This is a genomic window from Pseudomonas sp. NBRC 111127 (assembly GCF_001320345.1).
Lineage (GTDB): Bacteria > Pseudomonadota > Gammaproteobacteria > Pseudomonadales > Pseudomonadaceae > Aquipseudomonas > Aquipseudomonas juntendi.
Genome location: NZ_BCBD01000013.1, coordinates 1 through 53,405 on the forward strand (window position 1 = coordinate 1; position 53,405 = coordinate 53,405).

At 61.1% G+C, this 53,405-nt stretch carries 46 protein-coding genes and 4 pseudogenes; 41 read left to right on the plus strand and 9 right to left on the minus strand.

The genetic code is table 11. The annotated features are described in order from the left end of the window. The first annotated feature begins 305 nt into the window (after nt 1-305). The 3 genes from APH30_RS04310 to APH30_RS04320 all read left to right on the plus strand — a co-directional run bounded on the left by APH30_RS04310 (nt 306) and on the right by APH30_RS04320 (nt 3,764). Complete coding sequence (locus tag APH30_RS04310; RefSeq protein WP_016488025.1) at nt 306-1,088, plus strand: creatininase; 783 nt, start codon at nt 306-308, stop codon at nt 1,086-1,088. 73 nt (nt 1,089-1,161) lie between these two features. Beyond that, nucleotides 1,162-2,547, plus strand: coding sequence for a GABA permease (gabP, locus tag APH30_RS04315; RefSeq protein WP_054911779.1), 1,386 nt, complete (start codon nt 1,162-1,164; stop codon nt 2,545-2,547). Nucleotides 2,548-2,744: 197 nt separating this feature from the next. Next, entirely contained in the window at nt 2,745-3,764 is a 1,020-nt protein-coding gene (locus APH30_RS04320) for a GlxA family transcriptional regulator (RefSeq protein ID WP_016488027.1), read from the plus strand. A 248-nt stretch (nt 3,765-4,012) separates the two neighbouring features. Here APH30_RS04320 and APH30_RS04325 read toward each other — a convergent pair. After that, nucleotides 4,013-5,230, minus strand: a pseudogene (locus APH30_RS04325) (PucR family transcriptional regulator). A 589-nt stretch (nt 5,231-5,819) separates the two neighbouring features. On the opposite strand from APH30_RS04325, the gene APH30_RS28600 reads away from it, so the two are divergent. The 3 genes from APH30_RS28600 to APH30_RS29820 are packed head-to-tail and all read left to right on the plus strand — an operon-like array spanning nt 5,820 to nt 6,485. Continuing rightward, nucleotides 5,820-5,984, plus strand: coding sequence for a hypothetical protein (locus APH30_RS28600; protein WP_155500257.1), 165 nt, complete (start codon nt 5,820-5,822; stop codon nt 5,982-5,984). Nucleotides 5,985-6,024: 40 nt separating this feature from the next. Beyond that, nucleotides 6,025-6,225: a hypothetical protein gene (locus APH30_RS29815; RefSeq protein ID WP_024717428.1), complete on the plus strand. Its 201-nt coding sequence runs from the start codon at nt 6,025-6,027 to the stop codon at nt 6,223-6,225. Between the two features lie 35 nt (nt 6,226-6,260). Further along, nucleotides 6,261-6,485 (plus strand): hypothetical protein, encoded by a 225-nt coding sequence (locus APH30_RS29820; protein WP_370688739.1) that lies wholly within the window; start codon nt 6,261-6,263, stop codon nt 6,483-6,485. Between the two features lie 13 nt (nt 6,486-6,498). Here the strand turns inward: APH30_RS29820 and APH30_RS04340 are convergent, their stop codons facing one another. Next, nucleotides 6,499-8,178 carry an arylsulfatase gene (locus APH30_RS04340; protein WP_016488032.1) on the minus strand — a complete coding sequence of 560 codons (1,680 nt, stop codon included), beginning with the start codon at nt 8,176-8,178 and terminating at the stop codon, nt 6,499-6,501. 200 nt (nt 8,179-8,378) lie between these two features. Here APH30_RS04340 and APH30_RS04345 point away from each other — a divergent pair, with 200 nt between their 5' ends. Beyond that, nucleotides 8,379-10,715, plus strand: a complete 2,337-nt coding sequence (locus APH30_RS04345; protein ID WP_024717426.1) for a tetratricopeptide repeat protein — start codon at nt 8,379-8,381, stop codon at nt 10,713-10,715. 71 nt (nt 10,716-10,786) lie between these two features. Further along, the gene (locus APH30_RS04350; RefSeq protein WP_016488034.1) at nt 10,787-11,788 is read left to right on the plus strand and encodes an AraC family transcriptional regulator; all 1,002 of its coding nucleotides are present in this window, start codon (nt 10,787-10,789) and stop codon (nt 11,786-11,788) included. A gap of 42 nt (nt 11,789-11,830) precedes the next feature. Here the strand turns inward: APH30_RS04350 and APH30_RS04355 are convergent, their stop codons facing one another. Next, nucleotides 11,831-13,036, minus strand: a complete 1,206-nt coding sequence (locus APH30_RS04355) for an OprD family porin (RefSeq protein WP_256221957.1) — start codon at nt 13,034-13,036, stop codon at nt 11,831-11,833. Nucleotides 13,037-13,237: 201 nt separating this feature from the next. Then, nucleotides 13,238-15,067 (minus strand): sigma-54-dependent Fis family transcriptional regulator, encoded by a 1,830-nt coding sequence (locus APH30_RS04360; RefSeq protein ID WP_054888283.1) that lies wholly within the window; start codon nt 15,065-15,067, stop codon nt 13,238-13,240. A gap of 330 nt (nt 15,068-15,397) precedes the next feature. On the opposite strand from APH30_RS04360, the gene pchA reads away from it, so the two are divergent. From pchA to APH30_RS04385, 5 genes are read left to right on the plus strand one after another with little or no spacing between them, the layout of a single operon-like run. Further along, nucleotides 15,398-16,876 (plus strand): 4-hydroxybenzaldehyde dehydrogenase, encoded by a 1,479-nt coding sequence (gene pchA / locus APH30_RS04365; protein WP_016488037.1) that lies wholly within the window; start codon nt 15,398-15,400, stop codon nt 16,874-16,876. Nucleotides 16,877-16,921: 45 nt separating this feature from the next. After that, a complete protein-coding gene (locus tag APH30_RS04370; RefSeq protein ID WP_016488038.1) occupies nt 16,922-17,272 on the plus strand; it encodes a cytochrome c in 351 nt (116 codons plus the stop codon). Then, entirely contained in the window at nt 17,269-17,961 is a 693-nt protein-coding gene (locus tag APH30_RS04375) for a hypothetical protein (RefSeq protein ID WP_016488039.1), read from the plus strand. The genes APH30_RS04370 and APH30_RS04375 overlap by 4 nt, the downstream gene beginning before the upstream one ends. A gap of 14 nt (nt 17,962-17,975) precedes the next feature. Then, nucleotides 17,976-19,544: an FAD-binding oxidoreductase gene (locus APH30_RS04380; RefSeq protein WP_054888282.1), complete on the plus strand. Its 1,569-nt coding sequence runs from the start codon at nt 17,976-17,978 to the stop codon at nt 19,542-19,544. A gap of 55 nt (nt 19,545-19,599) precedes the next feature. Then, a complete protein-coding gene (locus APH30_RS04385) occupies nt 19,600-19,971 on the plus strand; it encodes a cytochrome c family protein (RefSeq protein WP_016488041.1) in 372 nt (123 codons plus the stop codon). Between the two features lie 52 nt (nt 19,972-20,023). Here APH30_RS04385 and betT read toward each other — a convergent pair whose 3' ends face one another. The 3 genes from betT to APH30_RS27500 all read right to left on the minus strand — a co-directional run bounded on the left by betT (nt 20,024) and on the right by APH30_RS27500 (nt 24,016). Then, a complete protein-coding gene (betT, locus tag APH30_RS04390; RefSeq protein WP_016488042.1) occupies nt 20,024-22,279 on the minus strand; it encodes a choline BCCT transporter BetT in 2,256 nt (751 codons plus the stop codon). Between the two features lie 263 nt (nt 22,280-22,542). After that, entirely contained in the window at nt 22,543-23,700 is a 1,158-nt protein-coding gene (locus APH30_RS04395; RefSeq protein WP_016488043.1) for a beta-propeller fold lactonase family protein, read from the minus strand. Nucleotides 23,701-23,806: 106 nt separating this feature from the next. Beyond that, nucleotides 23,807-24,016, minus strand: a complete 210-nt coding sequence (locus APH30_RS27500; protein ID WP_080641070.1) for an OprD family outer membrane porin — start codon at nt 24,014-24,016, stop codon at nt 23,807-23,809. A gap of 8 nt (nt 24,017-24,024) precedes the next feature. Here APH30_RS27500 and APH30_RS04400 point away from each other — a divergent pair. The 27 genes and pseudogenes from APH30_RS04400 to APH30_RS04535 all read left to right on the plus strand — a co-directional run. Further along, a pseudogene (locus tag APH30_RS04400) lies at nt 24,025-24,633 on the plus strand (MFS transporter); the annotation flags it as partial. Continuing rightward, nucleotides 24,630-25,757, plus strand: a complete 1,128-nt coding sequence (locus tag APH30_RS04405; RefSeq protein ID WP_016488046.1) for an HlyD family secretion protein — start codon at nt 24,630-24,632, stop codon at nt 25,755-25,757. The pseudogene APH30_RS04400 and the gene APH30_RS04405, both read left to right, overlap by 4 nt. Nucleotides 25,758-25,969: 212 nt before the next feature. Continuing rightward, nucleotides 25,970-26,707 carry a hypothetical protein gene (locus APH30_RS04410; RefSeq protein ID WP_016488047.1) on the plus strand — a complete coding sequence of 246 codons (738 nt, stop codon included), beginning with the start codon at nt 25,970-25,972 and terminating at the stop codon, nt 26,705-26,707. A 113-nt stretch (nt 26,708-26,820) separates the two neighbouring features. Beyond that, nucleotides 26,821-27,036 (plus strand): AlpA family transcriptional regulator, encoded by a 216-nt coding sequence (locus APH30_RS04415; RefSeq protein WP_016488048.1) that lies wholly within the window; start codon nt 26,821-26,823, stop codon nt 27,034-27,036. Between the two features lie 4 nt (nt 27,037-27,040). Beyond that, a complete protein-coding gene (locus tag APH30_RS04420; protein WP_016488049.1) occupies nt 27,041-27,919 on the plus strand; it encodes a ParA family protein in 879 nt (292 codons plus the stop codon). Between the two features lie 14 nt (nt 27,920-27,933). After that, nucleotides 27,934-29,472: a ParB family protein gene (locus APH30_RS04425; RefSeq protein ID WP_016488050.1), complete on the plus strand. Its 1,539-nt coding sequence runs from the start codon at nt 27,934-27,936 to the stop codon at nt 29,470-29,472. Between the two features lie 15 nt (nt 29,473-29,487). Next, nucleotides 29,488-30,039 (plus strand): DUF2857 domain-containing protein, encoded by a 552-nt coding sequence (locus APH30_RS04430; RefSeq protein WP_016488051.1) that lies wholly within the window; start codon nt 29,488-29,490, stop codon nt 30,037-30,039. Continuing rightward, nucleotides 30,033-31,247, plus strand: coding sequence for an STY4528 family pathogenicity island replication protein (locus APH30_RS04435; protein ID WP_016488052.1), 1,215 nt, complete (start codon nt 30,033-30,035; stop codon nt 31,245-31,247). The genes APH30_RS04430 and APH30_RS04435 overlap by 7 nt, the downstream gene beginning before the upstream one ends. A 150-nt stretch (nt 31,248-31,397) precedes the next feature. After that, nucleotides 31,398-32,162 carry a PFL_4669 family integrating conjugative element protein gene (locus APH30_RS04440; protein WP_016488053.1) on the plus strand — a complete coding sequence of 255 codons (765 nt, stop codon included), beginning with the start codon at nt 31,398-31,400 and terminating at the stop codon, nt 32,160-32,162. Then, nucleotides 32,159-32,653 (plus strand): DUF3158 family protein, encoded by a 495-nt coding sequence (locus tag APH30_RS04445; RefSeq protein ID WP_016488054.1) that lies wholly within the window; start codon nt 32,159-32,161, stop codon nt 32,651-32,653. The genes APH30_RS04440 and APH30_RS04445 overlap by 4 nt, the downstream gene beginning before the upstream one ends. A gap of 5 nt (nt 32,654-32,658) precedes the next feature. Continuing rightward, nucleotides 32,659-33,087 carry a single-stranded DNA-binding protein gene (locus APH30_RS04450; protein WP_016488055.1) on the plus strand — a complete coding sequence of 143 codons (429 nt, stop codon included), beginning with the start codon at nt 32,659-32,661 and terminating at the stop codon, nt 33,085-33,087. 459 nt (nt 33,088-33,546) lie between these two features. Beyond that, nucleotides 33,547-33,891 carry a helix-turn-helix domain-containing protein gene (locus APH30_RS04460; protein ID WP_024717424.1) on the plus strand — a complete coding sequence of 115 codons (345 nt, stop codon included), beginning with the start codon at nt 33,547-33,549 and terminating at the stop codon, nt 33,889-33,891. Nucleotides 33,892-34,001: 110 nt separating this feature from the next. Beyond that, a complete protein-coding gene (locus APH30_RS04465) occupies nt 34,002-35,969 on the plus strand; it encodes a DNA topoisomerase III (RefSeq protein ID WP_016488058.1) in 1,968 nt (655 codons plus the stop codon). Nucleotides 35,970-36,713: 744 nt separating this feature from the next. Continuing rightward, a complete protein-coding gene (locus APH30_RS04470) occupies nt 36,714-37,253 on the plus strand; it encodes an STY4534 family ICE replication protein (RefSeq protein ID WP_016488059.1) in 540 nt (179 codons plus the stop codon). Between the two features lie 67 nt (nt 37,254-37,320). After that, nucleotides 37,321-37,578, plus strand: coding sequence for a hypothetical protein (locus tag APH30_RS04475; protein ID WP_016488060.1), 258 nt, complete (start codon nt 37,321-37,323; stop codon nt 37,576-37,578). Between the two features lie 62 nt (nt 37,579-37,640). Further along, a pseudogene (locus APH30_RS04480) lies at nt 37,641-38,134 on the plus strand (JAB domain-containing protein). A gap of 60 nt (nt 38,135-38,194) precedes the next feature. After that, on the plus strand, nt 38,195-38,911 hold the full coding sequence (locus tag APH30_RS04485; protein WP_016488061.1) for a hypothetical protein: 717 nt from the start codon (nt 38,195-38,197) through the stop codon (nt 38,909-38,911). A gap of 259 nt (nt 38,912-39,170) precedes the next feature. Next, a complete protein-coding gene (locus APH30_RS04490) occupies nt 39,171-39,560 on the plus strand; it encodes a PilL N-terminal domain-containing protein (RefSeq protein ID WP_102082271.1) in 390 nt (129 codons plus the stop codon). Then, nucleotides 39,557-40,225 carry a hypothetical protein gene (locus APH30_RS04495; RefSeq protein ID WP_016488063.1) on the plus strand — a complete coding sequence of 223 codons (669 nt, stop codon included), beginning with the start codon at nt 39,557-39,559 and terminating at the stop codon, nt 40,223-40,225. Before APH30_RS04490 ends, APH30_RS04495 begins: the two co-directional genes overlap by 4 nt. Nucleotides 40,226-40,235: 10 nt before the next feature. Further along, nucleotides 40,236-40,952 (plus strand): TIGR03759 family integrating conjugative element protein, encoded by a 717-nt coding sequence (locus APH30_RS04500; protein ID WP_016488064.1) that lies wholly within the window; start codon nt 40,236-40,238, stop codon nt 40,950-40,952. Next, nucleotides 40,934-41,488: a lytic transglycosylase gene (locus tag APH30_RS04505; RefSeq protein ID WP_016488065.1), complete on the plus strand. Its 555-nt coding sequence runs from the start codon at nt 40,934-40,936 to the stop codon at nt 41,486-41,488. Before APH30_RS04500 ends, APH30_RS04505 begins: the two co-directional genes overlap by 19 nt. Continuing rightward, nucleotides 41,485-41,946 (plus strand): integrating conjugative element protein, encoded by a 462-nt coding sequence (locus tag APH30_RS04510; RefSeq protein ID WP_230849746.1) that lies wholly within the window; start codon nt 41,485-41,487, stop codon nt 41,944-41,946. Before APH30_RS04505 ends, APH30_RS04510 begins: the two co-directional genes overlap by 4 nt. 9 nt (nt 41,947-41,955) lie before the next feature. Next, entirely contained in the window at nt 41,956-44,082 is a 2,127-nt protein-coding gene (gene traD / locus APH30_RS04515) for a type IV conjugative transfer system coupling protein TraD (RefSeq protein WP_016488067.1), read from the plus strand. A gap of 35 nt (nt 44,083-44,117) precedes the next feature. Further along, nucleotides 44,118-44,846 carry a TIGR03747 family integrating conjugative element membrane protein gene (locus APH30_RS04520; RefSeq protein ID WP_024717422.1) on the plus strand — a complete coding sequence of 243 codons (729 nt, stop codon included), beginning with the start codon at nt 44,118-44,120 and terminating at the stop codon, nt 44,844-44,846. A 751-nt stretch (nt 44,847-45,597) separates the two neighbouring features. Continuing rightward, a complete protein-coding gene (locus tag APH30_RS04525; RefSeq protein WP_016488069.1) occupies nt 45,598-46,101 on the plus strand; it encodes a sigma-70 family RNA polymerase sigma factor in 504 nt (167 codons plus the stop codon). A 13-nt stretch (nt 46,102-46,114) separates the two neighbouring features. Next, entirely contained in the window at nt 46,115-47,083 is a 969-nt protein-coding gene (locus tag APH30_RS04530; RefSeq protein ID WP_016488070.1) for a FecR domain-containing protein, read from the plus strand. A gap of 84 nt (nt 47,084-47,167) precedes the next feature. After that, nucleotides 47,168-49,621, plus strand: a complete 2,454-nt coding sequence (locus APH30_RS04535; RefSeq protein WP_016488071.1) for a TonB-dependent siderophore receptor — start codon at nt 47,168-47,170, stop codon at nt 49,619-49,621. 247 nt (nt 49,622-49,868) lie between these two features. Here APH30_RS04535 and APH30_RS04540 read toward each other — a convergent pair. Both APH30_RS04540 and APH30_RS04545 read right to left on the minus strand, forming a co-directional pair. Continuing rightward, nucleotides 49,869-51,149, minus strand: a pseudogene (locus tag APH30_RS04540) (DUF2254 domain-containing protein). A gap of 73 nt (nt 51,150-51,222) precedes the next feature. Further along, the gene (locus tag APH30_RS04545) at nt 51,223-52,335 is read right to left on the minus strand and encodes a mechanosensitive ion channel family protein (protein WP_016488074.1); all 1,113 of its coding nucleotides are present in this window, start codon (nt 52,333-52,335) and stop codon (nt 51,223-51,225) included. 231 nt (nt 52,336-52,566) lie between these two features. On the opposite strand from APH30_RS04545, the gene APH30_RS04550 reads away from it, so the two are divergent. After that, nucleotides 52,567-53,405, plus strand: an 839-nt coding sequence (locus APH30_RS04550; protein ID WP_177333707.1) for a TrkH family potassium uptake protein, incomplete at its 3' end; no start/stop codon positions are given.

The window sequence follows — 53,405 nt, forward strand, 5'->3', positions numbered from 1 at the left end:
CGGTAATCAAAAGTGCCTTGGCCCAGCCGCGCTTTCGCCCCGCTTCCCCAAGGTTTTCACCGCCTGTGTGATTACCGATTGCAGCAGATTGCCATCAGGGCAAGTTGTGTTTTTCCGACCTGTAATTTGTCAAATTCGCCCCCTGCCCCACCCGACCCACCTGGATCGCAGGTCCGTCAGCATTTGTCAAATTCAGGTCGGGAACTGACAAGTGAATGTCGTTGTGATCTGATCAAATCGTTGCATGTACTGGCTCGCTGCAAACGGACTACTTCAACGAATACAAGAATAAAGAGAGATAACCGATGAACGAAAGCGTAGTGGTTGGCGAACTCACCTGGCCTGAGTACGCACAGAAGGTAGCTTCCGGCAGCACGATTTTCTTGCCGGTGGGCGCCTTGGAGCAGCACGGTCATCACATGTGCATGGAGGTGGATGTGCTATTGCCTACCGCCCTGTGCAAGGCAGTAGCGCGAGAAGTCGACGGCTTGGTGTTACCCGCCTTGGCCTATGGCTACAAGTCACAGCAGAAGTCGGGAGGTGGCAACCACTTTCCCGGCACCACCAGCCTGGATGGCGCAACACTGACCCATACCATCCAGGACATCATCCGCGAACTCGCCCGGCATGGGGCGCGCAAGCTGGTCTTGATGAATGGCCATTATGAAAACTCGATGTTCATCGTCGAAGGCATCGACCTGGCGCTGCGCGAACTGCGTTATGGCGGTATCACCGATTTCAAGGTGGTCGTTCTGTCCTACTGGGATTTCGTCAACGCGCCGGCGGTCATCGAAGAGCTCTACCCCGAAGGTTTCCTCGGCTGGGACATCGAACACGGTGGCGTTTTCGAAACGTCACTGATGCTGGCCCTGCACCCTGAAAAGGTCGACCTGAGCCGCGCCGTCGACCACCCTCCGGCAAAATTCCCACCTTACGATGTCTTCCCCATCATCCCTGAACGCACCCCCGCCTGCGGAACGCTTTCCTCGCCTAAGGGCGCCAACCGAGAAAAAGGCGAGTTGATTCTGCGAGTTTGCGTAGAGGGCATTAGCAGCGCTGTGCGGGAGGCCTTCGACCTGCAGAAATAACACCGATCTCCAGCCCAGAGCAGCACCGCCGTTCGCAGTTCACCCTCCTTCAAGAATAAAAAGGGTAATTAGCATGTCCAGCAACTCAACTCTGGCCCCCGGCCTCAAGCAGCGCCACGTCACCATGTTGTCAATCGCCGGCGCTATTGGCGCCGGCCTCTTCATCGGCTCGGGGCATGCCATTGCTGCAGCCGGTCCTGCGGCAATTCTCGCGTACATCATGTCTGGCACACTGGTCGTTCTGGTCATGCGCATGCTCGGAGAAATGGCGGTGGCCTCGCCAGATACCGGGTCATTCTCCACCTACGCCGAGCGCGCAATGGGACGTACAGCAGGCTTTACCATTGGCTGGCTGTACTGGTGGTTCTGGGTGCTGGTCATTCCAATCGAAGCCATTGCAGCAGCGGCCATTCTGCATGCCTGGTTCCCTGCGATAGAAACCTGGGAATTCGCACTGGTGGTTACCGGTTTGCTGACCGTAACTAACCTGTTCAGTGTGGCGCGCTACGGTGAATTCGAGTTTTGGTTTGCGATGCTCAAGGTTATCGCGGTGCTAGGGTTCATTGCTCTGGGTGCATTGGCACTGACAGGCGCGCTGCCCGATATTTCAGTTAGCGGCGTGGTCAACCTGAGTCATGAGTTTGGTGGTTTCATGCCCAACGGCATGACCGCTGTCATCGGTGCCATGCTCACCACCGTGTTCAGTTTCATGGGTACTGAAATTGTCACCATTGCCGCCGCCGAGTCGAAAAACCCCTCCAAGCAAATCACCCGTGCCACCAATTCCGTGGTGTGGCGAATGGGGATCTTCTACATCGTCTCGGTGTTCCTGATCATCTCCATCGTGCCCTGGAACGACCCCATGCTAGTACAGGTCGGCTCCTATCAACGGGCCCTTGAGCTGATGAACATCCCGCACGCCAAGATGATCGTCGATATCGTCGTGCTGATTGCCGTTGCCAGTTGCCTCAATTCGGCCATCTACACCGCATCGCGCATGGTCTATTCGCTGAGCAAGCGCGGCGACGGTCCTCGCGTTCTGCAGCGCACCTCAGCGACGGGCGTGCCAGTGATTGCAGTGCTAGCCAGCACCGCAGTGGGCTTCTTGACCACAGCACTCAATTACTTCGCTCCCGACGAGGTGTTTTCCTTCCTGCTGGCAAGTTCGGGGGCGGTAGCGCTTCTAGTCTATCTGGCAATCGCTGTTTCGCAATTGGTTCTGCGTAATCGGATGGATAGCCAAGGTACTGCGCTGGACTTCAAGATGTGGCTGTTCCCCTGGCTCAGCTACCTGGTCATCTTCTCCATCATCAGTATCTTGACGATGATGCTGGTGATGCCAGGGCATCGCATGGAAGTGGTGGCAACTGGTGCGCTGGCGCTGGCCATCGTCTGCGTGAGCGCCATTTTCTCGTCTAAAAAGAGCACTTCGGCCACCGTGGCGAGCAAGCCTGCCTGACCAGGCCGAGTCGTTACCCACCCTGTGAAGGTGTTGCTTTCGCAGGGTTTTTGCTTTTCACCGGGGCGCCTCCCAATGCTTAGGCACTGCGTGTACTATCACTCTGACAAATGCATCAACCTAAACACAATGAATTGCCGATTTACGGCAACCAGACGCAGAGCACGTCATTTTTTTGCATTCAAGGAGTCGTATTGATGGGTACGTTAAAATCCTCGCCGTTGGCACCGGCATACCCTGTCAATGATGCCCCGCCGCTGAAAGTCGTCGGTTTCCTGATCATTCCCAATTTCACCACCATTGGCTTCGCCTCGGCGGTGGAAACCTTGCGCATGGCCAACCTGGCAGCACGCAAAACCATGTTCCAGACCCTGATCATTGCAGCCGACATGGAGCCAGTGAGTGCCAGTAACGGCATGCGCATCCTGCCCGATTTCAGTATCAAGGATGCCCCAAAGCTGGACATGCTGTTCGTGGTGGGGCCAAACCCGATAGTCTCCGACCACAATACCCGCCCCATCCTCAACTGGCTTCGCAAGTTGGCACATGACCAGGTGCCATTGGGCGGTATTTGCACAGGCAGCCATTTGCTAGCACGCGCCAATCTGCTCACTGGTTATCGGTGTACCATCCACTGGGAAGATATCGAGGCGCTAAAAGAGCGATTTCCCGGCATTATCATTTCCAACCAACTGTTTGAGCTTGACCGTGACCGTTTCACGAGCTCCGGCGGCGTGGCGTCCATGGACATGATCCTACAACTGATTGCCCGAGAACCTGGCGGGCGGGACATTGCCAGTCATGCGGCTGAACTGCTGTTATGTGATCGAGTACGTGGATCGCAAGAGCGCCAGCGCGTGCCTTTGCGGCAAAAGCTCGGCACCTCTCAGCCCAAACTCAGTCAGATTGTTACAATCATGGAAGCCAACCTTGAAGACCCGATGACCTTGGAAGAGCTTGCAGAACTGAATGAGATCTCGGTTCGGCAAATGGAGCGTTTGTTCCACAAGCATCTTCAAAACACACCGAGTCAGTATTACTTGGAACTACGCCTGACACGGGCTAGGCAACTATTGCTACACAGTGAATCCCAAGTGCGTGATATCGCCCTCGCCTGTGGTTTCATTTCGCCAGCACACTTCTCAAAGTGCTACAGTCGTTTCTTTGGTGTCTCACCAATCGGCGAGCGGAAAAAGGTAGTCTCTTCACTTCACTGAACAACCCTGTCGTTAGTTTTCGTGGCGCGGTCCAGGATTTCCTCGCCATGCTCCCCTCAGCTGGCCCGCAATGTGAGGGCATCCAAGTGAATGTGCGCTCCACGAGGGCGCCACCACAATTCTGCAGGGGAATCTCGGTCATTCCGCACAGTTTTGGACCATCACTTGGATCTGGCTAGATGTCATGCCATTCAGGACGAAGCGGACTACGCTTGCTACGCAGGCGCGCATTGATGATGTTCATGTCATTATTCCTTACCTCGGGCGATAGACATGTGCCATACCATAATAGCGATCGAAGCATTCATACGAAAAAGTGGATCGTCCAAGGATTTTCCACTCAGTTGTTCGATGCGCTGGATACGTTGATTGATGGTGTTACGGTGAAGTCCCAGGCGCTGGGCAGCCTTGAGCCCGTTGCCATTTTCCTTGAGCAAAGCGTCGAGGGTATGCACGAGTACTTTAGGGTGTTTACGGCCGGGCACGAACAACGGGCCGAGTGTCTTTTCGACGAAGTCGTCGATGAGCGTGCGGTCGACTACCCCCTGCAGCAAACCCAACACGCCCAACTCGTTGAAATCGCAGTATCCGCTCTCCGGGCGCAGTTTCTGCGCCACATTCAGCGCCTGGCGCGCTTCGTTGAGCAGTCGGCGGTAATGACCACAATCTTCAGCAACGCTCGACAGGCCCATGTACATATCCAACTCCCCTGCCACTCCGATCAGTTGCCGACGCAACGTGGTCAAGGCTGCCGGCAGGTCATCGGCATCCGCCAGCAGTAGCACGAAGAGGTCGCCCGGCATCTCTACCATCACCGTTCCCGGGCGGCTGCGACCCCAGGCTTCAAGTTGGTCTTCCATGGACTGGCGAGTGGCTTGCCACAGCTGCTCGCCTTGGGCCAAGCCTTGGCGCTCAAACAGCGTCTCGATACCTGACAAGCGCAGCACGACCAGTCGCCGTGGAATATCAAGCATCAGTTGCAGATGCGCAGCCCGCTATCGGGCAATGGCCAGACTCGGGTAATCTCAGGTCAGCAACTGGCCGAGAATGTGGTTACGTGAGCGCCGCACTTGAGTCATATGCATCAGGGCCGTATCGATCAGGTGGGTCACAAACACCAACTTCAGCGGAGAGGGCTGCTCGATCAGCGACAATCCCAACTGTTCAGCACGAGCGATCACTGCAGACGGGATGCACTGGGGAAACGGGCCTCCAGTAAGAACCACCATCCCGGCAATACCCAACACAGCACCAGTCTCGACCAAAGTGAGTAACTTGCGTTCGTCACATAGGTAATTGATTTCCGAAATAAATACTAGTTCGCCGCCCATTTTACACGCGGTGATACCCTCATTTCCCGCCACGTAGGACCAGCATACTCGCCGTTGCAAGTAAAGCTCGCCTGCGCGGACCCTCATGTCTTCCAAGCCGGGCAGGTTCAGGACCTCACTCAGAGTCAAGCTCATGGCTCGACACCCGCCAGGCTCTGCATCTGACGCCCTCTAACTGGCTCGCACATGAGAATGTCGGGCTGTACCATGGCGTCACTGCTCGCCGAAGATATCAACTTTAGAAATTGAAGGAACATGCCAGTACTGCTCCTACGCCATGACCGAAAAGCGCATGCGGTTAAGTCTCAGCAAGCTCATCGACGACCATGCCGGGGACTTGTAATAGAGATGCTACCTGAAATCGTTCATGATCACTCCCTCGAACGGCGAGATGACTGCGATCAACAGCCCCAAGTATCGAGATGCCCTCCCGTACATTCCATCTACTCTCACGACTTTGGAGATAATCCCATCAAGCTTCATGCACTCGACGACCACGCGGACGTATGACCAAATTTCCGGTGGAGTGATGCTCACCCCCTATCCAAACGTTGCAGCTTAGTGCTCGCTTTCTCTACAATCTTTTAGCAACATTTACGTGACCAACCGAGCGGCCTCGCCCTGCTGGTGCTCAACACTGCCCGGTATCAAACGGCATCACTGACCGTGCCCGTCGCCGCACGCCGCTACACCTTGCAAGCGACCAACGCTGACCGACAAAACGGTGACGTTCAATGGCAGACTCCTCAAGCTCGGCACCAACGATGAAATGCCGACAATGGACTTTGTGCCGACCAAAACCGGCAAACTGGCCATTGAGCCGGCAAACGATAATTTCCTGAGCCTGCCATCTGCTGGAAATGAGACCTGCAATGGGCCTGCCCCGTGACAACGGACGCATTAGCATGTATTCGAGCATTGAATAGTTGGTGATTAGCAGTTCGGGGCAGCGCACCTGCATTTCTTCCCGCGTCTACGGAGCCGACGAGGACTTTCGTGAACAGCGCGAATGTGAGCGCCCGCTGAACGTCTATGGCTATTCGAAGTTCCTGTTCGATGCAACAGGTGCGCCGGCAGTTCTGTTGGCAGTAGCCGCGCCCAACCATTCAATGATGTGGCCCTGGCTGTGATCAATCGGTTGCGCGGGCAGCAAGGCCAACCCTCGTTGTCACTTGATATGGCCTTGCTGGAAGGCATTCTGGAGTACAGCGAATTTCCTGAACATTTGCGTGGCAAGTACCAGTGTTACACCTGCGCCGACCTGGAGCGCTTGCGCGCTGCCGGTTACACGGCACCTACAATGGTAGTCGAGCAAGGCGTGGCCCGCTACTGCGACTGGTTGCAAGGTCTTCAAAGACCGCCGCCTGCTCCAGTCAAGCAGGCAGCGTGATCGTGCTCAACGGCTACTTGAAACAGTATTCGTAGAGGCAAGTCTGGAACCCGTACTTGAGGTCGAACTTGCCATCGAGCACGTTGTTTTCCTTCGCGTACTGGTCCCACGCCACGAGCATTTCCTTCAGCTTGCCCGGCTCGGCCTGGGCCAGGTCGCGGCTTTCGGTCGGGTCGCTCTTGAGGTCGTACAGCTGCCACTGGGCGGTGCCGTAAGGTGGATTGACCAAGGTGATTTTCCAATGGCCCTTGCGCAGCGCCTTGCGGCCGAACAGTTCCCAGCCGATCTGACGCTGGGCCATGGCCCGACCTTCAAGCAATGGGCGCATGCTCTTGCCGCTGATGGCTTGCACCGGGCGACCTTGGAATGTCTTGCCCAGCGCCGGCACCCCCGCCAGGTCCAGCAAGGTTGGCATCAGGTCCATCACATGGACCATGTCGTTGTTGAGCGTGCCTTGCAGGTGGGCCTTCTTCAGCATTTTCGCGCTGATGATGGCTGGCGCGCGAATGCCGCCCTCGTTGGTGAACCCCTTGAACAGCGGATACGGCGTGGAGCTGACCTGGGCCCATTGTGCGCCATAGTCGGCATACGAGCCTTTGTGCCCGATGTTTTTCAGGCTGTTGTCGAAGTCCTTGGCCAGCCACTCCTTGTTGCCAGGCAGGTCGATCGGGCTATTGCCATCGGCACCGTTGTCAGAGATGAACACGATGAAGGTGTTGTCCAGCTTGCCGTTTTTCTCCAGGTACGTGAGCAGTCGGCCAATGTGGTAGTCCATGTTGGACACCATCGCCGCATAGATCTCCATGTTGCGCGCCTCACGCTGGCGCTGTTCATCGCTCAACTGGCCCCAGCTCGGCAGGCCCTTGGCCATGGGTGTGTTGGGCGTTGTGTTGGCCGCGACAATACCCAGCTGCTTCTGGCGCTCCAGGCGGGCCTGGCGGATCGAGTCGTAGCCGGCGTCATAACGGTGCTTGTACTTGTCCAGCCAAGCGTCTGGCGCATGCAGCGGCCAATGTGGCGCGGTGTAGGACAGTACGGCCATGAACGGCTTGTTGCTAGCTTTGTCGGCTTCGATGTAGTCGATTAGCCGATCGGTGTAGAACTCGCTGGAATAGAAGCCCTTGGGCACTTCCACCTGCTTGCCGTCTTCGCGGTAGATCGCCTTGGGGTCTTGGGCAATGATGGCGTGCTGGTCGTCGAAGTGGCTGGCACCGCCTTGCACCAGAATGAACGAGCGGTCGAAGCCGCGCGCCTTGGGGCTGGTCTCTTCGGTGCGACCCAGGTGCCATTTGCCGGTGGTGTAGGTGTTGTAACCTGCATCCTGAAGCACCTGGCCTACCGTAACCATGCGCTCGTTCAAATACCCTTCGTAGCCAGGCTGGCCTTTCTGGAACGGTTGCAGCAGCTCGCCCATGTTGCCCAGGCCCGCCACATGGCTGTCGGCGCCAGAGAACATCATTGCGCGGGTCGGCGAGCACGTGGGCGCCGTGTGGAAGTTGCTCAGGCGCACACCATCGCGCGCAAGTGAGTCAATGTTCGGGGTGCTGATTTCGCCACCAAAACTGCCCAGGTCGCTGTAGCCCAGGTCATCGGCGACGATGATCAGAAAGTTCGGGCGTTCATCTGCGGCCATGGCCGTGTGGCTGCATATGGCAACCATCAGAGCAAGCAGGCGTGTCTTAAACGAGCTCATGAAGCGTGTCCTCGGTTGTTATTATTGGTGTGCTTGCAAGTATGCGGATGGCCCGCCGCTCGCCGATAACGCTTCAGCGCAAGCGCTTATGCATCCGCGTGATTATTTGCCCCGAGGGCTAGGGCAGTGCCCGCTCGACGTTCATCATCCCCTTTATTTTCCGGGGGCGCGCACCCACTGGCAGGCAAGAGGTGGGGCACATGAAGCAAGCTCGTTGGCACGCAGCGAATGTCACCCGGGGGATGGCCCTGCTATGGCTGTGCGCATGGGCCGGCGGGCTGCTTGCCGCCCCGTCTCAACCGCCACAGCGCAAGCTGGACGACGGCTACGTCGACCCAGGCCAATGCCAGGCCTGCCATGCTTCACAGGCGCAACAGTGGTCCCAGTCACATCACAGCTGGTCGATGCGCAAGCCGACCGCGGACAATGTGCGGGGCGACTTCGCCGATCAGGCCTTTACGGACGCCGCCGGCGTAGAGGTGAGTTTCAGCACGCGCAATGGCACGTTTTACGTCAATGCCGAAAACGAACAGGGCCGACGCCAGGACTTCGCCGTGGCCTACACCTTCGGCGTTTATCCCCTGCAGCAATACCTGATCGAACGCCCTGGTGGTCGCTTGCAATCGTTGACCGTTGCCTGGGACAACCGCGCCAAGGCCGACGGTGGGCAGCGCTGGTTTTCGCTCTACCCCGGCCAGCGCTTCACCCCGGACGACGCCCTGCACTGGACCGGCCGCTCGCAGAATTGGAACGGCATGTGTGCCCAGTGCCACTCGGGCAACCTGAAAAAAGGCTACGACGCCAGCCAGGACAGCTTCGCCAGTACCTGGAGCGAGCTGTCGGTGGGTTGTCAGAGTTGCCATGGGCCGGGCGCTCAGCATCTGGCATGGGCCAAGTTGCCGACGGCGCAGCGCCAGCTCGCCAACAATGCCGGCGCACGCGGTTTGCAGGTGGACTTCGGGGCGCGAGCCAAGGGTTACGAAGTCGACCAGTGCGCCCGCTGTCACGCACAACAGGAAACCCTTGGTGTTGGCAGCCAGCCGGGTAAATCTCTGGTGGATAGTGCCTACCCTACCTTGTTGACCCCTGGCGCCTATCATGCCGATGGCCAGCAACAGGCTGAGGTGTTCGAGTATGGCTCCTTCGTGCAGAGCAAGATGTACGCCGCCGGCGTGACCTGCAGCGACTGCCACAACCCGCACACCGGCGAGTTGCCCGCCCAGGGCAATCAGTTGTGCGCCAGCTGCCACAACCCGCAGGGCAACCCGCGGTTCCCCACGCTGAAGAAGAAGGACTACGACAGCCACAGCCATCACTTTCATGAGCCTGGTAGCCCCGGCGCGCAATGCACCAACTGCCATGCGCCCGAACAGAACTACATGGTGATCGACGCACGCCGCGACCATAGCTTCCGCCTGCCAAGGCCCGACCTGACGCCGATCACCGGCGCGCCCAACGCCTGCACGCAATGCCACAAAGAGCGCTCGGCACAATGGGCCGCAAACGAGATCAGCCAGCGCTTCGGCCCGCTGCGTAGCGAGCATTATGGCCCGGTGATGCAAGGCGCCCGAGCGCACGATCCGCAAGCAATTGCCCTGGCCGCAAAGTTGGTCACCGACGCGACACGCCCGGCGATCGTCCGGGCTTCTGCCGCCGACGTCCTGAGCGGCGTCGAGGGGCCTGCGCTGGATTCGCTTGCCCTCGGGCTTGCCGATCAAGATCCACTGGTGCGCAGCAGCGTGGTGCGCGCCATGGCCAATGCCGACGATGCGCAACGCCTGCAACACTTGCCTGCCCTGCTTGATGACCCGGCACTGGCGGTACGCGATCAGGCGGCTCGCGCCTTGGCCGACCTGCAGGCGCAACTGCCGACCGCCCAACGTGACCGGCTCGGTCACCTGCTCCAGGACCACTTTGCGCGGCTCAGCGCCAACGCCGACTTGCCGGGCACGCGATTCAACCTGGCCAGCCTGCTGGCACGTCAAGGCAATGAGGCACAGGCACTGGATCAATATCACCAAGTCCTGCGCCAAGATCCGGACTTCACGCCCGCGCGCGCGGCACTTGCCAGGTTGCTGCTGACTCGCGGGCAATCCGACCAGGCCCTTGAAACACTACAGGCCGGCTTGCAACGCGGCGAGCAGCGCGCCGGCTTCAGCGAGCTGGCCTATGCCATGGGGCTGCTCCAGGCCGAGCGCCAGCAGCCCGAGCAGGCCATCGAGTGGCTGGAGAAAGCCCTGCCCGGCCAGCCGCTGAACCTGCGCCTGTATTACAACCTCGGCTTGCTGCGCAGCCAGCTCGGCCAACCTGAACAGGCGCGACGCGTGGTAGTGGCCGGGCTTGCTCACGCAGCGCAAGATAGGGATCTTTTGTATGCAGGCGCCTATCTGGATGCGCGGGCAGGCAACTGGGCCTCTGCATTCGCGTTCTTGCAGCGACTGTTGATGCTACAACCGCAGCACCCCGAGGCGCGTCGCCTGCTGGCTTATGTACAGCAGCAACAGCAGCGTACGCGCACCATGGGCGCGAATCGATGACCAGCGAAGCCGCGGCCAAGACTGAATACCACTGGATCAAACCAGACAGACAACAAATAAAGGTTACGGTGATGAATACGCCCCTTTACAGCGGCCTGCCCACTGCTGGCGACGCCCGCTCGGCCATTCCCTTTGCAGCCGAGCCCTTGCTGCGCTCGCGCAATGTCGAAGACGCCGAAGCCCTGCTCAACAACCACCTGGAGGAACGGCGGATTCGCCTCGGCGGGCGAGGCACGCTGGATATCGACTTCACCTTGCAGACCTTGCCGCAAATGAAGCTGTTCGGCGCGTGGTGGGGGCGCGAGGTTCGCGTGAGCTCAAGCCCGTTGAGCTGTTGGCATGGCATCCTGCCTTTGCACGGCGCGATCAGCAACCACCTCCAGGGCTTGCAGGCGAACGCGGGTGAGCTATTGGTGTTCAGCCCCGGGCAGGAAGTGGACGTCACCTGGCACGAAGGGACCAAGGCCATCGTCATTGCCTTGGATGCGGCCTTGCTGCTCAACCACCTGGAACGTCACCATCAGGTTCACCATGCCCAGAGCCCGACGCAGGCGTTGTTGTTCCAGGGTAATAACCCGGCCATGCGCAGCCTGGGCAACCTGCTGCGCATGGTCGACAGCGAAAGCGGCAACACCGCTGGCTTGCTAGCAACGCCCTTTGGCCAGTCCCACGTGCAGCACCTGTTTTGCGAAAACCTGCTGCACCTGCTGCCCAGCCTGTACAGCGAACCACCACGGCGCCTGTTGCCGGGCACCGTGAAACGGGTGGTCGATTTCATCCACGCCAATCTCGAACAGCCGCTTTGCATCACCCAACTGGTGACTGTCAGCGGCACCAGCCGACGCAGCCTGGAACAGGCGTTTCGCAACGGTTTGGGGACCAGCCCGCAACGCTACATCCAGCATTGCCGGCTACTGGCGATGCGCAAAGTGTTACTGGAGCACCAACCGGGTGAAGTACAGTTGTCGGCGCTGGCCTTCAAGTGGGGGTTTGCGCAACCCAGCCACTTTACCGCCGCCTACAAGCAAGCGTTTGGCGAGCTGCCCTCGCAAACGCTGGCCAGGTCAGATTGATGGGAAGGCCGCTGCAGGCGCAGCGGCCAGCTCGGCCAAGGCCTACCAGAATTTCCAGGTGTAGGTCGTGATCAAACGGTTCTCATCGTAGTCATTGCCATGCTTGAACTGCGCGTGGATGTTGCGCCACTCCACGGCCACGCCCTTGAGCGGGCCGCTCTGCACCACATAACTCAGAAACAGATCGCGCTCGTTTTCGGCGGTTTGGCTCAGGTCCCCACCGCGATCGATGCCCGTGCCGCGCAGGTAACGGGTGGTCAGGTTGAGGCCGGGTATGCCCATGGCCACGAAGTCATAGTCGTAACGCGCCTGCCATGAGCTTTCGTTGGGCCTGATGAAGGCCACGGCCGACCAATTGACCAGATACGGTTGCGGCACGAAGCCGTTCAACGTCGGGAACGCACTCTCGCCGAGCATGCGTTGATAGCCCACACCAAAGGCGTGGCCGGCTTTTCTCAAGGTGGTCATGGCGCCATAGGAGCGGTTATCGATCTTGCCGTACAGCGCGTCACCGTCTTCGTTGTGGTTGAAGTAACGCAGGTCGGTCTTCAGGCCGTAGCCTGCGCCCAGCTCGGTGTTCAGCGTCAGGCCCAGATAATGCTGCTGGTAGATACCCTCCAGCTGTCCATAAAAGTAGCTGGCAGCAAGGTTGGGGCTGAAGGCGTAGGTGGCGCCGGCGAAGTTCAGGCCATCGCTGGTATGACGGGGGCCGTTGGGGCGGGTGAACAGGTACAGCTTTTCACGGTTGGAGGATTCACGGGTGCTGATCCCGGTGAATCGCCCACCGGTCAGGGTGAGGTTGTCGAGCTCGTTGGACTTGACCGTGAAACCATTGAAGGTCGTCACCAGTTGCCGGGAATCGTCCTGGAAGGCCACCGGCAAGGTCGGCCGATGCTCGCCGACCCTCAGCTCGGTCTTGGAATAGCGCACCTTGCCGGTCAGTGCCGCCCGGCCATATTCCCGGGCTTGCTCCCGTGAGCTCTGGCTGTAGGGCAAGACACTGTCAGGGCCACGACCTGAGCCGCCGTCCAGGCGATAGGCGTATTGCGCGGCGGCATCGACACCGAACGAGAGCGGGCCCTGGGTATAACCGGATGTGAAACGCAGATCCAGGCCCTGGCTCCAGCTGCCATCGCGAGAGGTTCTCGGGTTTTCGCCCTTGAAATCACGGTCTACGTAGAAGTTGCGCAGACCCAGGTTCAACTGGCTGTCTTCGACAAAGTCGGCTTGCGCGGCCAGGGGCATCATCACCCCGATCAGACCCACCGCCCTTAGATGTTTTCCAGCAGCGTACGCTGCGCGCGGCACAGTTGCGTGTTGACCGTTCATGGATGCCTCTAAACATTTTTATTGTTGTAGAGGTCCAGTATCCGCAGTCCGCTTACAAGCCGTTATCGCCTGCGCGTAACGACTAACTGCGCAGCGCAGAAAATCCGCCTTAATCCGCCGCTAGCTGCCCTTGAGCCGATAACTGACTTGCGCGCGGCTCATGCCCAGCATCTGTGCCGCCAGGGTGATGTTGCCGCCCGAGCGCTCCATGGCCAGATGCACCAGTTGCAGCTCGATATCTGCCAACGGTGTACTGAGCACCTTCTGGCTCCCGGCGACGAACGCCAGCAGCCCCTCCAATACCGGCTCTCGAATGTGCGCTGTGGGCTCGATTACCTGCCTGGCCGGCTCGTCACGGCGCTGCCCCCCGGACAAGCGCCCCTCAGGTGTCAGGCCAATCGCCGTGGCCATCAAGGGCGCGCCGATCTCGGCCAAGTGCACCAGGTCGATGACTTCGCCCTCACCGGCACTGATCACGCCCCGCTCGATCAGGTTCTGAAGTTCACGGATGTTCCCTGGGAACCGATACGTGAGCAGCGCGTTGACCAGCCGGGTGCTAAAGCCCGCAAGCCGACGCCCATGGCGCTGGCTGAAATGACGCAGGAAATAGCTCATCAGCAGCGGGATATCTTCACGGCGCTCCCGTAACGGTGGCAGGTGGATGGGAAACACGTTCAAGCGATAGAACAAATCCTCACGAAAACGCCCGGCCTCGACTTCGCGGCGCAGGTCCAGGTTGGTGGCGGCAATGACCCGCACATCGACCCGGATCGGCGCCGTGCCGCCTACCCGCTCGATTTCACCTTCCTGCAGGGCGCGCAGAATCTTGCTCTGGGCACTCAGGCTCAAGGTCGCGATTTCATCGAGAAACAACGTGCCACCATTGGCCCGCTCGAAACGCCCGGCACGCGAGCGGTCGGCACCAGTGTAGGCACCCCGTTCGACACCGAACAGCTCTGCTTCCACCAGGTTCTCCGGCAAGGTCGCGCAGTTGAGCGCCACCAACGGCCGCTGCTGGCGTGTGCTGGCTTGGTACAACGAGCGGGCGAACAGCTCCTTGCCAACGCCCGATTCCCCGGTCAGCAGCACGGTTGCCTGGGTCGAGGCCACGCGCTGCAGCATCTGCGTGGCGAGCACGAAAGCCGCCGAGATGCCCACCATTGGCTTGCCGTCGATAGGCGCCTCCAGCTCGGCTACCTCCGTGGCGCTACCTGAAGCATAAGTACTGCGGCTAAGGAAGTCGTCCGGCATCAGGTAGGCCAGATCGACGTCGATGTCGTCCCACTGATCGGCCGGCTTGCCTACAATCCGGCACGCCGGGTGCCCCATCGAGCGGCACTCCTGCTCACGGAACACGACCAGGCGACCGAGCAGTGACGAGGCATAGCCACTGGCATAGCCGATCTCCATCCAGCAGGCCGGTTCACCACCCAAGCCATAGGCCGCAATGTGCTCATCGTCTTCGAGCGAGTTGTGCCAAAGGAACTCGGAGTAGAAGTGGCCGACACCTGAATCGATTTCAAAGCGCACCACTTCGACATTGACCATCCCTTCAAGCATGTGCAGGCGCGGCCCTGCACTGTAGAGGCTGGCGTCATCACCCTCTGGCCATTGCGCGCTGACCTGGGCCGCGTCCCGCGCACCGGCCTGCCAGCCGATGCGCGTCAACAGGCCTCGCGCCTTATCGAACCCGAGCGCCTCGATCAGTTCGCGGCGCATGGCGCCGAACGCGGCGCCTTGCAGCAGCATCATGCGCTGGCCGCACATCCAGACGCTGCCTTCCTGCGGGGAAAATGCCACCGTCTCCGCCAACTGTTCTGCCGATGGCAGGCCACTGGCGCCAAACTGGCTGGCGCGGTCGACGATCAGGCGCTTCTGCTTGCCAAGCATCTGCTTGAAGAATTCTTCGTCGGCAGGACGACCGGGCTGGGTGGGTTTGGTAGGCGTCATGAGCAATCAGCAACGAACAAGTGAGTAGCTTGTGAGTATGCCGAGCCCTCGCGCCGGGTCAATGCGCGAGCGGTCGGCGTAAGCGCGTAGGCACTCGATCTGTCCGATAGCCGCACACCTTCTGTCTTTCTACAGGCTGACTTCGTCGATTTTTCTGCATGAATTTATGCAGGCTTCGTCGAAAATCATACAGTAACGACCGCTTGTCAGCGCCAGCTTTATCCCTCATCCCATTGAATTCATTGATGAATATATCTTTTCGAAGCATTGGCACGGTTGTTGTTATGCAGCGCAGGTGCACTTGATAAAAAAAATAGAGGTGACCTCCCTATGACGCTTTCCCACTCCCCTGCCTATCAAAACCTGCACTTGCAGCCCCTTGCCGGTGAATGGCGAGCCGGCAGCGCCGATCAATCGCTGGAGGTGTTCGACCCCTTCACGCAGAAGCGATTGCTGCAAATCACCCTGGCCAACCGCGAAGACCTCGATGCCGCCTACCGCAGGGCCCGCGAATGCCAGCTCGAGTGGGCGGCCAAAGGCCCCGCCGAGCGCAGCCAGGTCTTGCTCAATGCCGTGAAGATCTTTGACGACCGCCGTGAAGAAATTATCGACTGGATCATCAGCGAGTCAGGCAGCACGCGGATCAAGGCGCAAATCGAATGGGGCGCCGCACGCGCCATCACCCTCGAGTCGGCCAGCCTGCCAAGCCGCGTGCACGGGCGCATCATGGCGTCCAATGTGCCCGGCAAGGAAAGCCGCGTCTACCGGGTTCCCCTGGGCGTGATTGGCGTGATCAGCCCCTGGAACTTCCCCCTGCACCTGACCGCACGCTCCCTGGCACCTGCCCTGGCGTTAGGCAACGCCGTGGTGGTCAAGCCGGCCAGCGATACCCCGGTCACCGGCGGCCTGCTGCTTGCGCGAATCTTCGAGGAAGCCGGATTGCCGCCGGGTGTGCTCAGCGTGGTGGTGGGGGCCGGCGCGCAGATCGGAGACGCTTTCGTCGAGCATCCGGTGCCCGCGTTCATTTCCTTCACCGGCTCGACCCAAGTCGGGCGCAACATCGGCCGCATCGCCAGCGGCGGCGAGCACCTCAAGCACGTGGCGCTGGAGCTGGGCGGCAACAGCCCGTTCGTGGTCCTGGCTGATGCCGACGTCGAGCAGGCCGTCAATGCTGCCGTGGTGGGCAAGTTCCTGCACCAGGGGCAAATCTGCATGGCGATCAACCGCATCATCGTCGAGCAACCGTTGCTGGAGGCCTTCACCCAGCGCTTTGTCGAGCGGGTCAAGGCCCTGCCTTACGGCGACCCGAGCAACGCCAGCACGGTCATCGGGCCGGTGATCAACAGCAAGCAACTGGCGGGCCTGCAACAGAAGATCGTCACTGCCCACGCCGAAGGCGCCACCTTGCTGGTGGGTGGCGAGGCTCAAGGCAATGTGCTGCCGCCTCACGTCTTCGGCAACGTTACCGCCGACATGGACATCGCCCGTGAAGAAATCTTTGGCCCCCTGGTCGGCATTCAGGCTGCACGTGATGCCGAGCATGCCCTAACGCTTGCGAACAACAGCGAATACGGGCTCTCCAGCGCCGTCTTCACCTCCAGCCTGGAGCGCGGTGTGCAGTTCGCCCAACGCATCCACGCCGGCATGACCCACGTCAACGACATCCCGGTCAATGACGAACCCAACGCGCCATTCGGCGGCGAGAAGAACTCAGGTTTGGGGCGTTTCAATGGCGACTGGGCCATCGACGAATTCACCACCGACCACTGGATCACCCTGCAACACGTGCCCAGAGCGTACCCGTTCTGACCCGGCCCTTTGCCCATCCCACCTACAACAAGAATGGAGTACGAAATGTCTTCACTTCGCGACGGCTCCGTGATGAAACGGACATTGGCCGCCTGCTTCGCCCTGCCCTTGCTCGTGCTTGCCAATAACGCCGCTGCCGATGGCGATGGTGTTTGGAAAGGCGGCGAAAATGTCTACGCCAAGGTGTGTGGCCACTGCCACGAACACCAGGTCGGGCCGCAAATCACCGGCCGCCAGCTGCCGCCGGGGTACATCACTGCGATCGTGCGCAATGGTTTTCGCGCCATGCCCGCCTTCCCTGCCTCGTTCATCGACGACAACGCGCTGCAACAGGTTGCCGAGTACATCTCCACAGCATCCGCGCCTGCGCCCAACCCAGCCGGAGGCAAGCCATGAACGTCGAACGCCGATTCGTGCTCAAAGGCATGGCATTGTCCAGCCTTGCCGGTATTGCCATGAGCAGCGCAGGCATCAGCGCGGCCAACAGTGCCCTGGGCACACAACCACAACCGGCGCGTCCAACCCTGGTACTGGTCAGCAGCGCCGCCGCGCAGGCGGCTTTCCTCCAGGGCGTCAACGCAAGCCCCGCCGGCGAGCAGGTCAAGGTCCGGCGTACCGACCTCAGCCTGGACTTCATCCTTGGCTTTGAAAAACGCCTGCGTATCGCCACACCGCAACGCATCATCGGCCTGGTCGACGATGCCAGTGCCGCACTGATCGTCGACCTCGCGCGCAGCGCCGGTGCGCACGTGCAGTGGCTTGGCCAGCACCACGCCGCAGCCCACGCTTCACACCACCGCCTGCTCAGCGGCGAAACGGCCAGTGGCTGCGCCCCGCAACTCGGCCTGAGCCTGAACGCCTGCGGCGCAGGTTTCAGCCTTACCGAGCATCGCCTGCGCGGCCAGCAGCCCCCCCTGCGCGCGTCGGCTGCCGGCCGTGACAAAGGCGCCTCGGACCAATGGGCGGCCACACTCGGCTACGCCCTCGCCACCCTGGGCACCACGCACATCGGGCAAGCGCCTGTGGTCGACAACCGGTCGGCGGCGCTGACCGGTCATTTCGTTTCGTTTTCGATCGAGGCTTGAAGGAGCTGTAAGACATGACTGAGCAAAACACAACCACCCTGCTCCCGCGCGGCGTCGACCTCGCCAACTTCGATCAGGCCATTGCCAAGTTCCGGGCCCTGCTGGGCGATGAAAACGTCCTGATCAAGGACGATCAGCTGATCCCTTACACCAAGATCATGATGGCCGTGGACACCGCTGAGCACACCCCGTCCGCCGCCGTCACCGCCACCACCGTCGAGCAGGTGCAAGGCGTGGTAAAGATCTGCAACGAACACAAGATCCCGGTGTGGACCATCTCCACCGGGCGCAACTTCGGTTATGGCTCGGCGGCCCCAAGCCAGCGCGGCCAGGTCATTCTCGACCTGAAGAAGATGAACAAGATCCTCCATGTTGACCCGGAACTGTGCACGGCCCTGGTCGAGCCGGGCGTGACCTACCAGCAGTTGTACGACTATCTGCAGGAACACAAACTGCCGCTGATGCTGTCGTTCTCCGCACCGTCGGCCATCGCCGGGCCGCTGGGCAACACCATGGATCGCGGCGTGGGCTACACGCCCTACGGCGAGCACTTCCTGATGCAGTGCGGCATGGAAGTCGTGCTGGCCAATGGCGACGTGTACCGCACCGGCATGGGCGGAGTGAAAGGCGACAATGCCTGGCAGGTGTTCAAGTGGGGTTACGGCCCGACCCTAGACGGCATGTTCACCCAGGCCAACTATGGCATCTGTACCAAGATGGGCTTTTGGCTGATGCCCAAGCCTCCCGTGTTCCAGCCGTTCGAGATCAAGTTCGACAACGCCTCGGATATCGCCGAGATCGTCGAATTCATCCGCCCGCTGCGGATCGCCCAGGTCATTCCCAACTCGGTTGTCATCGCCGGTGTGCTTTGGGAGGCCGCCACCTGCAATACCCGGCGCGCCGACTACACCAACGAGCCGGGGGCGACGTCCGACGCTATCCTCAAACAGATCCAGAAAGACAAGAACCTCGGCGCCTGGAACGTCTATGCCGCGCTGTACGGTACCCAGGAACAGGTCGACGTCAACTGGAAGATCGTTACCGACGCCCTGAAGAAACTGGGCAAAGGCCGCATCTTCACCCAGCAGGAGGCCGGTGACACCCAGCCGTTCAAGTACCGTGCGCAGTTGATGTCCGGGGTGCCCAACCTGCAGGAATTCGGCCTGTACAACTGGCGTGGCGGCGGTGGCTCGATGTGGTTCGCGCCGGTGAGCCAGGCCCGAGGCAGCGAGTGCGACAAGCAGCAGGCACTGGCCAAGAAAACCCTCAACAAGCATGGGCTGGACTATGTCGGCGAGTTCATCGTCGGCTGGCGCGACATGCACCACGTCATCGATGTGCTGTACGACCGCAGCAACCCGGAAGAAACCCAGCGCGCCAATGCCTGCTTCGCCGAACTGCTAAATGTGTTCGAGCAGGAAGGCTACGCCGTCTACCGCGTCAACACGGCCTTCCAGGATCGCGTCGCGAACAGCTACGGCCCGGTCAAGCGCAAGCTCGAGCACACCCTCAAGCGTGCGTTGGACCCCAACAACATCCTCTCGCCAGGCAAGTCGGGCATCGACCTCGCCAACCCATTCTGAATGTTCTTGAAGCCCCGCCATACCTGACGTGGCGGTTAAATCCGAAGGAAATGAAATGAACCCTGCACAACTGCTGGTTGCCAGCGCCCTGCTCCTGGTCGCCCCCTTGACGCTGGCCGAGGGCGATGCCGCTCAAGGCAAGGCCCTTTTCGCCACGCAATGCGGTTTCTGCCACAGCACTGAACAGGGCAAGAACCTGATGGGCCCCAGCCTGCTAGGCGTGTTCGATCGCAGTAGCGGCCAGGCGCCCGCCTTCAACTACTCTGCCGCACTGCAAGCGGCCAAGCTGAAGTGGGATGACGCCAACCTGGATAAATGGCTGACCAAACCAGCGGAGCTGGTACCGGGCAACATGATGATGTACCCCGGGCAAGCTGACGCTCAGAGCCGTCAAAACCTCGTTGCCTACCTCAAGACACTGAAGTAAAACCAACCGCCAGCAGGGGCCTGGGCACCTGCTGGCGAACCGCATCGACGTATCAGCGCGGGCCCTGCCCGGATTCATCGGGCGCCTCAGGGGGCTGGTACTGCCTGGGTGTCAGAACAGAGGCAGTAGCGTTTTCACTTGAAAAGACCAGGAACGCCAGGTGGGTCTCATATCGATCGAGTACATCGTCGATGACCTGCTGTTTGGTCAGCCCCATCAGGTCATAGCCACCAGACCCGGTCTGTGTATACACCTCCAACCGATAATAGACATCGATCTCTCGCGTCATGCGGCCGCTGAACATGGGCACCGGCGCCTCGACGATGGCCACGTGGTAATGGAAATCGCGGAACGTATCCATCGAGACCCGCAGCAACGGCTCCTCGAAACCATGGCTGTTGACCACATTTTCCCGCATGACGTCATAGCCCTGATTGCGAAACTCAGCCGCGACCTCATCCAGTGCTGGCGCAACCATACGGTTGAGGAACTGAGTGGCCTGGCGCAGCGATGGGAATGCCCGCAAGTGCTCGAGCCGCTGCTTCCAGGAGCGCTCCGGGACATGCCCCCCGATAGCCGCCATGGAGGGGCGACGCAGCACTCTCCCCTCGCGCTCAGCGCGTTCCATGCGCAACACCTTGTAGAACGATGCCATCACCAGGTAAGCAATGATCGTCACCGGTAGCGCAAAGATCAGCGTGGCGTACTCCATCGTCTTGACCCCGCCCGCAACCAGCATCGCCACGGTGAGCATGGCCGTGAGCAATGCCCAGAAGATGCGCAGCCAGCTTGGCCCGTCGTGGGATGGGTCGGGAATCGAGGCAGAAAAATTCGACATCACCATTGCCCCGGAATTGGCGCTGGTGAGGTAGAACAAAAGACCTGATAGCGTCGCCAGGCCAATCAGGAACATTGGGGCCGGGAACATCTCCAGCAGTGCATACCAACCCCGTTCAGGGCTGTCCATCGCCAGTTGGGCAAACGCAGTGTTGCCCTGAAGTACCTGAAACAGTGCTGAATTGCCAAACAGCGAAACAATGATGAAATCGCACAGCACCGGCGCGGTCACTGCCGCCAGGACGAATTCGCGCAACGTGCGCCCCCGCGAAATCCGCGCCAGGAACACACCAACGAATGGCCCCCAGGCCAGCCAGAAGGCCCAGAAGAACAACGTCCAGCCCGCCATCCACCCGGCCCCATCGGGCGAGTAGCCGAAGGTTTGAAAGGTACGCGCGGGGAACGTGACGAGAAATTGCCCGATGTTCGACACCAGTGCGTTCAGCAGGAAGGCCGTCTGCCCGGTCAGCAGAATGTAGAGCATCATGGCCACGGCGCTCCACAGGTTCAGCTCGGCGATCCAGCGGATGCCACGGTCGACCCCGGAGGTGGTAGCCGCGATGGTCAGTGCCACCGCCCCCACTACTAGCAGGATCTGCAAGGTAAGGCCCTGCTCCAGACCAAAAATCAGCGCGAAACCCACGCTCAGCAGTACCACGCCGATGCCCATCGATGTGGCGACGCCAAACACGGTACCGACTAACGCGATGATGCTGATACCATCGCCCAACGGGCCGCGCACGCGTTTGCCAAACAGCGGATAGAGCGCGGCACGAATCGACAGCGGCATGTCCCATCGATAGGCAAAGTAACCCATGGCCATGCCCAGCAAGGCATACATCGCCCAACCCGCGATGCCGTAGTGAAACATGGTCCAGATCACTGCGTCCTGCATGGCCTCGGCAGTCCCGCCGGTGCCGCTGGGCGGGTGCAGATACTGCACGACCGGGCCGGTGACCGAATAGAACAGCATGTCTATCCCGACCCCTGCGGCAAACAGCATGGCGACCCACGTTACCAGCTTGTACTGCGGCCGCGAGTGGTCGGGGCCGATGCGCACGTCCCCCTCCTTGGAAAAGGCGACCCACAGCACGAACCCGATCACCAGGGTCATCGTCAGTACGTAGTACCAGCCGAGGTTCGTCGCGATCCAGTCGGTAGTCTGCTTCATTGCCACACGTGCAGCATCGGGCATGAGGATCGTGGTGATGGAAAACGCCAGTATCACTGCTGACGAAATCAACAGGACGCTCCAGTTGATATGCGCCTCACGATGCTCGATGAGTTCGTCATGGCCTTTGCTCAGGTCGCTGCGCGATACGGGGGTATCGTCATCGTCGCTCGGGCGCCTGGACAGGCGATCGGTACCGCCAAATTTGCTGCGCTCAAGCGCAGGGATCGATTTTACGCCTCCTGACGTGACCGGATCGACACCGTCGCGGTGCTGGTCTGAAGGGGGTTCGAAGGGCATGAGCTTTCTCCTGTTGCGTACTTCACTTCAACGCCTCCTGAGAGGGATAGGATGATCGGAGGCGCGGATTCTCTCTATTCTGATGGCACATGTGACTTCACTCAGGGTAGTCGCCCTGAAGGTAGATTCGGCAGGACTCATCGCGAAAAAGACTGCCGCGATGGCAGAGCGTCCTGCAGCAGCGAGTGCCAATTGAAAGCACTCCTCAAGATTTGGCCTGAGCCACCTTGCGTGGCTTAGGCGGGAATCGAACAGCCCCGCAGTTACAATTGCAACGCTTCAACCCACATCAGCGACCTGCCAGGTTCGGGCATGTCGTACTTACGGTGAAACGCCAAGGTACCATCGGGCTTGATGCGGAATACGGCGATATTGGCTTTCTCCGCTTCGGTTGCCGTACCGCGCTGGACTTGCCCGCCTTTCTGGTTGCCCACGATGAACCATTGATTACCGGGCGCCACACTGATCGTGCGGGCCTCTACCCCTTGCGTGGGGATATGTTGCAAGAGCTTCGGCTCGCCCGTTTTTGCATCCAGTACATACACCGCTATATCGTTTTCACCATGCTTGAACATCGCGGGTTTTTCCGTCGTTTGAAGCTCATCGGAGCGGTTGGTGACGTAGAGATACTTACCGTCTGGCCGCACCAGAATCACCCCGCCTTTCTTGATGCCCTCATCGGCCTCGGCATGCCAGTGTGGGTCGAGGGTACTGGTTTTAAATACGGGCCTGTTGGCCAGTCGTCCTTCCTTGGTCAACGGGTAGGTGTAGAGACTGCTGCCCCGCTCCATTGCCAGGTATGCCAAGGGTGCCCGAGGGTGGTAGGCGATATGGCGTGGGCCAACGGAGGGAGCAAAGGTTTCGACCCCGGCTGGGGTCAGCTTGCCGCCCGAGTAGGCAAACGCTGAAAGGGTGCCCAAATCTTCGGGCCGGCTTGCACTCGGATCATTGCCACGACCAGGCGCAATCACGAATTTATCGTTGGGTACTACCGTGACCTGGTGGGTGAATACGCCCGACTTGATTGGTTGCGCCTGTTTGACCTGGGCACCGAGACTGCCATCTGGCTGCAGTACATGAACCGTCACGGTTGGCGCCAGGTTGTAGGCCAGCAATGCATGTGTGCCATCGCGATCGAGGGTCAGGTAGATCGGCCGTTGCTCCAGCTTCACAGGTTCGCCCAACGGCATGAGTTGCCCCGTAGCATGGTCGATAGTAAAAGCACTGAGCATGTGAACATCGCCAGGGTTAGCTCCATTGATGTTGCTGGACGCCACATACAGGTGCCGATTGCCCTTGTCGGCAACGGCGAACTGCAACGGAGCTGGCAACTGAACCACCCCATTTTGCGTGAGCGAGCCATCGGGCGCGAGGGCATAACCCAGCAGTTTGTCTCCGAACCCTGCATAGATTTCGGTCATTGCCTGGGTATTTGCCGCCAGTGCCGCATGGGAGGAAGAGGCCAGAACCCCTGCCAGCAGAAAACTACAGGGCTGTAATTTGAATCTCATTACCTGCTCCCCTTCCTTAAAGTAACGTCAGTGGGTAAACCACGATCAGCCGATGCTCGTCGAAATCCTGCCCACCCTGATAATCACGCCTCACCGTGGCGCTGCGCCACTTGAGCACCAGGTTTTTGAACGTACTGGTCCGTACTGAATAGGCCACTTCCGATTCGCGTATCCACTCATTGCCATTGCGGTCGGCTGGCGAGACATCGATGTCGCGCCCCTGGATAGTGCGCTGACCCCAAGCACCTGATCATCCCACTGTTCGTTTCGCTGCTGGCGAAGGCCGCCGGGGCGTTCATGGACAGCAGTTCGAGCAACCTCACGCGCCCGGCGCAGATGTACTTCCGCCAGTTCCTGCTGGCCTTTGGCAGCACGTTCTTCCTCGGCCCGTCGATGGCCCTGGGCATCAGCCATGTGCGCACCAACCCGCGCAACCTGGTGAGCTTTTCGGTGCTGTTCGGCATCTGCAACAACCTCGGTGGCCTGATCGGCGCGGCGCTGCTGGGTACCTTCCAGACCTGGCGCGAGAAATTCCATTCCAGCCACCTGATAGACCGCCTCAGCTACCTCGAACCACTGGTCAACGCCCGTGTGCAAAGCGGCGGCGCCGGTTATGCCGGGATCCTCGCCGACCCGGCACTGCGCAGCGAGGCCGGCATGCGCGTGCTGGCCAGCGCCGCCACCCGCGAGGCCAACATAATGGCCTACAACGACGTGTTCGTGCTGATCGGCAGCATCGCCGTGCTGACCATGATCTGGATTACCATTCGCGGTTCTTGGCTGCGGTATGTCGCCCGCCAGGCCGCTTCATCCGACTCCACCAGCGGTACTGCCAGCCGATGACCGAAGAAACCCGCACCACGACCACCGCCGCCCTCGCCGAAACCCCGGAAGGCAGCACGCCGCCCAGCGAACCGACCAGCCCGGTGCGCACGCGGCGGGTGCGCATCCTGTCTACGATCAGCTTCGCCAGCGTGGCCCTGGTCGGCATCCTGGTAGTGCTCTACGCCTGGAACCTGCCGCCGTTCAGCAGCACCATCGAAAGCACCGAAAACGCCCTGGTGCGCGGCCAGGTGACAATCATCGGCCCGCAGCTGAGCGGCTATATCGTCGACGTGCCGGTGCATGACTTCCAGTTCGTCAAGGCTGGCGATCTGCTGGTGCAGCTCGACGACCGTATCTACAGGCAGCGCCTGGCCCTGGCCATCGCCCAGCTACAGCAGCAAGCCGCGCTGGCCAACAACCTGCAGCAGCGCAACAGCGCCGAAGCCACCATCGCCCAACGCCAGGCCGCCATCGGCGACGCTTCGGCCCAGGCGACTAAGGCCAAGGCCGACCTCAGTCGCAACCAGGCGCTGGTCAGCGATGGCTCGGTGTCGCGCCGCGACCTGGACCTGGCCCGCGCCAGTGAGGCCGCCGCCGTCGCCAGCCTGGCCCATGCCAAGGCCGCGCTGGAGATCGCCCGCCAGGACCGCGAGACCGTGATCGTCAACCGCGCCTCGCTGGAGGCTTCGGTGGAGAACGCCAAGGCGGCCGTCGAACTGGCCCGTATCGATCTCGACAACACCCGCGTCACCGCCCCGCGCGACGGCCAGCTGGGGCAGATCGGCACGCGCCTGGGCGCCTACGTCAACTCTGGCGCACAACTGATGGCACTGGTGCCCGACACCCTGTGGGTGATCGCCAACATGAAGAAAACCCAGATGGCCGACGTGCGCATCGGCCAGCCGGTGACCTTCACCGTGGACGCCCTGAACCACCTCAAGCTCTACGGGCATGTGCAGCAGATCTCGCCGGCCACCGGCTCGGAGTTCGCCTTGCTGCAGGCCGACAATGCCACCGGCAACTTCGTCAAGATCGCCCAGCGCATCCCGGTGCGCATTACCGTCGACCCCGAGCAGCCTGACGTCGCACGTCTGCGTCCCGGCATGTCGGTGGTGGTCAGCATTGATACACGAGCAGAATAATGACGCGGCCTGCCTCGGTCCTTTGCAGGCCCCCGAGCGGCGTCAAAACTTGACGCGTTCGCATAATGCGTGAAGAACCAACCTATCGCTTCGATGTCACCATCAATGGATCCCAAAAGTGATCCTTTGAAATCAGGCTCGCTAGACAGAGGCACAGATCACGCTGCCCCCGCCAGCGATTCCAGGACGAACGCAGCTGGAGGCTGTGTGCCATGATCTCGATCAGAAGCTCTTACCATCTCATCGATGCCGCCATTCTCTGGTGTGACCTTGCCGACCACGAAGACGAGATTTTACGGGTCGACCTCTCCTACCCCGGCAGTCTGCTCAAGCATTTTCCACAATGGCCGATCCTGCACCTTTATGCGGAGTGCATCTACGACGCCATTGTCAGCGGTGAGCTACCCGCGACCTGCCTGGGCCGACCGATCACTGCTGACAACCAGGTAAGCCGAGAGTACTGGTCCATTCAGCGTGCTGATCTGCTGGTCTGGTTCGCACGTAATTACCCCAACGAGAAGCCCGCCTTCTTGTTCTCGCAGAGCCTCGACCATTTGAACTGCGTCAGTCTCAATGCTCATTTGGTACAGGAAGCAGAGCTCGCTGCTGCTCAGCGCACGATCGACAAGCTGCGCGACGAGCTTACAGCAAGAGTTGACGAGGTGACAACGCTCACCGCGTGTAACCACGAACTGACAGCGCGACTTGAGGCCCAAGGCATTCCTTCCGAGGCCTCCGAAGGCACGAACAACATGCTCGTGGGCACCATGCTGGAAGTGACATTGGGTAAATCCAAAGACGGCCGTGTGCAATCGGCCTACAAGTCCCAGAGCGCTCTGGTCGACGAGATTCTACGCCGTTTTCCTGGTCTGCCTGGCCTGAGCAAAAGTACCCTTGATCGGCGATTTGCCGACGCTCGCCGTCATCTAGCCCAGGTAAAACGGGGCTGACACCGCATTGTCAGGCGATGCTCGGCATCGCCTGACAATGTTTTTCCTCCAGCATCGACCTTCACTGACTGTCACATCCCACTGCGCACCACATGGTGCTACGGAGTGACATCATGCAACAGATCAGCCCTGCCCCGCTGCCTGCCGACCGCCACATCATGCGCCGCGATGAGGTGGAACTGAAAACCGGCTTCAAACGTTCGCACATCTACAACCTGATGAAAGCCGGTCTATTCCCCCAATGCCGGCGCATTGGTACCCGCGCCGTCGGCTGGGACTCGCTGGAGATCGAGCAGTGGGTCCATGATCGACTGTCGGTCAGGGAGTAGCGTCATGGACGTCCTCTCGCTGATCTCGACCAAGGGCGGCGCGGGTAAAACCACCGTCGCCGCCAACCTGGGTGGTGTGCTCGCCGATGCGGGCCTTCGCGTCCTGCTGCTGGATCTGGACAGCCAACCGACGCTGTCCAGCTACTACGCCTTGCGCGAATCCCGTGAGGCTGGCAGCTACGAACTCATCGCGCAACGGCTCACGGCCCCCGAACAGGTGATTTCCGCCACCGTCATCCCGCACCTGGACCTGATAGTGTCCAACGATCGCGCCGGGCACATCAGCACTCTGCTGTTGCACGCGGCCGATGGTCGTCTGCGCCTTCATAATCTTCTGCCAGCGTTCGAGGAGCTCTACGATGTGCTGATCATCGATACCCAAGGCGCGCGCAGTGTAGTCGTGGAGATGGTGATCCTCGCGTCCGACTATGCCCTGTGCCCGGTCCCCCCAGAAATGCTCGCCGCACGTGAGCTGCGACGCGGCACGCTGGCGCTGTTTGAAGAGTTGGAGCCCTACCGCTACCTGGGCGTTGCCTTGCCGTCGGTGAAGCTGTTGCTCAACCAGGTCAAAGCCAATCGCCGTGACACCCGCTTGATCATGCACAGCCTGCAGGCGTCCTTCCAAGGCGACCCGCATGTCAGCGTCTGCACAACGGTGATTCCTGACCGTGTGGCCTACCCCAATGCCGCCTCGCTCGGCCTGCCGGTGCACCGCGTCGAGCCTACTCCACCCTCTGGCAGCCGAGGCCCTTGCGGCGCGGCGGTCATGCTTGAGCTGGCCATCGAGCTGTTCCCGCAGTGGGCTGAGCGACTTGTCGGCTCGGACGCGCCTCTGCCCGGCCAAGCGTCAGTGATCGACCGCCGACTCAACCGTCGCGGCTGATGGGAGGTTTTGCGATGAAGCCGCCCTCTTCCGAAGACATCACGCGACAGTTGCAGCAGGCGCATTTTCCACAGAAACATGGCCTCGACAGCTCGCCCGTGCCGGTCGGGGATACACCGTTGGTGGTCAGCCTGGAGCAATTGCGCCCCTACGAGCTCAACCCGCGGGTGGTTCGCAACCCGCTGTATGACGAGATCAAAGCCTCGATCCGCGAACGCGGCCTGGATCAGCCCCCTGCGATCACCCGCCGTCCGGATGAGCCGCATTTCATAATCCGCAATGGCGGCAACACCCGTTTGAGCATCCTCGGCGAACTCTGGCAGGAAACCCGCGAGGAGCGATTCTTTCAGATCCACTGCCTGTTCCGCCCTTGGCAGTCCGAGTCGCATGCCTTGATCGGGCACCTGGCCGAAAGTGACCTGCATGGCCAGCTCACGTTCATTGAGCGATCGCTCGCGGTGGCAAAACTCAGGGACATGTTACAAGAGCCCGATGCCCCTCTCAGTCAGCGTGAACTGTCCACACGCTTGAGCAAGGGCGGCTACCCGATTTCACAATCGCATATCAGCCGCATGTTCGACACGCTCGAACACCTGCTACCGGTCATCCCGCAGGTGTTGTATGCCGGGCTTGGCAAACCCACCATCGCCCGGATCATTAACCTGCGGCGCCGGGCGGAGTCGATCTGGAATCAGTATTTGGGGGACGTTCAACACTTCGCACTGCTCTGGTTCGAAGTGCTGTCGGCATTCGACAGTGATAAGCCCGATCTGAACTGGGGTGAGCTGCAGGATGAGCTGATTGCCAGGATGGCGGTGCAGTTGAAGCAGACGCCCCGCCTGCTCGCCTTGGAAATGCATCAGGAACCGCTTCGCTCAACGCCGCCTGCGGAAACGCCTCAGCCGCTGCCGCAAGCCCCACAAGGTGAGTGCTCCCCCCAGCTGCCTGTCGAAGATGAAGCACAATCGGCGCCTCAATCGCCCGCACCGGAGCCGATGAGCAGTGCGGACAACACTGCGGCAGCCGAGACTCCACGCCTCCCAAACATCCGCGAGGCGCTGAGTGATGACGATCCGCTTGCTGCGAGGGTGCCAAACGCCCTTGATGCCGGTGAGCCCTCCCTGGGTTCCGCCTCACCTCTCGCACCGCTACAGGGTGACATCACTGCATTGCGTGAGCGTTGTGCCGCCCTGGCGACAGACCTGGCGGCATATGCCGATGCCAGTGCCATGGTCACGCCGCACGCAGAGGGCTTGGGTTTTACCCTTACGCTGGAGCATGGCGAGCAACTGAGCCCTAGACATACCGGCATTCAGCTACTGCTCTCAGCCCTGCTGCGCTTGCAGGACGACGTGACTTCGCAACAACGTCAGCAGCTGCCGGCTGCGCTATTTGGCCAATTGCTGATTGGCACCTACGACCTGCCCTTCCCCGAGCGCCCTGCCCTAACCGTGGGCCTCGAACGACTACCCGATACCCAGCTGGAGCAGCTGTTCAGCCTGATCCGCCACGCCCGGCAGTTGATCGACCTGACGCTGTCGTCCACGCGTTAAGTGAGGAGCCGCCTCATGAGCACGACCTTCAATCTGTTGAACCATGCGATGTTGAACCAGGTGCTGCATGAGCTGCGCCATGGCCGTCTGCAGCGCTGCAAAGCGCTGGGCCTGGCCGACGAAGACATCGAGGTCCTGCAATCGCTGCCTCCGACCACCCTGTCCCACTTGGCGCATTCATCAATCGCCTGGGTTGAGGTCAAGGTTGATATCACCGTCCTGCGCCGCCTGATCGTCCAGGCCGAGCGCGACGAGCAGAACGAACGCCTGATCAACCGGGCACTGAAGCTCGGCGCGAGCTCGACTATCATGTACCGCTGTTTCGGCCTGGACCATTCGGAAACGGCGTTGCGCCGCCGAATACTGAAAATCGAAACCCACCGCGGCCGGCCGGTCCAGCTCAGTGAAGCCCAGGAGCATGCGGTGTGGAACCGCTGGAGCCAGTTACGGGCGGAGGAGCCAGACAACGATCCACTGGACACGATGATGATGCTGGCCGAGGAACAGCACATCAGCCTGACCCAGGTCTGGCAACAGGTCGAACTGTACGGAGGTACGCCATGCTGAGCTTCTACGAAGTGGACTGGCAGGACGTGGTGCGCCAGTGCTACGACGCCCTTCGACGCCGCAATGAGTTTCAGGCCGCCCAGGCCCAACAAGCGGCTGCTGCGGAGCCCGCGCTGCGCACGATCTACTACGGCGACAACAATCCCTTGCCGCAGGCCTTGCTACTCGATCGTCGACTGACCCCGCTGGAGCGCAACACCTGGCAGGTGCTGCGCTGGCTGATCACCGAACGCCAGGTTAAAATGCCCCGCTACCAGGACCTGCAACCCTACCTGGCAGCCAGCCCCTGTGGCACCCAGGCGTCGCGCGAGACCATCGCCCGCGCACTGAACGTCCTGCGTACCACCCGCTGGCTCAGCCTGGTCGACCGCTCGCGCGATGCCCAAGGCTGCCTGCGCGGTTGCATCTACGTGCTGCACGGCGATCCGTTGACGGCGGCCGAGCAGCTTGAGCTGGACAGCGGCTACGCGGATCTCCTGCAACAGAACCTCAGCCACGCCACCAAGGGGGTGCGTGATGTGACGCAGCATGTGCTGGCCGAAATTCAAGCCGACCCGCAAGTCGTCCAAGGCGACAAGGACAGGCTGGGCGCACTGCCGCCGACACAGCAACACTCGCTGCTGCTGATCAACGAAGCCGCGCAGGCGCAACATTCCGAACCTGGCCTGCTCCACCCCGTTCGGAATCCTCACGCCTCGGCCACCGATTCCGAACTGTGCGGCAATGCACCGGATTCGGCTGTGGTTCGGAATGCCGACGCCGGCCGTACAGTACAGAAAGACCAAAGCAAAAAAAGTACAGTACTGGCACAGGTCGAGTTTGGTCGTGCACGCTGGCCTGAAGATTTACCGCTGAATTCGACCGAGCGGCGCATGGCCTCCCAGGCGATGCGCCAGCTCGAACCGGAACAGCAACAAGCGGTGATCAATGAAGCGGCGGTGCGCTGCGCCCGCGGCGAGATCCGAAAACCGGTCGCCTACCTGATGGGCTTGATCAAACGCGCCTGCCAAGGCGAGTTCACCCTGTGGGCCGCGCGTACCGAGGAGGTCAAGACCTCAAGACCGACTTCAAATCCAGCGAGGCCTGTGCCAGCAGAGCCTCCCAGCGAACGACCGAAGCGCGGTGGTCAGCGCACCGCCTCGCCCCTCGCCCTCTCCTGCCTGGAGGAACTGAAACAACGCTGTCGTGGTTCGCTTGCGCCGACCTAGGGGTGGATCTCGGTGGACTTGATGCCCATGCCATTGAATCCACCGAGATCCACCGCCTGAAATTACGAGCGGACCACCTTCATGTTGATTCGCGTCGAACCGCACTAATCGGCCCATCGTCGGCGTCATTCCGACGGCGAGGTACTGGCGATGACCGATCACTACCAGCTCAACCTGGGCTCCCTGCGCAGCAGCATCACCCTCACCTTGCATACCCATCATGCGGCGCGGCTGTGGCAAGGCCGCATGGGCCGCGAAGGGGTACACGCGATCATGGGCATGCCCGGTTACATCGGCGTCACCAACCTGCTCAAGCACGCCAGCAGCCAGGATGACCCCTTCGCCGACTGGTTCATGCTGCAACTGGAGGACAAGCTGCTGCAGGCCAAGGCCGAACTGCGTGCGCTGACCAAGCAGGTCAGTCGGGTGGAGCGCGCCCTGCCCACCCAAGTCGACATCGGCGACAACCTCAATATCCATCCCGTCACCCTCCCCCTGTTCATCGGCAGCCAGCTTGGCTTTCTCGCGGTCTACCTGCTGACCGACTACGACGCCCTGGTGCGCCGCGTTCTGCTCGCCCACCACACCGCCTTAATCGGCCGCCCCGACATGGAAACCTGGATCGATCGCGGCGCCCACGAGCTGCGCAGCCTGTTCGGTCTGGCCCAGCGCTACCGGCTGGCAGGGGTCAGTCGGGATGACATGGCCGCCAACAACGCCCGCGCCCGTGAAGCGATCGACAAGTTCGGCACGCCACCAAGCAAGATCCTCGAGGGCAGCCACCGCTCCCAATTCGCCCCGCCCATCACGCGGGGTACCTCAGAACCGCTACCCGCTGGGTCGGATCAACACGACCAACCTGAGGTCGAAGCTCTCCCTGAGCCAGAAGAACCGGCCGAAGGAGGTGAGGCATGACCTTGGCCGACGCGATTGCCCGGCGTTTGTCAGCAGATGTCTATCGTGAGTTCGCACAAGGTGCCTCCCTAAAAGGCCTTTTAAAGCCTTTTAAGGGTAAGGGGGAGCTGCAGCAGTTCGCCGAGACGATCCTGCGCCTGCGCACCCAGGTCGCCGAGTTGATGGCAGTGATGCTGGCGATCATGGCGCAGCCCCCGTTCTCGTTGCTGGAACTGCGACTGGTCGTGCAGCACAGCGCGACCGGCACCGACTTCCTGCGCTGGCGCAGCCCGGACTTTCAGCGCATGGGCGTGCAGGTGTGGCAGGAGGCGGTGGTTCATCCGCATCTGCACCCTGAACTGCGGCAGGCGTTGTATCAGCTGGAGACCAACCGGGTGGTGCTGAACCTGCAGATGAGCAGCCTGCAGTCACTGTATCGCCAGGCTGTCGCCGGTGCCGGCAAGCTCGAGGCCGCCGAACTCGCCCTGACCCGTTCCCCCACCGAGGAGTGACCCGCATGAGTACGTTGTTTGTAGGTGAAGGCAACATCGGCAGTGTGCCGGAGTTTCAGGAGTTCAACTCCAACCCGGATGAACCACGACGCCTGCTGCGGCTGAACGTCTATTTCGACAACCCGGTACCGCGCGAGGGTGGCTACGAGGATCGCGGCGGCTACTGGGCGCCCGTCGAGCTTTGGCACCGCGATGCCGAGCATTGGAGCACGCTGTACCAGAAAGGCATGCGCGTCCTGGTCGAAGGCCGCACGGTCAAGGAGGAGTGGGAAGACAGCGAGGACAACGCGCGGGTGACCTTCAAGGTCGAGGCCCGGCGCATTGGTATCCTGCCGCATCGCCTGGCCTCGGTCTCGATGCGTGAGAAAGCTCAAGACACTCCCAGCGCCACGCGTAAAGGCGGTGGCAAGAAAGCCCCGCGCAAGGCCGGGTGATCCGTGGAACTCAGTGGAATCACTGCGCCCTGCGCGATACCGCAGGGGCTGCGCCGCCCAACCGGCGAGCAGTACTGGCCCCTCTAGCGCGTTCTATTGGGTCGGGGTTTACCCCGCCGTTCACTCTCCAGCAACTGCTTCACCTCCGTCAGGCACTGATCCAGGGCAAGGAATGCCCGCCAGTGCGCCGGACTCTCCTGAACCCAGGCAATCAAGTGCGCGCGCGCCTCCCCATTCTCCGGTTCCAGTTGCGTGGCCATGAACAGCTCGTAGGCCTTGATCGCTAACTTGTCTGCCTCACTCTGGTGGGATCCGTGCAAGTTGAAGCCTCCGTGTGGACGGGCGGGTCCTGCAGTTATTTTTCGTGATACGCCTCATAGGGTTGCCAGTCAACTCTCTGAGCCGCTCATATCCTTGGGTGGGTAGTCAACCATATGGATCGAATTGGAGAGCGCCCCGTTGCCCGTCAAAGAGCCTAGCCCACATCACATTGGCCGCCAGTTGGCGAAGTACCGTCGCGACCGTGGTTTGACCCAGGAGCAGGTCGGCGAACACCTGCGCATTACCGGCGAGGCCGTCTCGCGTCTGGAGCGTGGCCTGGTGGAGCTGTCCGTGACGAAGTTGCTGCAGTTGGCTGACCTGTATGGCTGCCCCGTCGATGAGCTGCTGCTGGCCATCAGTCCTCGCCCCCAGGACCAGGGCCAGCAGATCACCGCGATCATCAAGGAGCTGGGCGATGCCGATAAACAGTTCGCCCTGGAGTTTCTGCAAACGCTGGCCACTCATCTTGCGCAACGCAAGTAAGGTTTTAGCCCTGCGCTGAAACGTCGAACCGATCCCTCCGTTTTCGGCTTTACCCTGGCGCTTCACGGCCACACCCCCACCCTGTCGGAAACCACCGAGAGGGCCCGCATATGCGCCTGTTCATCTGCGAGAAACCGTCCCAAGCCCGTGACATCGCCCGAGTACTGCAGGCCAGCTGGCGCGGCGATGGCTACCTGCAGGGCCAGAACGTCACCGTCACCTGGTGCATCGGCCATCTGCTAGAAACCGCGCCCCCTGAGTCCTATGGTGATTACAAACGCTGGTCGTTGGACGACCTGCCGATCATCCCCGATCACTGGCAGTTGGTGGTCAAGCCCAAGGTCGCCAGCCAACTGAAGGTGATCGACCAACTGCTGCAAAGGTGCGCTGAGGTGGTCATCGCCACCGATGCTGACCGCGAGGGCGAGATGATCGCCCGGGAGATCCTCGAGCGCTGTCAGTATCAGGGGCCGGTCCTGCGTCTGTGGCTGTCCGCCCTGGATGAAGCCTCGATCCGCCGGGCCTTGGCCGCCTTGCGTCCGGGCGAACAGACCCTGCCGCTGTACCACTGTGCACTGGCCCGCTCCCGTGCCGACTGGCTGGTGGGCATCAACCTAAGCCGGCTGTTCACCCTGCTCGGCCGCCGCGCCGGCTTTGATGGTGTGCTGCCGGTTGGCCGCGTCCAGACCCCGACGTTGCGCCTGGTAGTCGAACGCGACCGGGCCATCGCGAGCTTTGTGCCGCACCCCTTCTGGAACGTCGACGCCCAGTTGGTGGCAGACGGTGTTAGTTTCAAAGCCAGCTGGCAACCTCCGGCTTCGGTCTGCGACGATGAGGGCCGCTGCCTTGATGAAGCGGCCGCCAGGCAAGCTGCACTGCGCCTGAGCCAACACGGAACGGCCCGTATTGGCACCATCGAGGTGGAACACGTCCGCGAAGGGCCGCCACTGCCGTTTGATCTCGGCACCCTGCAAGAAGTCTGCTCGGCCAAGCTCGGGCTCGGCGCCCAGGAAACGCTGGGGATCGCCCAAGCCCTCTACGAAACCCACAAGGCCACGACCTACCCGCGCACCGATTGCGGCTACCTGCCCGAGAGCATGCTGGATGAGGTGCCCCGCATACTGCATGCCCTGGTGGCTCCCAGCCCTGCGCTCGGTCAGGTCATCAAAGCGCTGGATCCGTGTCGCCGCTCGCGCGCCTGGAACAGCAGCAAGATCACCGCGCACCACGGGATCATTCCGACCGCCATCAAGCTCGACCTCACTCAGCTGTCTGAGCGCGAGCAGGCAGTTTACGCGCTGATCCGCGCCCGCTACCTCGCTCAGTTCCTTCCTGAGCATGAGTACCTGAAAACCCAGGTGTTGCTGCACAGCCAGGCCGACCAGCTACTGGCCCGGGGCAAGCAGATCCTGGTGCGCGGTTGGAAAGCGGTGATCAACGAAACCCACGGCAATGAGCCCGGCGAGCAGACTCAACGGCTACCCACACTTCGAGAATCCGTTTCGGTGGCGCTGACTGACGCCGCCGCCATTATCCAACGCACACACCCCCCCAAGGCCTACACCGAGGGCACGCTGGTCAAGGCGATGAAAACCATCGCCAACCAGGTGGCCGATCTGCGGCTCAAGCAGACGCTCAGGGAGAGCTGCGGCCTCGGCACCGAAGCCACCCGCGCGGCCATCATTCAGGGGCTGATCGACCACGGTTATCTGACCAAGAAGAAACGCAGCCTGGCCGCCTCAGCCGCGGCGCACACCCTGATCGAAGCAGTGCCAGCGGAAGTGGCCGATCCGGTGCTGACGGCGCTATGGGAGCAGGCTTTGGGCCGAATTGAGTCGGGCCAGTTGAGCGTCGAGACCTTTCTAGCCAAGCAGTCGCAGTGGCTGACCCGCTTGGTGCGCAGCAACGCCTCGCTCACCCTGCAGCCGCCCCCATCGAAGGGACCGCTCTGCCCGGTGTGTTGCAGCGGCATGCGCCAGCGCAAAGGCCGTACTGGCAGCTTCTGGTCCTGCATCCGCTACCCGGACTGCAAGGGCACCAAGCCGGTAACTAAAGCCAAGCGCCCGAAGAAGACATGACTTGACGCCGCACCGCCGCGCTGGTGTAGTGAAGTTGCCCCACGCCACTTGGCGACCCCAGACCGATTCGCTCCGGGCAGCTCGGTCAGACTCGTAGAGTTCGGAGCCATCCTTCACCGCCTTTGCGGATAACTTCTCAGCGTTCCAAGTCTCCTAGGTGGATGACCCATGCGGCTTGTGCCAGGCCTCAAGGGTCATCCGCTTCGGCGGCGATGCTCAGCTCCGGTGCCCGCCGGCGAAACACTGGGCACCTTTTGTGCGCGGATGCGTGCCAGTTGATTCCGACCTAGGCCACGACAAGGGTCGGTTGATCCCGGTGGATCGACAGCGGAGAGTTTGCGACGAACTCCGGTGTCACATCGCCGGATCAAAGGTGGTCCACTTCTTCCTAGCCTGATGACCGTCGGGCTATTTTTTCGCCGCCGAGAATCCACCGGAAGCCACTGATTGCCACCCGCCCAAACCGCCGCAAATCCCCGGTTGACGGGGGTTCTGCGGCGTTTTATAGATGAGCTGCACACCGCTGTCGTTGACAGCTCCCAGGCCGCCAGAACCTTGAAGGCTGCGCCCGCTTCGGGTGGTTCTCCCCAAGTGCGACTCGCGCTCGGCAGCTCGCACGGTCACCGACCTGTCGGTGATGAGCGCCCTCTCTACCGATCATGTGTTTGCACCCTCACCCTTGCGGAACTCACCAGCCGCCAGGGCCGGTGGTTGTCCGCGTTTCTGCTGAACAGGAGATCCACCATGGCCACCGCAAGCAATAACGCCCCCACCACCTACTTCAACCTGCACACCCAAGGCATCGGTTACCTGAACCGTGTCCGCGAAGTCCCGGTTCGCCGCGGCCAAGCGTTCATGGCCTGTGACATCGCTGCCTTGCACGGTGCCTCGGACGACGTCGAGTACACCCGCTTCGACTGCAAAGTCGCTGGCGGCGAAGCCGAACGGCTGATCCGTGAGCACCTCGAAGACGTCCGCGCTGAACGCAAGGTCCTCATCGCGTTTCGCATCGGCGACCTCTGGGTGGATCCCTTCCTGTACGAGAAAGGCGAACGCAAGGGTCAACCCGGCGCCAGCCTCAAGGGCCGCCTGATCTTCATCGAGTGGATCAAGGTCGATGGCCAGTTCAGCTACCGTGCGCCCGCCCGCACCGACGCTGCCTCTGACGCGATGGAACCTGCTGAGGCGGATGGGGACAAGGCAAACACTGACGGTGACTCCGATCAGCGCCAGCCAACTCCAACCGCCCCCCGTAACTCCACCGCAGCAGCTCAATCTGCCTGAGGCAGTTTGACCGCCAACAACAGGCGCTCTTGGGAGCGCCTGTTGTTCATTCACGTCGGAGGTTGTCATGGAAAGCTTCTGGCTCTGCGAAGACTGCCTGCAGGCGGTGGCTTACGACGACTTCAGCACCTTGTCGCTGTACTACAGCGAGGCCGAAGTTGACGAGCGAATCGCGCAGATACGTGAGGCAGTGCAAGCGTTGCTGCCGTTCAGCGCCGATTTCGATCCGGACACCGGCATCGGCATCGACTCGTTCTCCACCCGCCCCTGCGAAAGCTGCCACTCACCGTTGCACGGCACTCGCCATCGGTTCACCCGCCTGTGACCGCCTGATCTCACCCACTTGGGGCCTCCTCCCGGAGCGCTCCTGCATATGAGGCTTTGCTCATGAACACGCCATTGACCCTGGTCGAGCCCCTCGACCCCGTCCTGACCCAGCGCGCCCACGAAGATGCACTGATCAACGAAGCCCTGCAGCTGTTGGACCAACGCTACTTCCAACGCGGCGAAGTCCTCATCACGCCGGCCGACGCCGCCTCTTACCTGAAGCTGCGCTTGGCGCCTTATCACCACGAGGTGTTTGCCCTGCTGTACCTCGATTCCCAGCACCGCGTGCTGGACTTCGAGGTGTTGTTTTTCGGCAGCATCGATGGGGCTTCGGTGTATCCCGTGAAGTGGTGGTCAAGGCACTGGCACACAACGCCGCCGCAGTTATCCTCAGCCACAACCACCCTTCCGGCTCCCCCGAGCCCAGCGGCGCCGACCGCGTGCTGACGGCGCGCCTGATCGAAATCCTGGCGCTGGTCGAGGTCCGCGTTCTGGACCACATCATCGTCGGAGAAGGTCAGCCCCTCTCCCTGGCCGAATACGGCTGGATTTAACCCTCCCCCACCCGCCACCGCCTGCATGGGGTGGCGTTCTCTTTTAATTGGAGCGCCATCATGCTCACCTCAACCCCCAACCCGTTTGCCCGCGGTTTTCATGCATTTGCCTGCAAGCGCGTGGTTCAGATCCACTACGACGACCAGTGCCCGCCCTGCTATCGCCCCTTGCACACCGCCCAGCTGGAGTTGAACGACGATCACATCAACTCTCAGGCCTGCGTGTTCGATGACGATTGCGCCGTCATCACGGAAGGCCAGGATGTCTCGGGTTTCCTTCGCATGCAGTTGCCCGCGGACAGCGTGGTCAGCACCGTGCTGTACCAGGTCACCGCCAAGCAGTTGAGTGGCTCGGTGCACCTCTGCGACCTTCCCACCCGGAAAGCTGCCGAACACCTGATGCAGCAGCTGTCCTTTGCCACCGGCCAGTACAGCCGCAGCTGGGAGATCAGCACATCTCACCTACCGGCCGACGAGTACGCCTACCTTCAGCAGCTTGCCCGCTCCGAACGACCGGCGGGCTTCTTTGAATGTTTCTCATTGGTCAGCAACCGCTCCGTCGGCTGCAAGCTGTACTCCACACCCTGGCACCGCAGCGCCCACGTGGAAGGTCCCGGTTGCTCAGCGGCGGACGTCTGCATCCGCCTGTTGGATGAACAGGTACCGCCGGTGTTGATGACCCTGTTGTTGCTGGCCGGCCAGGCCGACACGCGCTTCCTGGTGTTTGACCCTGATGCAGCCCCGCTGGCAGGACTGCCAGTGTTTGCTGACGATTGACCTAAGGCGCCCTGCTGGGCGCCTTTTTTATGGACTAAGCCTGATAACCCGGACGGGGAACTTCGGTTTTTCAGTGGGTGCACCTCGCGCGTGTTGCCAAGGTGTCGGCAACATCTGTCGAGACCTGCTCATGCACACGCCCGCACTTCCTTACCTTGTCCTGATGCTCGCGCTGGCGGGTTGCAACACGTCGCCTGCCATCACCCCATCGAAAGCGCCAGCCAAAGCCGTACCAGCTCCGGCCACCCCGTCCAAGCCGTTGTCAGAATCACCGGCGTGGGTCCGCCAGGACCGCTACACCCTGGTCAGCACGCGACCGACGCTGGAACAACGCCAGCCCTTATTCCAGCTCATCACCGTGCAGATTTCACCGGCGCTGCATGCGACGGTCGGTGATGCGTTGCGCCACGTGTTGCAGCGCTCGGGCTACTCGCTCTGCACCAACCGCGCCGAGGTCACGACCTTGTTCAGCCGCCCCCTGCCGGCCGTGCAGCACCAACTCGGGCCGATGGCGCTGCTGGACGCCTTGACCATCCTCGGCGGCCCGGCCTGGCGACTCATGATCGACCCGGTCGAACGCAGCGTGTGTTACGCCCTTCGCGCACCGGTGCCCGCCCCACCTCGCCCGCCCCTGGAGATCGCGCCATGAAGGTCCATCACTTTCAGGCCCTGGTGCTCGGGGCCCTGTGCCTCGGCGCCGCAGTACTCGCCGCCACGACCTACAACCACCAGCAGCAACTGGCCAGGCTCCTAGTCGCTGCGGAAAATGCGCCAGCCGATCCAGTACCGGCGCTGTGGCGGGACCTCGATGCACTCAGCGCCGACCTTGCGGCACTCCCAGCGCAAGTGAACGCGCTGGGCGAGCACCAGCGCCAGCAGGACGCGACCTTCGCGGCGTTGAGCAAACAGCTGGATGAGGTGAACGCTTCGCTCAAGTCCATTGAAGCGGTGCCGCTGGGTCCGACCAAGGCCGACCTGGCCGCGCTGGAACAGCGCATGGGCAACGCCGAAACCGCCGTCCACGCCCTCGAGGCTCGCCCGGTTGCGCCATCCACACAACCCCAGCCTGCAGCCCCCGCCAAACCGGCCGCCAAAACCCAAACCCCGACGCCGCCATTCACCTTGCTGGGTGTCGAGACCCGAGGCGACCTTCGGTTTGTCTCGGCTCAACCGGCCGGCGCGCATGCCCTGTCGACCGTCCACCTGCTGCAGCCCGGTGACAGCTTGAACGACTGGCAGCTTAAGGCCATTCGCCGGAACCAGGCCGTGTTCCAGGTGCCTGGCCTCGGCGAACGTTCGCTGCCCCTGCCATGACGAGGTGCATATGGTCCGTTTCATCAGTCTCTCGTTGCTCCTATTCCCCATCTGCCTGGTGTCGGGATCGGGATGGAGTGCCCCAGCCACGGTCGAAACGCAGCAGCAGTCCAGCGAGCAGGCCGCGCTGCAGCAAGCGCGATCTGCAGCACAGGCCAAGGCCTGGGGCCTGACCGACGACGAATGGTCCAAGTTCGAGCGCCTGCAGAGCGGTCCCCGTCAGTACTGGTCACCGCACCTCGATCCGCTGACCACCCTGGGCGTGGAAGCCGACTCGGACCAGGAGCGCCAGCGTTACGCCGAGCTGCAGGTGCGACTCGAAGCCAAACGTGCCGAGCGCGAACTGGCCTATCAAAAAGCCTACTCTGCTGCCTGGGGGCGGTTGTTCCCAGGGCTGCGGCCGGTACAGGGATTGAGCGATGCAATCCCTCCGTCGAGCAACCCGCGCTATGCGGTGTTTGTGGAAGATCCGTGTTCGACCTGTGAGGCCAGCCTCCGCCAATGGCTGAGCACGGGCGCCCACTTGGACATCTATCTGGTGGGCAGCCAGGGCGATGATGCGCGCATTCGCCAATGGGCGCGCAAGGTGGGCATTACCCCTGCCCAGGTTGGCAGCGGCCAGGTCACCCTCAATCATGACCGTGGCCGCTGGTTCGCCCTCGGCGCCAGCCGCACCTTGCCCGCGCGCTTTCAACAGGTGGAAGGGAAATGGCAGCGCGTCGATTGACCCTCGCCCTGACCCTGATGGGAGTGACGGCGGCCCAAGCAGGCGGCCTGCCTCCGCCGGCCTACCAGTTGGCCGCAGCCCAGGCCGGCATCCCGGCCTCGGTGTTGTTCGCCATTGCCCAGCAAGAGAGCGGCACACCGTTGCGTGGGCGGCTTCTGCCCTGGCCGTGGACCTTGAATGTGGCCGGTACGCCACAGCGCTTCGCCACCCGTGACCAGGCTTGCAGCGCACTCAAAGCGGCGCTCACCCGCCATGATCCCAAGCGCATCGATGTCGGCCTGGGCCAGATCAACCTGGGTTATCACCCGGAGCGCTATCCCACCGCCTGCGATGCCCTCGATCCGCGCGCCAACCTCGCCGTCACCGCCGATCTGTTGCGCGCGCACTACGCCGACGTCGGTGACTGGGTCATTGCCGCAGGCCACTATCACCGGCCTGCGGGAGGGCCCCCGGCGGCGCGCTACCGCACGCAGTTCAGCCTGCACTGGCAGCGCCTTGAAGCCGCCACGTCCAGCCGTGGAGGACCACGCTCATGATTGTCGTTCGCCGGGGCGCACTGATTTGCGGGTTGATGGGGTCGTTGGCTGCCGGGGCATGGCTTGGGCCAACGCCCCCTGTCATTGCCGCTGAGTCGGCTACGGCGGTCGAACGGCCCGATCCACGAACCCTGAACTGGGTCTTGCCGGTGCACAGCGCGCGCCTCACGCCGGGTGAGGTGCCCCGCAGAGCGCTGGATCTGCCCGGCATGGTCCCGCTGTTCCTGGTTGGGGCGGACGCCGCCTCGTTGGCGTGGCTGACGCAGCACGCGCCAGCGCTGAAGCGACTGGGCGCCAACGGCCTGGCTGTTGAAGTCGTTGATGCCGCAGCGCTGCAGCGTATCCAGGCGGTAGCGCCTGGTTTGGCCATCTGGCCGGTGAGTGGCGACGACATCGCCGAGCGGCTGGAACTGGAGCACTACCCGGTACTGATCACTCCGACCGGCATGGTACAGTGAGGTAGTGCCATGGGCGATCATGCGATGGAATCCCTGCTGCGCCCGGCAGTGGAGCTGTACACCGTAGGCATCTGTGCCGGTGCCGGCGCGCTGTGCCTGCATTCACCCTGGGCGGTGGCGCTGTCGCCGGAAGTTGGCGCCGGCATGGCCCTGGCCTATACCGCCTTCGGCCTCAAGCGCCTCAATGAGGCCCGCATTGTTTTGCGTTATCGACGCAACATCCGCCGCCTACCCCGCTACTCGCTGACCAGCCGACAGATCCCTATCAGCAGCAAGCGCCTGTTCATGGGCCGTGGTTTTCGCTGGAGCCGCCTGCACACCCAGCGTTTGCTCGAAGCGCAGGATCCCGCGCTGGCCCGCTACGTCAACCAGTCGGCCGCCTACCAGTGGGCCCGCCGCCTGGAGCATCTCCTGGAAAAAGCACCGCCAGGGCTCTCCATCTTGCCTTGGATAACCGCCTGGGACAGCCCACTCAACCCGGTACGACCACTGCCGCCCGTGGGTGGCTCCCCGCTGCTGCACGGCGTCGAGCCCAACGAACAGGAAGCCTCCTTGCCTTTGGGCGAGCGCGTGGGCCATACCCTGGTCCTGGGCACTACCCGGGTCGGCAAGACGCGCCTGGCCGAGGTCTACATCACCCAGGACATCCACCGGCCGAGCCAGGAAGTGGTGATCGTCTTCGACCCCAAAGGCGATGCCGACCTGCTCAAGCGCATGTACGTGGAAGCGCGACGCGCCGGCCGTGAGCACGAGTTCTACGTCTTCCATTTGGGCTGGCCGGAGATTTCCGCACGCTACAACGCCATCGGCCGTTTCGGTCGCATCTCGGAAGTCGCCACTCGGATTGCCGGCCAACTCAGCGGCGAAGGCAACTCGGCGGCGTTTCGCGAGTTCGCCTGGCGCTTCGTGAATATCATCGCCCGGGCGCTGATCGAGCTCGGCCGGCGCCCCGACTACCTGCAGATCCAGCGCCATGTGGTGAACATCGACGCGCTGTTCATTGAATATGCCCAGCACTTCTTCGCCCGCCATGACCCGCAGGCGTGGGAGACCATTGTGGATCTCGAAGCTCGGCTCAACGAGAAGAACGTGCCGCGGCACATGATTGGCCGCGAGAAACGCGTGGTCGCCATCGAGCAGTACCTGACTGCCAAGCGCCTTTTCGATCCAGTGATGGATGGCCTGCGCTCGGCGGTGCGCTACGACCGCACCTACTTCGACAAGATCGTCGCTTCGCTGCTGCCGCTGCTGGAAAAGCTCACCAGCGGCAAGACGGCGCAGTTGCTGGCCCCCAACTATGCCGACCTCGACGATCCACGGCCAATCTTCGACTGGCTGCAGGTCATCCGTAAACGCGGCATCGTCTACGTCGGCCTGGATGCACTGTCCGATGCCGAGGTCGCTGCCGCGGTCGGCAACTCGATGTTTGCCGACCTGGTCTCCGTGGCCGGGCATATCTACAAACACGGCATCGACCATGGCCTGCCGAGCTCCTCCAGAGCGGCCGAAAAGGTGCCCATCAACCTGCACGCCGACGAGTTCAACGAGCTGATGGGCGACGAGTTCATTCCGCTGATCAACAAGGGCGGTGGTGCCGGTATCCAGGTTACCGCGTACACCCAGACCTTGAGCGACATCGAGGCACGCATCGGCAGCCGGGCCAAAGCTGGCCAGGTGATCGGTAACTTCAACACCCTGCAGATACTCCGCGTGCGGGAAACCGCGACTGCCGAACTCCTGACCAATCAACTGCCCAGGGTCAATGTGCAGACGCGTACGCTGGTCTCCGGCGCTACCGACACGGCCGATCCCGATGCCCGTACCGACTTCACGTCGTCCTCGCAGGACCGGGTCACCACCACGGCCGTGCCGCTGATCGAACCCGCGCACATCATCGCCCTACCCAAGGGCCAGATGTTCTCGTTCCAAGAAGGCGGGCAGCTGTGGAAGGTTCGGATACCGCTGCCCAAACCCGCCAGCGACGACGCGATGCCAGCAGATCTGCAAGCGCTGGCTGCGCGCATGCGCGAGTCCTACAACGCCAATGCAGGGAGTTGGTGGAGCAGTGCCGGTGGCGCACCGACGGTCGATTTTGATCCAGAGATGCCACCACCCGGGCGTAAATACTCCTCGTGATCACCTGGCAGCCCACGACCACCTGGGAGCCTTCCATGCCTACTGCCCCAACCAACCCGACTCAAACACAACGACGACCGAGTCTGATCCTCGGCACGCTTGAGCTGTGCCTGCGATTGCTCGGCCTGCTGCTTGCTTCCCTGCTGTTCTCCATCCTGCTGGAGTTCGTAGGCATGCTATGGTTTTGGCCCGACCAAGGCTGGCATCACAGCCATGCCATGTGGCTCAGTGAACTTGGCTGGCTCAGCAGCCACTTTAGGAGCTCGCTCCTGGTGCAAGAGCCAGCACAAGCGGCCACGAAAATCCTCGAACGCCTAAACGATTGGGTTGTAGTCCGCTCAGGCTGGGCACAATCCGACATCCAGCTGAAATTGCTCAGTCGCGAGTCGTCGCTGCAAGGACAACTTGCTCAGGCGTATGTCGCTGGCCAGGATTACCTGCTGGCGGCTCTATTCACAGTTTTCACGTTCGTGGTGCGCTTGACTGTGCTCACTCTCGCAACGCCCCTTTTCTTACTCGCGGTAGTCACCGGACTGGTTGACGGGTTGATGCGTCGCGACCTCCGCAAGTTCGGGGCGGACAGGGAAAGCAGCTTCGTCTATCACCGAGCCAAGCGAACATTGCTGCCGTTGATGGTCAGCCCTTGGGTAATCTATCTATCGCTCCCTTGGTCGCTGAGCCCCAATTGGGTATTACTTCCATGTTCTGCGTTGCTGGGTTTTATGGTGGCCCTCACCGTTAGCACGTTCAAAAAATATCTTTGAATGCGAGCAATCGAAATCGCGCAGACACCCATACCACCGTTCTTATCATAACCCCTACGGCCAAAGAGCTCGCGGTACCATTGATAGCCGGGACTGGATATTAAACGACCTCACTACAACATCGAAGATCCTGTACGCAAAGTGGGGATCGTTCTTCAGGACTAAAGCTCTCTCTGCTCAGCTTTGCGCGTGCAGCCTCTGCAAGAGCTTTGGTCGGATAGGTTGGAACCAGTCTTATTTTTCTTAATTGTCATAAATATCGAAGCCGACCGAAATAGTTGCAGTATAACGCCAAACTGCTGAAAGAGCTTGCCCACTCTTTATTGGCATTGCGACAAACAATAACAAATTTGTTTGCATGCTCTGCACCTCTTCAGGCAGATAACTAAGTATTAGCCTGAGGATGGACAAGCGTCCATTCCTCGACTCAAGTCACTGACACGAAGACTCTCTACTGCAGATTATCTTCCTACTGAAATATCACTGCCGTTACAGGGTGGTTAATTATCCACACAATCTATTTAGAAATAGTTCTCACATCTCAGCTCTCATTAATTTGATCTGTAAGCCGACATCCCTCTACAAATTAAAGACTTACCCCCAAGCCTATGAGCTTGACTTTACATGTCATAACTGATGCTGCCATCTGGCTTCTGGCATCGCCGCCGTGGAAGGGAGAAGCCAGCCAATCGGTAGAAATTATCAGTTGCCTATGATAATAATTATATTTTCAAGCTAGTGCTCATTCATCATGTCAACGACTGACGGTGCTACCTCAACGGAATTTCACACCCTATATGTCAATCACCATGGTTGGTTGCAAGGGTGGCTGAGACGCAAGCTGGGCTGCTGCGCCAGCGCCGCAGACCTTACGCAGGACACGTTCGTACGCCTGCTGGCCAAGCATGAACCGATACAGATTCGCGATTCGCGCGCCGTTTTGGTGACCGTTGCGCGCAGCGTCTTAAGCAACCACTTCCGCCGGCAGAAGCTGGAGCGCGCCTACCTTGAAGTGCTTGCCAGCGTCCCTGAGCAATTGATGCCTTCGCTGGAAGAGCAGGCGATCCTGTTGCAGACCTTGCAGGAACTCGACCGTCTGATGGACGGGCTGGAAGTCCCGGTGCGTCAGGCCTTCCTCTGGTCCCAGCTTGACGGCATGGCGCATGCCGAGATTGCCGAGCGGCTCGGCGTATCGGTAACCACCGTCAAGCGCTACATCATCAAGGCCGGTGTGCAATGTTGCTTCGCCGAATGAGCAGGTGCCAGCCATGACCGCCAGAATCGCCCCGGCCATCGCTGAGCAGGCCGTGGAGTGGATGATCGAACTGCAGGCACCGTCGGTCTCGGCCGGTACGGTCGAGCAGTGGCAGCGTTGGTTGCATCAGCACCCTGAACACGCCCGTGCCTGGCAGCGCGTCGAGTCGTTTGCCGAGCGGCTGTCGGGTCTGGCCAATCATGCCCCCATCGCGCATGCCGCGCTGACCGCCACGCCCACGAGCAACCTGGACCGGCGCAGCGCACTCAAGGTACTGGTGCTCGCGGTGGCCAGCGGAACGCTGGCGTGGAATGGTCGTAATACTGCGCTGTGGCAGAACCTGAACGCTGACTATCACAGCGGTGTAGGCGAGCAGCGCAATGTCGTGTTGGCCGATGGCAGCCAGTTGCTGCTCAACACCGATAGCGCGGTCGACGTCAGATTTGACCAGGCCGGGCGCGATTTGCGGCTGCTGCGTGGTGAAATTCAAGTGAACGTGGTCGCGGCTCCTGCGCTGCGACCGTTCCGGGCGCAGACCGGGCAGGGCTGGGTTGAAGCTGCACAGGGGCGTTTTCTGCTGCGTCAGGAGTCGGGCTACAGCCGACTCGCGGTACGCGATGGCGTCGTCAGGTTGTACCCCGAACGCCTGGCCGGCATCAGCGTGCAGGCCGGGCAACAGCTAATGTTCACGCGCGACCAGGTCGGTCCGTTGCGCACGCTGAGCGAGGCTGACAGGGCCTGGACCGACGGCATGCTGATGGCCAGTGACATGCCGTTGGAGCAGTTCCTCCAGGAGCTTGGGCGTTATCGTCGTGGCCATCTGGGCTGCGCCCGCAGTCTTGCCGGCGTGCGCGTCGCGGGCACTTACCCGCTGGCCGACACGGACCGGATTCTGCAGACACTTGGGGTTTCGCTGGGTGCCGAGGTTCGCCGTTTCACCCCTTACTGGGTGACGCTGGAGCCGAAAAACATCCAGGTTTGAAAATAAATCGCGAAAAGGGTGGTCTGTTTGCCGCACTCGCGAGACTCCACCAGAAAGACCTCGATCATTCTTGTGGAGCACGGCATGAATCACCCCCTTCGCCTTCGGGCGCTGACCTTCGCCATGGCCAGCAGCCTGGTCCCCTCGCTTGCTGGTGTCGGCTTGCTGTCGGGTGCCGGTATCGTCAGTGCGGCGTCTACCAACCGCAGCTACGACATACCCGCTGGCACCTTGCGCGATGTGCTCAATCGCTTTGGTCACGAAAGCAAACTGCTGCTGTCGTACCCTGCCGATCAGGTGGCGGGCCTGCACAGCCAAGGCCTTCGCGGTGACTACAGTGTCGAGGCCGGTCTGGCCGTGCTGCTTTCGGGTACTGGCTTGACGGCGATAGCGCTGCCCAATGGCAGCTACACCCTGCAGCACCAAGCAGGCGTGGAGGGCGGTATGACGCTTCCGGTCTCGACCATCAGCGGCCGCGCCGAGCAGAGTATTACCGGCCCCATCGACGGTATCGTCGCCAACCGCTCCTCGGTCGGCACCAAGACCAATGCCGCCATCAGTGAAGTGCCGCAGTCGATCTCGGTGATCACCCGCGACGAGATGAACAAGCGCGGCGTGCAGGACTTCAACAGCGCCGTCGCCTACACCCCGGGCATTCGCGCGATCGATTACGTGGGCGGACAGGGCGCGCCGGATATCTACATGCGCGGTTTCCGTTCGTTCAACCTGTTCGGGGTGTACAGGGACGGCCTGCGCAGCGGCTTCAACCAGTACGACACCGACTTCGAAACCTACGGCCTGGAACGCATCGATGTGATCAAGGGCCCGGCGTCGGTGCTGTACGGCCAAATGGCGCCTGGCGGCATGGTCAACCTGACCAGCAAGCGGCCCACCGACGAAGCCATTCACGAAATCCAGGTTCAGGGCGGCAGCTTCGATCGCCAGCAGACGGCGCTGGATCTCGGTGGTCGACTGGATGACGAGGGCAAATTCAGCTATCGCCTGGTGGCGCTCAAGCGTGACAGCGGTACCCAGGTCGATCATTCGCCGGACGACCGTACCTATATCGCTCCGTCGCTGACCTGGAAGCCTGACGAGGACACCAGCGTCACGCTCCTGGCCAGCTACCTGAAGACCCGCAAGGGTGGCGCCGAACAGAGCTTCCCGGTGAACGGTACGCTGACCAACACGCCCTTCGGCCACATCCCGTCGAGTACTTACCTGGGCGATCCGCACGTGAGCAAGAACGAGGTGGGGAACACCTCGCTCGGCTACCTCTTCGAGCGCCAGCTGAACGACGACTGGAAATTCACCCAGAACGCCCGCTACATGAAGGTCGACGTCGACTACATCAGCAACGGTGCTCGCAACAGCGGCCAACTGGGTGCCGACGGCCGGACTTACACCTTCGGCTACCAGAAACGCCCGAAGAAAACCGATACGTTCCTGCTCGACAATAACCTGGGCGGCCACTTCGACACCGGCGCCATTGGCCACGATGTGCTGGTGGGCTTCGACTACGGCCATTATTCGGGCCGTGAATCGCGCCGGGGCGTTGCCGCCAACCAGACCGTCGATATCTTCGACCCGGTCTACAATGCCAGCCCGACCTGGAACAGCACGTTGCAGACTGACGGCAAGAGCGTCGTGTCGCAAAAAGGCCTGTACGCCCAGGACATGCTCAGCCTGAACCAGTGGCGCCTGACCTTGGGCGGGCGCAAGGACTGGGTCGAGGGGCGCGAGTACAGCTACCTGAACGACACCCGCAGCGTACAGAAGGACCACAAGTTCACCGGTCGCGTGGGCCTGGCCTATCTGTTCGACAACGGCATCACCCCCTACGCCAGCTACAGCACCTCCTTCCAGCCGACCTCGGGTACGGCTCAGGATGGCAGCTACTTCAAGCCCACCGAGGGGGAGCAGTACGAAGTCGGTATCAAGTACGAGCCGCCTGGCTACAACAGCTTCATCACCCTCTCGGCTTATGACTTGACCCAGAAGAATGTCACCACCACCGACCCGACCAACCCCAGCTTTCAGGTGCAGACCGGCGAGCAGCGCTCGCGTGGCATCGAACTCGAAGGCAAGGCCGAGCTGAGCCGCGGCCTGGACCTGATCGCTTCGTACGCCTACGTCGACGCCGAGGTGACCAAGGCCAATCCCGTGGGCACTGGCGCCGCCGCCTACAGCCTTGAGGGCAACGTGCCGATCTCGGTGCCCCGCAACACCGCCTCGCTGTGGCTTGACTACACCGTGCAGGCCGGCCCGCTGGAGGGGCTGGGCATGGGTGTCGGGCAGCGTTATGTCGGGTCCTCGTACAACGCCAAGAACACTGTCAAAGTCCCTCATTACACCCTCACCGACGCCAGCGTGCGCTATGACCTGGCGCACCTGAGAGAGGACCTTCAAGGGGTTTCGGTGGACCTGAGCGCAAGCAACCTGTTCGACAAGCGCTATTTCACCCCGGGGTTCTATGAGCAAACCGTATTCTACGGGAACCGCCGTACAGTGATTGGCAGCCTGACTTTCCGGTGGTGACCTGAAATGCAACAGGGTTAAAAGTTGCCCCGAGATGGAAACGGATATGGAGAGCTAGCTTGCCAGTACCGGGCGCAGCCAACGTTGACTGCGCCATGTAAGATACACCGTGCGTTAAACACCAATATGGATGCACGGGAAGGCCGCCGAGGCTAATACTCGACACAAGCCGTGTTGCAGATGCGGGACGAGCTTCTCATCAGGAAGAAAGCTGTAACCCGTCCAGTCGAGCCTACACATTTCAAGGCTAACACTTGGCATGAAACGGCTCAGCCAGTTTGACCAACTGCGCATTTTCCGCCTCAAGCACGAGCGCGGCATGGGCAAGAAAGAGCAGCCGCTCTGCATGCCTGCTCGCACTGCCTTCAAACAGCCGTGGATTGATTTGAGCCAGGCTCAACAACGCCTTGAGCAGTCGTATATTCACCTCCTGCAGCGCCGCCCCGTCTCGAGCGATCGGCCCGAAGAAATCATCGAACAAATCCTCGACCACAATACCGTGCAGATAAACTTGGGCACAGTCTCCATGAGACGGAGCCAGCGCCTGAGGCCGCCCCCAGTGCGACAAGCACCTGACACCTCGACCGATGACATCGATCGCAGTGCCGGGGTCATTGACTGCAGGCGACAACGCTCTGGAAGCGATCTCGGACAGCACTGACAGGCCGAAGCGCGGGTCATGCTCGAACGTCCGACGGGTGCCCACCGTAATGGCTGCATGTACGTCAAGCTCGAAGGCCGCCACCCCTCGTACGTCCTGGCCGGGTTGCGCCACGACGGTCGCAAGCGGTGCTCCTGGGTAGACGAATGTGCCAGGCAACACATCCATATAGATCATAACGTTGTGCCGCTGGGTGATGGCTGCCAAAGCCTCCACATCAATGTGCTGAACGTAACCGGTTCGATGACTGACCAAACGCTGGGCAGCAGGAGGGAAAACCATGCCTGGCGGGTATGCAGAGCCCCCCAGGTAAGGCCATTTGGCCCGATGCTAGATAGCCTCTATCGCAGCCCTCTCGACGCGGTCGATAGTCTCACCTACACGCCCGAGCCTGGAGAGGTGATCGATCCAGCGCAGCAAGGTATAAACGATCAGGATGACAACTGCGATGGTTACCGCGAACAGCAAGACACGCCCTTGATCACCATAGACGCCCGTACTTAAAGCAATCAGCCCGACCAGGCTGAACAGGAACGAGCCGATAAACGTGGCAAGCGCATTGTGCGTGGTCGTATCCTCCATCACCAGCGTCGTGGCACGAGGCGTTACCCCCGTGCTGGCCGCACCATATGCCGCCACCATGGTACTCAAGGAAAAGATGGTGACCGCCAACATGCTGGAGGCAATGATGCCGAGGATCTTGTCAACAGCGTCCGCGCCTATCCGAGCGGGCAAGGACGCAGGAATGAAGTCTTTTAACACCACCGCAATCAAGGCTGTCGCCACGCCGAGCAGCGAAAACAAAGTCGCCCGGAACCATAGTCGCTTAGTGACTCGAACAGCGATCCAACGCCAGCGCGCCATCATCCGTAGGCCCGCCTGGCAGCCCACGCCGTCAGCGCGCTCAGTTTCCCGCCCCCACCGTCATTGAATCTGCCCATCAACCTCGCCCATAACCGTGGCTACCACGCTGCTGCACCGGCGTATCGGCCTGCTCTGGTAAAGCCGTGACCTTGATGGAGCGCACCGGCAACGCGAACCTGGCGCCAATTCGGGAAAAACACTCAAGCAGCCGGAAATTGATAGCCTGCTGAATATCCATATACAGGTTGTAGCCAGGATCCTGAACGATGTAAACGCATTCGAACTCCAACGCCTCCTTTCCAAAGCCACGCAGGTGGGCACGATCGAAGCGTACCTGGTCCTGAGACTTGATGATCTCTTCCACGATGACGGGCGCTTTTTTCACAGCCTCAGTGGGGGTGTCGTAGGACAGGCCGAATTCGAAGACGATGCGCCGCTCCTGAAGACGCTTGTAGTTCTGTATGGTGCTGCTGATCATGCTCGCATTGGCCATGACGATCTGCTCACCCCCCAGGCTGCGAATACGGGTCGTTTTCAGCCCCACGTGCTCAACTGTCCCCGCCAATGGCCCAATCACGATGAAGTCTCCCACCTCGAACGGCTTATCGACGGCGATTGACAGCGAAGCGAAAAGATCGCCGAGAATATTCTGTACTGCCAGTGCTACAGCGATGCCGCCCACCCCCAAGCTGGCAACGAAGGCGGTAATGTTCACGCCCAGGTTGGACAACATCGCCAGCACGACTACCGACCACAACAGTACGCGTGCCCCCCAAGCCGACAAGGTCGCTAGTGCACTGCCTTGATAGAGCCCCTGCCCGCCATGGCGCGAGAAATAATGGACCAGCCCCAGGGCAATGGCGCGATTGAGCCACAAGCCAATCTGCAGTGCGGCGACCACAAACCACAAACTGCTGACCCTGGTCAGCCATCGTTCTGGCAAATCGAGCATCCCCAGCCCCACCAGCAACGAAGCCAGCAGCAACAGGAGGTTGCTGGTACCTGCCAGAACCTTTACCAATACCTGACCGACGCTCCCAACAGCGCTGACCCGGCGTTGCATGAAGCCGATTGCAGCCCGTGACACCGTGAATGTGATTGCAGCAACACCTAGCGCCAGCAACAGGTTGAGCACCGATATGCCGAAAACCGTATTGCCTGTGATCAAATCAATGATGCGCTCGTACATGAGTGAAAGCCTCCTGATTTCGTCGAATGAGCGGGATCTGTTCTGTCTCTGACGGCAAGCTGGCCTCAGAGGTCGATCGGATCTTCCCGCTAGCGCGCTGGCCTGTCTCTTTCTCCCGCGCCGCGCTAGCCAAGGGATTACCATTGAGCTCTGGGCCTTTACGGTTTTTTTACTCGACATCGCCGTTACGCCGTCGATACTGCCCGGCATCACACCTATGAGTTTTTTTCGATGCCACTCCCTGCACTGCGTTTCATCGGCTTCATCATCGGCGTGTTCCTGATCACCTTGTCCATCAGCATGGTCATACCTATGACGACTTTGCTGGTGTATGGGCGCAACGACGATCTTGGAGCGTTCGCCTGGTCGAGCCTGATTGCCCTGTGCGCGGGGCTCTCGTTGATCGCCAGGGGGCTTCCTGATGCGCCGCAGATACGGTCCAGGGACATGTATCTGCTCACAACCGCGAGCTGGGTCGTGGTATGTGCCTTCGCAGCCTTGCCCATGGTGTTCATTCGGCACATCAGCTATACGGATGCGTTCTTCGAGACCATGTCGGGCATCACGACAACCGGCTCCACGGTATTGACCGGCCTTGACAGTGCGTCACCCGGGTTGCTGATCTGGCGCTCTCTGCTCCATTGGCTTGGGGGAATCGGCTTCATCGGTATGGCTGTGGCTGTGCTGCCACTGTTGCGTGTAGGTGGCATGCGTCTTTTCCAGACCGAGTCCTCTGACTGGTCGGACAAGGTCACGCCACGCTCGCATGTTGCGGCGAAGATGATCCTTGTGATTTACCTGGGACTTACCGCCTTCGCCACCCTGGCCCTATGGCTCGCCGGTATGACCCCATTCGAAGCCATCAATCATTCGATGTCATTGATTTCGACGGGCGGCTTCTCGACCTCGGATGCGTCACTCGGGCATTGGACGCAGCCTGCGGTGCATTGGGTAGCCGTCGTGATCATGATTCTCGGCAGTCTGCCCTTCACACTGTATGTGGCGACATTGCGGGGCCATCGTCGCGCCCTGATCAAGGACCATCAGGTACAGGGATTTCTGGGTTTTCT

Coding starts and splice junctions, on each gene's coding strand:
- APH30_RS04485 (WP_016488061.1), top strand. CDS start 38,195: ATGCTCACCTCAACCCCCAACCCGTTTGCCCGCGGTTTTCATGCATTT.
- APH30_RS04465 (WP_016488058.1), top strand. CDS start 34,002: ATGCGCCTGTTCATCTGCGAGAAACCGTCCCAAGCCCGTGACATCGCC.
- APH30_RS04430 (WP_016488051.1), top strand. CDS start 29,488: ATGAGCACGACCTTCAATCTGTTGAACCATGCGATGTTGAACCAGGTG.
- APH30_RS04360 (WP_054888283.1), bottom strand. CDS start 15,067: ATGACGCCTACCAAACCCACCCAGCCCGGTCGTCCTGCCGACGAAGAA.
- APH30_RS04350 (WP_016488034.1), top strand. CDS start 10,787: ATGAATACGCCCCTTTACAGCGGCCTGCCCACTGCTGGCGACGCCCGC.
- APH30_RS04435 (WP_016488052.1), top strand. CDS start 30,033: ATGCTGAGCTTCTACGAAGTGGACTGGCAGGACGTGGTGCGCCAGTGC.
- APH30_RS04495 (WP_016488063.1), top strand. CDS start 39,557: ATGAAGGTCCATCACTTTCAGGCCCTGGTGCTCGGGGCCCTGTGCCTC.
- APH30_RS04380 (WP_054888282.1), top strand. CDS start 17,976: ATGACTGAGCAAAACACAACCACCCTGCTCCCGCGCGGCGTCGACCTC.
- APH30_RS04445 (WP_016488054.1), top strand. CDS start 32,159: ATGACCTTGGCCGACGCGATTGCCCGGCGTTTGTCAGCAGATGTCTAT.
- APH30_RS04440 (WP_016488053.1), top strand. CDS start 31,398: ATGACCGATCACTACCAGCTCAACCTGGGCTCCCTGCGCAGCAGCATC.
- betT (WP_016488042.1), bottom strand. CDS start 22,279: ATGCCCTTCGAACCCCCTTCAGACCAGCACCGCGACGGTGTCGATCCG.
- APH30_RS04530 (WP_016488070.1), top strand. CDS start 46,115: ATGACCGCCAGAATCGCCCCGGCCATCGCTGAGCAGGCCGTGGAGTGG.
- gabP (WP_054911779.1), top strand. CDS start 1,162: ATGTCCAGCAACTCAACTCTGGCCCCCGGCCTCAAGCAGCGCCACGTC.
- APH30_RS04410 (WP_016488047.1), top strand. CDS start 25,970: ATGATCTCGATCAGAAGCTCTTACCATCTCATCGATGCCGCCATTCTC.
- APH30_RS04425 (WP_016488050.1), top strand. CDS start 27,934: ATGAAGCCGCCCTCTTCCGAAGACATCACGCGACAGTTGCAGCAGGCG.
- APH30_RS04470 (WP_016488059.1), top strand. CDS start 36,714: ATGGCCACCGCAAGCAATAACGCCCCCACCACCTACTTCAACCTGCAC.
- APH30_RS04375 (WP_016488039.1), top strand. CDS start 17,269: ATGAACGTCGAACGCCGATTCGTGCTCAAAGGCATGGCATTGTCCAGC.
- traD (WP_016488067.1), top strand. CDS start 41,956: ATGGGCGATCATGCGATGGAATCCCTGCTGCGCCCGGCAGTGGAGCTG.
- APH30_RS04310 (WP_016488025.1), top strand. CDS start 306: ATGAACGAAAGCGTAGTGGTTGGCGAACTCACCTGGCCTGAGTACGCA.
- APH30_RS04385 (WP_016488041.1), top strand. CDS start 19,600: ATGAACCCTGCACAACTGCTGGTTGCCAGCGCCCTGCTCCTGGTCGCC.
- APH30_RS04510 (WP_230849746.1), top strand. CDS start 41,485: ATGATTGTCGTTCGCCGGGGCGCACTGATTTGCGGGTTGATGGGGTCG.
- APH30_RS04370 (WP_016488038.1), top strand. CDS start 16,922: ATGTCTTCACTTCGCGACGGCTCCGTGATGAAACGGACATTGGCCGCC.
- APH30_RS04505 (WP_016488065.1), top strand. CDS start 40,934: ATGGCAGCGCGTCGATTGACCCTCGCCCTGACCCTGATGGGAGTGACG.
- APH30_RS04405 (WP_016488046.1), top strand. CDS start 24,630: ATGACCGAAGAAACCCGCACCACGACCACCGCCGCCCTCGCCGAAACC.
- pchA (WP_016488037.1), top strand. CDS start 15,398: ATGACGCTTTCCCACTCCCCTGCCTATCAAAACCTGCACTTGCAGCCC.
- APH30_RS04545 (WP_016488074.1), bottom strand. CDS start 52,335: ATGTACGAGCGCATCATTGATTTGATCACAGGCAATACGGTTTTCGGC.
- APH30_RS04345 (WP_024717426.1), top strand. CDS start 8,379: ATGAAGCAAGCTCGTTGGCACGCAGCGAATGTCACCCGGGGGATGGCC.
- APH30_RS04535 (WP_016488071.1), top strand. CDS start 47,168: ATGAATCACCCCCTTCGCCTTCGGGCGCTGACCTTCGCCATGGCCAGC.
- APH30_RS04500 (WP_016488064.1), top strand. CDS start 40,236: ATGGTCCGTTTCATCAGTCTCTCGTTGCTCCTATTCCCCATCTGCCTG.
- APH30_RS04475 (WP_016488060.1), top strand. CDS start 37,321: ATGGAAAGCTTCTGGCTCTGCGAAGACTGCCTGCAGGCGGTGGCTTAC.
- APH30_RS04525 (WP_016488069.1), top strand. CDS start 45,598: ATGTCAACGACTGACGGTGCTACCTCAACGGAATTTCACACCCTATAT.
- APH30_RS04415 (WP_016488048.1), top strand. CDS start 26,821: ATGCAACAGATCAGCCCTGCCCCGCTGCCTGCCGACCGCCACATCATG.
- APH30_RS04395 (WP_016488043.1), bottom strand. CDS start 23,700: ATGACCGAAATCTATGCAGGGTTCGGAGACAAACTGCTGGGTTATGCC.
- APH30_RS04450 (WP_016488055.1), top strand. CDS start 32,659: ATGAGTACGTTGTTTGTAGGTGAAGGCAACATCGGCAGTGTGCCGGAG.
- APH30_RS04420 (WP_016488049.1), top strand. CDS start 27,041: ATGGACGTCCTCTCGCTGATCTCGACCAAGGGCGGCGCGGGTAAAACC.
- APH30_RS04320 (WP_016488027.1), top strand. CDS start 2,745: ATGGGTACGTTAAAATCCTCGCCGTTGGCACCGGCATACCCTGTCAAT.
- APH30_RS04520 (WP_024717422.1), top strand. CDS start 44,118: ATGCCTACTGCCCCAACCAACCCGACTCAAACACAACGACGACCGAGT.
- APH30_RS04340 (WP_016488032.1), bottom strand. CDS start 8,178: ATGAGCTCGTTTAAGACACGCCTGCTTGCTCTGATGGTTGCCATATGC.
- APH30_RS04355 (WP_256221957.1), bottom strand. CDS start 13,036: ATGATGCCCCTGGCCGCGCAAGCCGACTTTGTCGAAGACAGCCAGTTG.